The sequence below is a fragment of the Paenibacillus sp. FSL W8-1187 genome (assembly GCF_037965485.1).
GTDB classification, from domain to species: domain Bacteria; phylum Bacillota; class Bacilli; order Paenibacillales; family Paenibacillaceae; genus Paenibacillus_O; species Paenibacillus_O pasadenensis.
The window spans coordinates 5,043,873-5,101,543 of the sequence record NZ_CP150181.1 but is presented as its reverse complement, the minus strand read 5'-3'; the positions used below and the strand labels follow the sequence as shown (position 1 = coordinate 5,101,543).

Sequence of the window (57,671 nt, the reverse complement as noted above, 5' to 3'; positions counted from 1 at the left end):
GACGCTGCGGCGGCGCCGGCGAACGCCAGGCTTTCGCTCTATTTCGACGAGCCGGTCTTGAAAGGCAACGGGGCGGCCGTCATCTCGATCCGCAAGGTTGCGGACAACTCCGAATGGGGGCGCTACGCCGTCTCGGACAGCCGGGTGACGGTCGATCCGTCCAACTCGTCCCTCGTGACGATCCAGCCGGAGCGTCCGTTCGAGGCGGGGCAGTCCTATTATGTGCTGATCGACAGCGGCAGCTTCGTCAGCCAGTCCGGCAGCGGCGCTTTCGCCGGCATCTCGAGCGCGACGGAGTGGAATTTCACTGCAGCCGAGCCGGATACCTCCGCGCCTGTTGCGACGGACTATAGCCCGGGCTCCGGCCAAGGGGACGCGTCGGTCTTTTCGGCGCTGCGCATTACGTTCAACGAAGCGGTGTTCCCGGCTGCGGGCTTCCTGCAACTGACGAACGCCTCGACCGGAGACAGCGTGCCGATCGGCATCACCTCGACGCTGGTCAGCGGCGGGGGGACGAACGTTCTGTCGATCGCGCCGCCAAACGGCTTGCTGCCGAGCCAGTCATATACGGTGAGCGCTCCGGCCGGCCTGGTCCAGGACGGCTCGGGCAACCGCTCCGGATCGATCGGCTGGAGCTTCCGGACGGCGGCTTCGCCGATCGGGGTGACGGGGATGAATCCGACAAACGGCACCCAAGGCGTGGACGTCCGGACGGAGCTGAAGCTCGTCTTCGACAAGCCGGTCAGCCCGAACAGCAGCTCCGCTGCGCCTAAGCGCATCGAGCTCAAGAAGGTATCCGACAACAGCACGGTCCAAAGCTGGACGGCGGATCAGCTGAGATACGCCGATGACGGGAGGAGCGCGATCCTCCCGCATAACGGCCTCGCCGGCAGCACCGCTTATTATGTGCTGGTCGAAGCCGCCGCATTCCGCAGCGGCGACCTGCTGTTCGCCGGCATCCGCGACGCGGCGGCGTGGACGTTCACGACCCGCGCGGTCAGCGACAGCAAGGGGCCGTCGCTGACCGGCCTGTCTCCCGGCAACGGCGAGACGATCGCCGCGGGGGACAGCAAGCTGGCGATGAGCTTCGACCGCGCGGTCTATCCGGGTACGGGCAGCTTCGTCATCCGCAGCGCCCAGGACTCGGCGATCGTCGCGACGATCCCGGTCACGTCCGAGCAGGTCGCGGGCTTCGGCAGCAGCCGCATCGCGATCGATCCGCGCATCTCCTTCCAGGAAGGAGCACGCTACTATGTCGAGATCGGCACGCAGGCGATCCGCGACGCGGCGGGCACGGCTTATGCCGGCCTGGCAGGGAGCTCGGCATGGAGCTTCACGGCGACCCGCGACTGGACGCCGCCGTCCGTCCTGACGCTGCGTCCGGCGAGCGGCAGCGACTCGGTCTCGACGATCGCCGCGTTCGAGGCGGTGTTCACGGAACCGGTACGGTTGAGCGAAGGCTACCAGATCCTGATCCATAAAGCCGGCTCGTCCGATACGTACACGGTCAAAGCTCAAGTGACGGCCGATCGGCCGGATACGGTCGTCATCCGTCCGGACGCGCCGCTGCCCGGCGGCGGGGAATACTACATGGAGATCGGCGTGAACAGCATCCGCGATGCAGCCGGCAACGGCTTCGGCGGCATCCTCAACGAGTACCAATGGCGATTCAAGACGCTGCGCGCCACGACAGCGGCGCCCGCGCTCAGCAAGGTCGAGATGCTAAGCCCGTCCAAGATTCGCCTTACCTACGACAATGAGCTCGATTCGTCAGCGGTGCCTTATCCCGCGAGCTTCTACGTGACGGTCAACGATGCTTCCGCGGCGCGTGAGATCAGCCAGGCGAGCGTTTCGGGCAATACGGTCGTGCTCGAGCTGCGCAGCGGCATTCTGAACGGGCAGAAGGTGACCGTCGCTTATACCGCTCCGACCGATCCTGGCAGCATGCGGGCAATCCGCGGCCTTGGCGGAGCTCGAGCGGCCGGATTCTCCGGCCGCCAGGCGACCTACGATGCTTCGGCGGCTCAGCCCAAGCTGACCGGAGGCAGCGTGGCGGGGAGCCAGCTGCGGCTGACGTTCAGCGACGCGCTCGGCGCCGCGAAGGCGGACTGGGCTTCGCAGTTCGCCCTTTATGTCAACGATCGTTACCATTCGCTCAGCGAGCCGGCCGTTAACGGCAACGTGCTGACGTTCAAGCTGGCCTCGGCGGCAGGCGGCGAGGGCGGCGCCTACATCAACTATGCGCCTGGCACGAATCCGGTCATGGACCAGTCGGGCAACCTGCTGGCGGCATTCAGCGGCGCCTATATCCAGAACCTGCTCGATACGAGCCGGCCGGTGCTCACCGGCGTGGCCGCAGCAGGCAGCAAGGTCACCTTGACGTACAACGAAGGACTGAACGGATCGCTGCTGCCGCTGCGCAGCCAGTTCGCCGTCCTGAGCGGCACGAGCTCGATGAGCATCAGCGGCGTCTCCGTGGAAGGCAATAAGCTGATCCTGACGCTGGCGAGCTCGCTGACGGCCGGCACGTCGGTCAAGGTGAGCTACGTCCAGGGCGTGCCTCCGCTCGCCGATCTGGCGGGCAATCCGGCCGAAAGCTTCAGCAACCGCGAGGCGGGCGTCAGCGGCACTTATCCGGTGTTCCTGTCGGGCAGCGCCTCCGGCGCGGCCGTGACGCTGCTGTACAGCATGCCGCTGGATCCGGCCGCCGTGCCGGGGCCGTCCCAGTTTTCGTTCCGCGCCGGCGGCACGCTCATCCCGGTGTCCAGCGTAAGCGTCTCCGGCTCCGTCGTCACGCTGCTGCTGGGCAGCTCGGTCGCGCCGGGACAGACGCTGACGCTGACGTACAGCCCGCCGACCTACAATCCGCTGCGCCTGGCGGGCGGCGATGCGGCGGCGGCGCTCTCCTCCGTCGCGATCGCCAACCTCAGCGCAAGCGACGGCTCCGGCAGCGGCGCCGGAGGCGGCACGGGCAGCAAGGCTCCGGGCCAGCTGACGGAGCTGGACGTTTCGACCAGCCCGGACGTCTCCCCGGCCGGCCGCGTCGCGACCCGCTATACGGTGCTCAACGAGCGGCTGGCGGCCGCTTATCAGGCCGCGCGCGCCGCCGGCCAGTCCAAGGTGAGCTTCCAGGTGCCGGATACGAACAAGGCAGGGCTGGTCGCTCTTCCGCTGGCCACTCTGCAGCAAATGATGAGCGCCAGCAACGCTTCCTTCGAGATCCAATTCGATACGCTGACCGTGGAGCTTCCTTTGCAGGCGATCGATTATGAAAAAACCGCCAAGCTGCTCAATGCGGGCGGCACGACCGGCTATCTGCTGCTCTCGCTCGATACGAGCGCAAGCTCGCTGGCCGGTACGCTGCAGTTCGCGATGAGCCGCGCCAGCGCCAGCCTGCTGGCCGGGCCGATCAGCATCGACCTGTCGCTCGTCAGCGGCAGCAGCACGACCAAGGTCGCCTACAGCGGCCTCAAGCGGATGATGACGACGACGCTCCGCTCCGCGTCCGTCATTCCGGCGGCGCAGGCCGCAGGCGTCTTCTACGATCCGGAGACGAGCCTGATGAGCTATGTCCCGACCAAGACGCAGAGCGCGGGCAGCGGCTCGGCTGTCGTGCTGAAGCACCGGGACGGCGGCGTCTTCGCCATCGCCAGGGGCAGCGCGGTGCTGAGCGACATTGCCGGCCACTGGGCCAAGAACGACATCTCGACGCTGGCCGCCAAGGCGATCGTGCGTCCGCGCACGAACAGCTCGTTCGAGCCGAAAAAGACGATCACCCGCGCGGAGTTCGCCGAATTCGTCTCGCGCGCGCTCGGCCTGAAGGGCAATACAGCCGCCGCCTCCTCGGCCTACCGCGATACGAGCGGGCTCGGCGCGGCTGCCGCCTATATCGGCGCCGCCTCCGCCGCCGGCATCGTCGAGGGCGCAAGCGGCCAGTTCCGGCCGAACGATCCGGTTTCCCGCCAGGAGATGGCCGCGATGATCATCCGCGCCGTCGAAGCGGCGGAGATGAAGATCATCCCGCCTCAGCAGGAGCAGAACTACCTCGAGAAGTTCAAGGATCGCGGCAAGATCGGCAGCTGGGCCAAGAGCTACGCGGCCAAGGCGGTCTACATCGGCGTGCTGAACGGCCAGACGGCGGATCAATTCGTTCCGGCCGGCAAGGCGACGAGAGCGGAGGCTGTCGTCATGATCAAGCGCATGCTGCAGTACCTGAACATGATCGACGTCTAGGCGATCTCTACTGTGACTTGTTTTTCCGCCGGCCTGGCAGCAGGCCGGCTTTTGCTATTTTCATAGAAAAAGACATTCAACCTCGCAAAGGTGAAAAGACTATTCTATCGCCTCGTAACTTTTCTCTATTCTGGAAGTCTATTCATTCGTGTGCTAGACCAATCGAATGAAGGCAAACAGATAGGAGAGCTGCATTTCATATGAAACAGGCAAGCCGCATCAACCGCCGCAACGACGTCCGAGCCGCCGCCCCGTCTCCGGAGCGGAAGTCGCCGCGAGGCGTCTTCGTCCGCCGCGTGCTCGTAAGCACGCTTGGAGCCGCGCTCGTCATCCAGCCTCTGGCCGCGCTCGCGCCGCAGCTGCCCGGAGCGATGAGCATCCTGTCTCCCGTCGGCCGGGCCGAAGCCGCCAGCTCCAAGCTGACAGTCGTCAGCCAGGAAATGATCACCTCCGGCGCCCAGCGCATCGACTACCTCTGGAAAGGAACGCGTAGCGGCGCTTCCGTCCAGTCCAATATCCATGTCATCAAGATCGACCTGAACGATCCGCATGTGAGCCTGAACGCCATCAACGGAAAGCAAGGCGTCGTCACCGGCCGCAGCAGCGTGCTGAACATGGCCAAGAACGCCGGCGCGGTCGCCGGCATCAATGCCGACTATTTCCAGACGGCCTCCTCCGACGGAGCGCCGATGGGCGCGCAGATCAGCGGCGGATCGCTGCTCGTCAGTCCGATGCAGCTGACCGGCATGTACATGTTCGGCGTCACCAAGGACCGCAAGGCGGTCATCGACCGCTACGCCTTCCAAGGCAGCGTGACGGCCGGGGACGGCTCGACGTTCGCGCTCAGCGGCATGAACCAGTCCTCCTACACCACGGAGTTTCCGACCAAAGGCTACTCGCATGCGAACGCCCTCTATCTGTACACGAGCGCCTGGACAGAGCCGAGCCGTCCTGCGGGGGCGAGCTACGCCACCCCTACGGAGGTGCTCGTGCAAGGCGGCGTCGTGCAGCAGATCTCGGAGGGCTCCGCGCTCCAGACGACGCCTCCGGCGGACGGCTTCATCCTGCGCGCGCACGGTACGGCGGCCGCTTACGTGCGGGAGCATCTGCAGGTCGGCCAGCCGGTCAGCGCCGACTATCGGCTGCAGTCGCTGACGACGCAGCAGACGGTCGATCCGGCCAGCTTCGAGACGATGGTCGGAGGCCATACGATTCTCGTCGAGAACGGCAAGGCGGCGGCGTTCTCCCGCAGCGTCTCCTCGATCAGCGGCTCATCCGCGCGCTCGCGTACGGCAGGCGCCTATTCGGCGGACGGACGCACCGTGTATCTCGTCACGGCCGAGGACAACGGCAGCAGCTCCGGACTGACGCTCGCGGAGCTGCAGTCGGTGCTCGTCGAGCTCGGCGTCAGCAAGGCGGTCAACTTCGACGGCGGCGGCTCGACGACGATGGTCGCTCGTCCGCTCGGCGAATTCGGCCTGCAGCTCGGCCATCCGACGGAATACGGGACGACGATGCGCCAGGTGTCCAACGGGCTCGGCGTGTTCACGTCCGCGCCGCAGGGCGCGATCAAGGGCATCAAGGCGAGCGGCTCGGGCGTGCTGTTCCTCGGGCAGTCGGCCGCGTACGAGCTCAAGGCGTACGATCAATACTACAATCCGCTCGATCCGGCAGGCCTCGGCGCGAGCTGGAGCGCCCAAGGCATCGCGGGCAGCTGGAGCGGCAATACGTTCACCGCGTCCAAGACGGGAACCGGCTCGATCACTGTCAAATCCGGCTCGGCGACGGACAAGCTGCCGGTCGTCGTCGTGGGCTCGGACGCGATCCAGTCGCTGAAGATCGGCACCGCCCAAGGCGCGCTCGAGGCGGGCACGCAGCTGGACGTGCCAGTGACGGCGACGCTCAAGGACGGCGGCACCTACACCTTGCCTTCCGAGGCGGTCAAGTGGGAGTTCCGCGGCTTCACGGCGGCCCGCAGCGGCGACAAGCTGACGGTGCAGAGCGTGTCTGAGGGCGCGCAGGTCGGATATGCCATCGCCCGCTATGACGGCTTCTCCGCGCTCCTGACGCTCGCCAAGGGAAGCGGCAGCCGGCAGCTGGCCGACTTCGACAAGCTCCAGCCGGCCTTCTCCTTCACCTCGACCGCCGGGGTGACAGGCTCCGCCCAGCTGACGAGCGGACTGGCCGCGGAAAACGGCACCGGCGCGCTGAGCCTCGGCTACGATTTCACGAGCGGCTCGACCGATACGCGCGCGGCTTATGCCTCGTTCGGAGCCGGCGTCCCGATCGACGGGCAGCCGACCTCGCTCTCCGTCGATGTGTTCGGCGACGCCAGCCTGAACTGGGCGCGCGCCGAGCTGACGGACGCCGCCGGCGCGAAGCATCTGCTCACGCTGTCCAAGGCGGTCGACTGGACCGGCTGGCGCACGATCAAGGTGCCGCTGTCGGAGTCGGGCACGGCGGTGAAATATCCGGTCAAGCTGACCCGCCTTTACGTCGCGAGCCTCAAGGACGGCGCGGACGAGCGCGCGGCGGCGGGCACGATCGCTTTCGACAACGTCTCCGTCGACGCTCCGGCGTCGGTGCCGGAGCCGGCCAAAGCGAAGATCGAGATGAGGGCCGGCAGCAAGACCGCGATGATCGACGGCAAGACGACCGCTCTCGATTCCGCTCCTTATATCAAGGACGGCGTGACGTACTTGCCGCTGCGCTTTGTCGCGAGCTCGCTCGGCAGCACGGTCGATTACGAGGCGGCGTCGAAGCGCGTCTCCGTGCTGAGAGGGGCCAAGCTGCTGGAGCTCGTCATCGGCAGCAAGGATCTGGTCGTAAACGGCGTCCGCGCGGCGGCTCCGGCCGCTCCGATCGAACGCGGAGGAAGGACTTTGGTCCCGATCCGCGTCGTCTCTGAGCAGATGGGACTATCCGTAAAATGGGACGGCGCGACTAAGCGGATTACCGTCGAATGATAGACTTCCTCGCAGGGAGCCTATGGTATGATAGAGAGTGACCTGCTGACGCGAGGCGCTGCCGTCCTAAGGGACAGCAGCGCCATTTCGTCGCTTATGCAGGATTATCCAGCTACAGAAAGGCAGCTGTGATGCAGGTGGACAATCGCATTGTGGATATCGACCGGGTCATCAAAAACGCGATCCAGGTCATGGAGGACAGCAAATACCAGATCTATGAAATCTGCGAATCCGCGCGCAAGGAGATGCTTACGCTCGAGCAGGAGCTGAACCAGGTGCTCCAGGATACCGTCCAGACGATCGACAAGGTCGACAAGCTGGAGATGGAGTATCGGCTTGCCCGCATCCGGCTGACCGAGGTGAGCCGCGACTTCGTGCGCTATAAAGAGGAAGACATCAAGAACGCCTATGAAAGGGCGACCCAGCTGCAGCTCGACCTGATGGTGTACCGCGAGAAGGAGACCTATCTCAAGGCGCGCCGCGACGACCTGCAGAAGCGGGTGAAAAACGTCGAGAGCTCGGTCGAGCGGGCCGAGACGATCCACTCTCAGATCAACGTCGTGCTGGAGTATTTGGCCGGCGATCTGACGCAGGTGACCCGCATTTTGGAGTCCGCCAAAAACCGCCAGCTGATCGGCCTCAAGATCATTCTGGCGCAGGAGGAGGAGCGCAAGCGCATTGCCCGGGAGATTCACGACGGCCCGGCGCAGTCGCTGGCCAACCTCGTGCTGCGGACAGAAATTGCAGAAAGAATGCTGGTAAAGCAGGAATTTCAGATGGTGCAGCACGAATTAGTAGACTTAAAGGCGCAGGTCCGGTCAGGACTAGAAGAAATCCGCAAGATTATATTCAATTTGCGACCGATGGCGCTAGATGATTTAGGACTTGTTCCCACTTTGCGTAAGTATGTGCAGGATTTTGAGGAAAAAACACGAATTCATACGGTGTTCGAGACGATCGGGCGGGAAATCCGCCTCCCTTCGGCCATGGAGGCGGGCATCTACCGTCTGGTTCAAGAGGCGTTCACGAATGCGATGAAGCATGCCAGCGCCAGCTACGTTTCGTTGGAGCTGACCTACCAGTCGCAGATGGTGAAGATCGCCGTCCAGGATAACGGGATCGGCTTCGACGCCGAGCTCATCGAGTCCAGAGCCAAGATCAACTCTCATTTTGGCCTGATGGGGATGCGCGAGCGCGTCGAGCTGCTGGAAGGCCGGCTGGAGCTCGAATCGTCCAGCGGCCAGGGCACCAAGATCACGATCCATATCCCGACAGGCGTGGATCAGCGAAAGGAGTAGCAATGCATATGGACCTGAACGCAGCAGGAGGCAAGCGCAAGATCAAGCTGCTGATTGCCGACGATCATCAGCTTTTCCGGGAAGGCCTCAAGCGAATTCTCAACATGGAAGACGACCTGGAAGTGATCGGGGAATGCAGCGACGGAATTCAGGTTCTGGAGTTCTGCAATCAGCAACAGCCGGAAGTCGTGCTCATGGACATCAATATGCCGATCGAGAACGGCGTCGTCGCGACCGAGCGGCTGCGGGACCTGTTCCCGCACATCAAGGTCATCATCCTCTCGCTCCATGACGACGAGAGCTACGTCTTCGAGACGCTTCGCAAGGGAGCGACCGGCTATCTGCTCAAGGACATGGAGGCGGAGTCGCTCATCAACGCGATCCGCTCCGTCGTGCAGGGCCATGCCTATATCCATCCGAAGGTGACCGGCAAGCTGATCAACCAGCTGCGCCGAATGACCTACCTCGACGAGATGGGCGCCGGCACCGGGGCGGCGGCCGGACGCGAGACCGGCGTGAAGTTCGTCGCCGGCGAGAACAACCCGCTCACCCGCCGCGAGGCCGAGGTGCTTCGCCTGATGGCGGAGGGCAAGAGCAACAAGATGATCGGGGAGTTCCTGTTCATCAGCGAGAAGACCGTCAAGAACCACGTCTCCAGCATCCTGCAAAAGATGGAAGTCGACGACCGCACGCAAGCCGTCATCAACTCCATCAAGTACGGCTGGGTCACGCTCTAGCGCGAGACGAGCGAGAGGCGGCTCGTCCGAGGCGGGCGAGCGCAGGCCGGAGCCCGGCCCGGACGGATCCAAGCGGCTTCGGGCGCAAGCGCGAAAGCTACATAGCAAGGACGCTTCGGCGCGAAGCAGCTGAAGCGCAAGCGGTGAAAAAAGAAGAAGGGCTGCGGCCCTTCGCGTACGAGCCCCGGGAGCGATTCCGGAGGCTCGTTTTTTTTGGCATGCGCTCGGGAACGAAAGGACGGAGCTGCGCTCATGACGCCATGAAGCCTCCTCGCCGTAACGCCTAGGCTGCCTTCGGCATACGGTACCGTATCAGGCTCCGGAGCGCCGGCGCGAAAGGGCGGATCGGCCCGGCGCTCTCGCTTCGGCTGGCAGAGGAGGAGACGGGATGTACGAAATCTTGATCGGCGTCATCGCCTGTTACGGAGCGGCCGTGGCAACGGTCCACCTTTTCTGGAGAAGAGCATCCAGGCGGCCGCAGTCGGAGAGCCATTTCATCTTGTTGACCCGGGACGACGAGACGGTCATCGAGCACTGCCTGCGCTCGCTGCAGTCGCATGCGCGGAAATCCGGCATTCCGGTGAAGATCACCGTCTGGGACCAGGGCTCGCAGGACGGAACGGCCGAGATCGTGCGCCGCTGGAACGGCTCGATCCAGTGGGTCGGGCTGGAGCGCGCGGCGGACGGCGAGAGCGCGGTCCGGGAAGCGGAAGCATGGCGGGCCGACTCGCCGGATGCGGAGCAGCCGGGGGAAGCCGGGCTGTCCGTCGCGGAAAGCATGGACCCGCCGCCGGCAGGGCGAAAGGCCGATTCGGAGTCCCGCAAAGGCCGCGAGCAGATCCTTTGGTCGCTGCGCGCCTCGGGCATCGTCAGCGAACTTGATCAGCCGATCCTCATCGACATGAAAAGCGACGAGGACTGGAGCAAGCTTCCTTTTTGAAGTCGGCGGCAGCGGACCGTAGAGCGTCGGGTCTTGCGGGAGCGCGTTTCTCGGCGACAGGAGGGACGGCGGGAATTCGAGCGTGCAGACGCGACGGGAAGAAGGCGCAGATGCGGAGCGACGAAGCTTTGCTTGCAGCCGTGCGCCGAGACAGGTATACTGATGTCATATGAAAGGCGCGGGTGAAGCACACCCTCGGCGGGAAACCGTCTGAGGGTGTGCTTTTTTTTCGTTGTCCGGCCGGGCTGCCCGCAGCGGCGGGCAGGAGGAGGCGTTAAGTGAAAGCGACGCTGTATCTATATTTGGATGCCGACAAAGGCTGGCTGGCTTCCGCGACGCTGGACGCGGAAGTCGACCGGCTGTGGCGGCTCGACGCCGAATGGGCGGCGGAGGCCGCGAAGGAAGCGGGAGCATCGCCTCCTCGGCCGGCGGAGGCGATGCTCGTATGCGGCGCGCCCTTGCCGCTGGGGGCGGCCTATGAGGCTGCGGCGAGCTGGAACCGGCATGGGCCGGTGCCGGGAGGAGCCGCTCGTCGCGAGCGGCTCCTGCGCGCGAGCCGGTCTGCCGCGCCGGGAGGCGCGGCGCCGCTGCGCCTGCCGGAGGCGGCGGAGGCGCTGCGCCGCCTGGCGCGCGCGGCGCTGGCCCCGGACGGGCCGGAACGGCCGTCCGGGGAACCGCCCGTGACGGCGGCGATGCCCCGTCACGGGCGGCGGCGCAGCCGCGGCGCTGGCGCGGGCGGCGTGCGCAGCCGCCCGCGCGCTGCGCGGCCGCGCCCTGCTGCGCGGCGAGGCGCAGGCGCGGCTGGCCGCCGCAGGCGCCGGCAGCGACGCCGCGCTGCAGCTGGCGGCGCTGCTCGGCCGGCTGCGCCTCGGCGGCGGCGTCGCCGCGGGCCGCTGCCGGCGCTGCGGCAGCGGCGAGGCGCAGCTGCTGCGCACGGCCTGCGGCGCGTGCGGGAGCAGCCGCTGCGCGAGCTGCCAGGCCTGCCTGGCGCTGGGCCGCAGCCGCGAATGCGGGCTGCTCGTGCTCGGCATGCCGGCACAGGCCGGGCGGGGCGGAGCAGGGCTTGCCCCGCCCGAGCAGCTGCCCCCCGCGGCAGAACGGCTGCGCCGCTGGGGGCTCAGCCCCGCGCAGAGCGCCGCGGCAGCCTCGGCGCTCGCCTTTCTCGAGAGGCCGCTGCAGCCGCCTCCCGCTCGCGGCCTGCGGCCGCGGCTGGCCGCGCTCGTGCGCGCGGCTTTGCCGTCCGCCGGCTTGCTTCGCCTGCCGCCTCTTCATCGCGGCGCCGCTGCCGGCCGCTTATTCCGGCGGACGCGCCGTCACAAGCCGGCAGAGCCGCATCCGTCCTTCCTGCTCTGGGCGGTTACCGGCGCGGGCAAGACCGAGATGATCTTTCCGCTGCTCGAATCCGTGCTGAGCCGAGGCGGCCGAGCGCTCGTCGCGACGCCGCGCCGGGATGTCGTGCTCGAGCTCGAGCCGCGATTGCGCCGCGCCTTTCCCGACACGCCGCCCGTCACGCTGTACGGCGGCAGTCCGCAGCGCGAGGAGGACGGGCGGCTCACGCTTGCCACGACGCATCAGCTGCTGCGCTTTCGCGAGTCGTTCGACCTGATCGTGCTCGACGAGCTCGACGCGTTTCCGTTCGCGGGCGACGCGATGCTGCACGAGGCGGCAGCGCGCAGCGGCGCCGCAGGCTCGCGCACCGTGCTGCTGACGGCTACGCCGCCTCCGTCGCTGCAGCGGCTCGCGCGGCTCGGCCGGCTGCCGCATGCCAAGGTGCCGGTGCGCTACCACCGCCATCCGCTGCCCGTGCCGCGCCTGCTGCGGACGCCGTCCGCTCTCGGCATGGCGGCTGCCGGCCGCATGCCGTCCTCGCTGCGGCAGGCGATGGCCCGTTCTCTCGATCGCGGCGCGCAGCTGTTCGTCTTTGTCCCCGCCATCCGGTCGGCGGAGCCGGTCGCCCGGCTCATCCGCAAGCTCTTCTCCGATCGGGGCGAGGTGGCGGCGACGCATTCGCAGGACCCCGAGCGAGCGGACAAGGTCGTCCGCTTCCGGCAGAAGCAGCTTCGGGTGCTCGTCACCACGACAATCCTGGAGCGGGGAGTGACGATCCCGGTCAGCGACGTGTTCATTCTCGACGCCGACTCCCGCATCTTCGACGAAGCTTCGCTCGTCCAGTCGGCAGGCCGGGCGGGAAGATCCGCCGCCGATCCGCAGGGCTTCGTCTGGTTCGCGGCCGCCTCGCCCAGCGCCTCGCAAAAAAGGGCGATCCGCCAGATCCGGCTCATGAACCGGGCGGCGCGCAAAGCGGGCTATCTCCTGTCTGGATCGGCTTCATCCCGACGCTTCCATTCTACCTTTTAAGGAGTGATCCACATGACGATGCAACCTGCCGGCGGCGCGCTCCTTTCCGAGACGCGTCCTCCGAAGCGTTCCGGAGAGCCTGCTACCGATGATCGATTCCTGCGGCTTTCCGAGCGGGAAGAAGGAGAGGGCCCGGCGCGGCTCTATCCGCTGGCAAGCCCCACATGGCCGTCAAAGGCGCTTCGCGGGCTGCTGGGGCTGCTGGCACCTGCCCGCTCCGCTTGCGGGCTTTGCGGGAGAGGCTTCGCTCCCAGCCGGACGTCTCTTGCCGGCCTGCCGGAGGAGCTGCCCCGCTCCTGGAGCGACAGCGTCTGCGGCTCCTGCCGCAGCTCGATTCCTTGGATCCTGCGCATCCAATGCCAGGTATGCGGCCGTCCGGATTCTTGCGGCGACTGCTGCCGCCGAACCTCGGCGGGCTTCATCCGCAGCCGTAGCGCCGTCCGGTATACGCTGGAGATGCGCCAGCTGCTCGCCCGCTACAAGTACCGGGGCGAGGAGGCGCTTCAGCCTTGGCTGGCCGACATGCTGCTCCCGGCCTATGCCGCGCTGGCCGCGGAGCTGCGGCTCGCGGACCGGCTGACCGGCAGGCTGTCGGACCGGCTGGACCCCGACGCGCGAAAAGGAAAGGAGCCGTTCGATCTCGTCACATCCGTGCCGGTCAGCCGGCAGCGGCTCGCCGAGCGGGGCTTCAACCAGGCGGAGCGTCTGGCCGCCTCGCTCGCCGTCCGCGCCGGGCTGACGGCGAGGCCGCTGCTCGAGCGCAAGGAGGAGCGCGGCAAGATGAGCGCCAAGACGAGGAGGGAGCGGCTGATCGCGGCCGAGGGGCTGTTCGAGGCGGCGCCGGAAGCGGCCGGGATCCTTCGGCTGCTCGCCGCGCGGGACCCGGAACGCCGGAGGCCGCTGCGGCTGCTGGTCGTGGACGACATCTATACGACGGGAGGCACAATGGACCATTGCGCGCTTGCGCTGCAGCGCTGCTCGCCCGTGCCGATCGATCTGTACGGCCTGACCTGGGCGCGCGCGTGAGCGGCGCCTTTTTTTTTGTTTTCCCTTCTCTTCCCTGCGCTGGAAGAACATTCGCTCTCCTTTCATCTCCAAAACCGCCGCATCTCCGCCGATAATAGAAGGAGTAGAACGGGAAACGGAAAGGAACTGGTCCTATGAACCTGGACAATTGTCCGCGCTGCGGCAAGCTGTTCGCCAAAAACTTCCGCGAGGTATGTCCGGCATGCATTCGGGAGATCGACCGCGAATACGAGGCTTGCTGCGACTACCTGCGCAAAAATCGCGGCGCCGCGATTCATGAGCTGTCCGAGCAGACGGGCGTAGCGATCCGTCAGATTACGAAGTTCATCAAGGAAGGACGCATCTCCCTCATGGATGCGCCAAGCCTCAGCTATCCTTGCGAAGTGTGCGGCATCCTGATCCGGGAGGACCATATGTGCGACTCCTGCCGCCAGCGGCTGCGGGGCGAAGTGAAGCGGCTGAAGGATGCGGAGGAAGAAGAGGAGCGCCGTCAGGCAGTTCAAAAAGCCTATCGAATTAAAGATAAGACTTGAGTATGAGACAAAATTCTTGTTTAATCGATAAATATAGGACTTGACAAATAGTCCGGCTGCTCTATAAACAAAGGTTTCCGAAGGGCCGATAATAGGGTCAGAGCAGCTTAGGCCGCAGCCAGGCCAACCCAATCGAGGTGAAACGACTTGAAGATAAACGATACCGGCAGGGTTCAGCCTGTCCACACATACCAGAAGCAGAGCGAAGCGCGGGTTTCGGAGAGCGCCCGTACCCGAAAAACCGACCAGGTGCAGATCTCCGAGGAGGCCAAAGCCATGTTAGCCAGCCGCCAGCCCGAAAGCGCCGAGCGCAAGCAGCGCATCCAAGAGCTGAAGAACGAAGTGGCCGCGGGCACGTACCGTGTCGATGCCGGCAAGATCGCCGACAAGCTGTGGGATTACCTGAACTAATCTACGGAGAACGGATGGGATGAATGACCATACAGGATCTGATCGAGACGCTCGCGCAGCAGAGCGGCCTGTACCGCGAGCTGCTGGAGCTGGCCATCGCCAAGACGCCGGTGCTGGTAAAAGGGGACGTCGACGCCCTCAGCGCCCTCCTGATGAAGGAGCGCAAGCTGGCAAGACGCGCCGAGGAGCTCGAAGTGCGCCGGCAGATGCTGGTCAACATCCATTTCTCCAAGCTCCAGCTGCGCCTTCGCAGCGGCAAGCTCAGCGACCTCATCCGCACGGTCAACTCGCCGGAGGAGAAGCAGCGGCTGTCCGAGCTTCAGCAGGAGCTGACTCAGCTTCTCGAGGACGTCCGGCAGCGCAACGAGCACAACCTTGCCCTCACGAAGCAGTCGCTGGAGTTCATTGATTTCTCGCTGGAGCTAACGGCGGATGCTCCCTATGACGATTACACCTATGTGCACCCGCAGCTGCATCCGGCCGGAGCCGTCAAGGCGGGCATGTTCGACAGAAAAGGCTAGAGGAGGACCGCCCCCATGGCATCCACGTTTCACGGCATCGAAACCGCCAAGCGGAGTCTGTTTACCCAGCAGACGGCATTGAACACCGTCGGCCATAATATTTCCAACGCGAATACCGCCGGCTACACCCGGCAGCGCGTCAGCATGAGCGCCGCGACGCCGATGGAGCCGTACGGCTTCTCCCACTCGACGGCAGCAGGCCAGCTCGGCTCAGGCGTGGAGGCGTCCTCCATCAACCGCATCCGTACCGCGTTCCTCGACGACCAGTACCGGAGCGAGAGCAAGTACCAGGGCAGCTGGCAGATCCAAGCCGAGACGCTCGACAAGCTCGAGAAGGTCATCAACGAGCCTTCCGATACGGGCATCCGCACCCTGATGGAGAAATTCTGGTCGTCCTGGTCCGATCTGAGCAAGGATCCGGAGAACATCACCAATCGCCAGATCGTCCGGCAGACGGCGGTCGCCCTGACGGACTCCTTCAACCAGCTTAGCCGCCAGCTGACCGATCTCGATGCCGACCTGACCGGCAGCGCCGACACCAAGGCGACGCAGGCCAGCTCGCTGCTCAGCTCGATCGCCGATCTCAACGGCCAGATCAAGCGCATGGAAGGGCTGGGCGACAACGCCAACGACTTGCGCGACCGTCGCGACCTGCTGACGGACGAGCTGTCCAAGCTCGTCAACGTTACCGTGACGGAGACGGACGACGGCTACGTCATCAACATGGGCAACATGAGCCTCGTCGACGGGACGGCTGCCGAGACGCTGACCGGGGCGGCGCTCGAGGCCGCCTATCAAGGAGGCGATCTGAGCGGGGGAGAGATCCACGGCACCTTCAAGTCGCGCGACACGAACGTCCGCGGACTGCTCTCCAAGCTCGATCAGCTGGCCAATACGCTGGCGAACGGCGAATTCCAGGTGACGGTGCCGAAAGGCTCCGTGCTGCCGGGCACGACGGTGCCGCTGGCCGCGGATACGGTCATGACCGTGCAAGGCATCAACGGCCTTCATAAGCTCGGCTATACGCTGCAGCAGCCGGCGACAGCCGGTCTCGACTTCTTCACCTTCGACGCCGCAGGCGGCGCTGCGGGCATTACGGCCGGCAGCATCCGGCTCAACCCGGCGATCAGCGCCGATTCCAACCTGATCGCCAGCTCCATGCGCACGACGACCGACGCCGCCGGCGTCTCGACCGTCGTCAAGGGCAACAATACGCTCGCGCTGCTCCTGGGCGAAGCCAAGGACAAAGCGTTCACGATGGATCTGACCTCCACCGGAGGGGCCGTATCCTCGGCTACGATCGGCAGCTATTACAACGCGATCGTCGGTCAGGTCGGCGTCCAGTCCCAGGAGGCCAAGCGCCAGTACGCCAATGCCACCGCGATGGTGGACCAGGCAAACAGCAGCCGCCAGTCCGTCAGCGGCGTCTCCACGGACGAGGAGATGTCCGACATGATCAAATTCCAAAATGCCTACAACGCCGCGGCCCGGTTCATGACGACGATGGACGAGCTGCTGGAGAAGCTGATCAACGGAACCGGCCAAGTCGGCCGCTAACCGCGCAAGGGAGATGAACTAGATGGCTCTTCGCGTCACCCAGGGCATGATGCACGCCCAGCTGATGAGCAACCTCAATACGAACCTGAACCGGATGTCGACCCAGCAGGACCAGATCGCGACCGGACGCAAGATCAACAAGGCGTCCGACGATCCGGTCGGCATCACCTACGGCCTCCGCTACCGTTCGGATCTATCCGCCAATACGCAGTACCAGAGCAACGTCGCCTCGGCGCAGTCGTGGCTTGATTTCAACGACAGCCAGCTGAATCAGGCGGGAGAGATCCTGCAGCGGCTCACGACGCTTGCCACCCAGGGCTCGACAGGCACGAATACCCAGAGCTCCCTTGATGCCATCAACAAAGAGATCGGCGAGCTGAAAAACCAGATGCTCGACATCGCCAACAGCAGCTTCAACGGCAAGTATGTCTTTGCCGGGCAGATGTTCGACCGGAAGCCGTTCGACACCGGAGCCGCCGGCTTCGACGCCAAGGCGGTCGCCGCGGATGCCTCCGACGTCACTTACGCCATCAGCGAATCGATTACGATGAACGTCAATCTCCATGCATCCTCCATATTCGGCGAGGCGGATGCCGCAGGAACGACGGACAACGTCTTCTCCATCTTCGATCGGCTGTCCACGGCGCTGTCCACGGCCAACTACTCCGGCGTCGGAGCGGAGCTGGAGAGCATCAAGAGCCGGCTAAACAAGGTCATTTCCGCCCGCGCGGAGAACGGAGCGCGTACGAACCGCACCGAGCTGATGGGCAACCGTCTGACCGACCTGAACGTGAGCCTGACGGCGCTGCAGTCCAAGACGGAGGATGCCGATGTCGAGAAGCTGTTCCTGGACTCCACCGTCAGCCAAAACATCTACCAGGCTTCGCTGTCGGTCGGCGCCAAGATCATCCAGCCTTCGCTCGTCAATTTTCTGAACTAGCATGAGGCTGCCGCAGCTCCAGATCGAGTCGCAGCCGATCCGCCTGGACATCCAGTCCCGCAAAGCCCAGGTCGACATCCGGCAGCCGCGCGCGGAGGTGAGCGTGCAGACGACGCGCCCGTCGCTCGACGTCCAGCCTAATCGGCCGGTGCTGCAGATCGACCAGACGGCCACATGGAACGCCATCAACGGCGGCAAGCCGGAGGCGTTCACGCAGCGGATCTATTCGGATACGCCAGCCGTCATGCAGCAGCATGCCGCCCGTACGATTCAAAAGTGGCGGCAGATCGCCGATCTGCAGGTCAAGAGCGACCCGCTTCCCGACGTCGCGCTTTCCGAAGCGTTCCGCGAGCGGGCTCCACGCCAGGTATTCGGACCGGCGTCGCTGTTCAACACCCGGATCAGCGTCGAGGTCCGCAAGCCGGATATCAGCCTGACTCCGGGCGATGTCGACATCCAGGTGCAGACGCATCGGCCGCAGGTCGATTATGCGCGAGGCTCGGTGCAGTATACCGTCACGCAGTACCCCAAGGTCATCGTCACGCCTCCGCCGCTGGTTGAATTGCAGGCATGATCGCCTGCCCGCGTGAAGCCGACGTTGCACCCTCTAGGAAAAGAGCGATAAAATCGGATCAACGATTTTGTTGCTCTTTCTTTTTTGTCCCGCCCTTGATGAATTCAATAGGAGAGTGGAATCTTATGATCATTGAAACGGCCCGCTTCGGTCCGCTTGACGTTCGCGACAAGGAAATCTACACGTTTCCGTCGGGAATCCCCGGCTTTCCGGAATGCAAGCGGTACGCGCTCATTCCGGTCGAGGAAAGCCCGCTGTTCCACCTTCAATCGCTGGAGGAGGGAGGACTCGCTTTTGTCGCGGCCGATCCGTTCTCCTTTTATCCGGACTATGAGTTCAAGCTGCCCGAGCAGGCGGAAAAGGAGCTGGACCTGCGGCAGATCGAGGACGTGCGGGTGCTGAACATCGTCAGCATCCACGGCGATCTCGCCGATGCGACGCTCAACCTGGTCGCTCCGGTCGTCTTCAACGTGCGCACGGCGGAAGCGGCGCAGGTCATATTGGAGGGCACGTCGTACACGACCCGCCATGCCTTGCTGCAGCCTTCCCTTTCCGCCGGAAAGGAGGAGTCCTGATGCTTGTGCTCGGACGACGCAAGGGCGAATCGATCCTCATCGGACCGGATATCGAGCTGACCGTGCTGGAGGTCGGCAGCGACGGCATCAAGCTCGGCATCTCGGCTCCTCGAGACGTCACGATCCTGCGCAAGGAGCTGTACCAGGAGATCGCGGATACGAACCGCGGCGCGGTCCAGCAGGCGGTCTCCATCGCCGATCTGAAAAATCAATTCCAATCGCTAAATTTACCGAAATCGCTATAAACTAAAGCGGAAAACCTCCCGATATATAAGTTAGATCAGCTAAGGGCGGCCGACCTGCAGCTGATTTACCACATGGAAGTGGGACTAACACTCAATTTCAGGGAGGAACTCGATCATGATTATCAACCACAACATTTCCGCGGTGAACACGCACCGCAACATGGGTCTGAACCAAGCAGCTTCCAGCAAAAACATGGAGAAGCTGTCCTCCGGCCTGCGCATCAACCGCGCGGCTGACGACGCTGCCGGCCTGTCCATCTCCGAGAACATGCGCGGCCAGATCCGCGGCCTGGAGCAAGCTCAGCGCAACACGCAAGACGGCATCTCCTTCGTACAGACGGCTGAGGGCGCGCTGAACGAAGTATCCGCCATGCTGACGCGCATGAAAGAACTGAAGATCCAAAAGGACAACGGCACGTACCAAACGTCCGATACGAACAACATCGGCGAGGAAATGACGGCTCTGTCCTCCCAAATCAGCAACATCCTCACGAAAACGACGTTCAACGGCAAGAGCATCACGGACGGCGCAGGCATCGTGACGGACGACAAAGGAACGCTCATCACGATCGCTTCGATCGATACGGGCTCCTTCAACGCCCTGACCGCCGCTTCCACGCTGGACAACATCAATGACGCAATCTCCGCTGTCGCTACGCAACGCGGCAAGCTGGGCGCGGTTCAAAACCGTCTGGAGTACACCTCCAACAACCTGGGCACGACGACCGAAAACCTGACGGCTTCCGAGTCCCGTATCCGCGATACCGACATGGCGAAAGAGATGGTTCAACTTACGAAGAACAACATCCTTCTCCAGGCTTCGCAGTCGATGCTGGCTCAAGCGAACTCGGCTCCGCAAGGCGTTCTTTCCCTGCTTCGCTAAGTTCAAGCTTTTCGTCCAAGAGACCTTAGACTTGCTCTAAGGTCTCTTTTCGTTAATAGAAGAGAGGGGGAGGATGCGTGAGCCGATTATCACTGGTCATGATCGTGCGCGATGAAGAAAAACGGCTGGGCCGATGCCTGTCTAGCGTGCAGGAACTGGTCGATGAAATCGTTGTCGTCGATACAGGATCCCGGGATCAGACGGTATCCATCGCGCGCGCCTACGGAGCGTCGGTCTACCATTTCGAGTGGACGGATGATTTTTCGGAAGCCCGGAATTTTGCGTTGTCCAAATCGACGAGTGACTGGAATCTCGTACTGGATGCGGACAATTACGTCACGCATGCGGAAACGAGCGCCTTGAAAGCCTTTTTAGAACAGGACAGCAAGCGATGGATCGGACGGATCAAGATTATTGACGAAGCCTATTCGCAAGGCGAGTACAAGGAGACGGTCGGCTGGTATTCCAGGCTTTTTCCAAGCGAGCTTCGATATGCAGGACGCATCCATGAGGAAATCGTCAGCGACTACCCTCGTCAGCGGCTTCCCATCATCGTCCGGCATGATGGATATGTGGCTCGGGACAAGTCCAGCCGCAACATTCCTCTTCTCCTTTCCGCGTTGAAAGATTCTCCTTCTCCTTATTATCACTTTCAGCTCGGCAAGGAGTATTACGGAATCAAGGATTATGTCCGATCCTGTGAACAGTTCCACCTCTCTTATTCCCAACTGACCGGGAGAGAAAGCTTCGCTCCACAAGTCGTCGTCAACTATCTCTATGCCCTTTTAGGCCTTGGGAACCTGTCCCTCGGAATGAAGATAATCTTGGAGTCTCATGAATATGCAAAAGGGTATTCCGATTATTATTTTGTGTGTGGATTGTTTTATCTGGACTATATCATGGAAGCGCCGCAAGAGCGTCTTCATCTCCTTCCCCGGATCGAGGAATGCTATCTCTTGGCGCTTGAAGCTGGAGAAGGAGATCATCGGGAACATGTAAAAGGGACGGGATCCGATGCGGCTTTATTTAATCTAGGCGTGTTCTACGAGACGACAGGAAGGATCAAGGAAGCGAAGGAAGCCTACTTTCAGGCAGGAGAGCTTGGTAACAGCAAGGCCAAGGAAAGACTGAACCTGCTCACGAAATGAAGTCATAAGGAATGGACTCAACTCAAGGTCCAGAGCGACCGATAATAGAATAAACGAGCCAACAAAAGGAGCAGAAGCGATGTCCATGAACGTATCCTCCTATTCGTCCATGAACAGCACGATAGCAGCAGCAAGCCAATCGCCGGCCAGGGATGGACTAGACAAATCGCTGGTCATCAATACGACCGATGCGCTTCGGCTCGCCGAGCTGCGCGGAGCCAAGCCGACCGTTTCCGATGAGCAAAAGATAAAAGCTGTCGATCGGGCGATCAAGGCTATGGAAGGCCCTCATACGAAAGTGGAATTTTCGGTGCACAAGGAAACGAATGCCATCATGATCAAGGTTTTAAATAAGGATACCAACGAATTGATTCGAGAGGTCCCTCCAGAAAAGACTCTTGATGTCGCAGCCAAGCTCATGGAAATTGCCGGGCTGCTCGTGGATACCCGGATTTAGAAAGGAGCAAGGGGCATGGCAGGTGTACGCATTTCGGGATTCACATCTGGACTTGACATCGATGCGATCGTCAAGCAGCTGATGAAGGCCGAACGCACGAAGCTCGACAAGCTCAAGCAGAGCCAGACAAGCATTACCTGGCAACAGGAGCAGTACCGCGAAATCAGCACTTCTCTGGTAGATTTCCGGAACAACAAGCTGTCCAAGTACAACACGCTCAATGCCATGAGCGCGAAGACGTCGGAAATTTCGGGAAATACGTCGGCCGTATCGATCACATCTACAAACAGCGGCGCTTCGGGATCGCTGAGCGTCTCTGTCGGCAACCTCGCTACGTCAGCGAGCTACTTGGCCAAGACGGGAGCTTCATCCGTCAACGCAGCGACGACTATGGGCGAGCTTCACCAGAGCGGAGTGACGAAGAGCACGAGCATTAAGGTGACCAACGGAACGGCGGAATCGACATTTACATTTGCGGATACCGATCTGGTCAGCGATGTCCTGACCAAAATCAACTCGGACAAAAGCCTGAACGTCACGGCGATGATCGGCTCAAATGGCCAGATCTCCTTTCGCAGCAACTCGACTGGAGCTGGCAGCATCATAGTCGAGTCCCCATCCATCATTGTGAACGACAGCTCAAGCCAGCCTGTATCTGTCGCAGGCAAGGACGCGACATACGTTGTCAACGGAATTACGCAGACTTCTTCGACCAACTCCGTCAGCGTCAACGGATACAATTTGCTTCTTAAGGCTGAATCCGGCTCCAACGGGGACAGCATCGTGACCTCGCGCGTAAATACGGATGCCATCGTCTCGACGTTGAAATCGTTCATTGCGGACTACAACGACATCCTCGACAAGGTGAACAGCAAATTGAACGAACAGCGTTATCGAACTTTCGCGCCTCTGACGGAAGAGCAGAAAGCGGATATGAAGGAAAATGAGATCACGCTGTGGGAAAGCAAGGCGAAAAGCGGCCTGCTCAAAGGAGACTCGGCTTTGAGCGCGTTAATATCGGGAATGAGGACCTCGCTCAGTTCCTCGGTGAATACAGGTACCGGCTCTTCCATTTCAACCGTCCAGTCAATCGGCATCGTCACCGGGCAATGGACGGACTATGGCAAGCTCTATATCGAGGACGAGCAGAAGCTGCGCTCCATGATCGAAAGCAATCCGGACGAAGTCATCGCTCTCTTCATGGCCAAACCGGAAAGCTCGACCGTTGCTCCAGGAACTTCAATCGCGACAAACAAGGATTATGGAGTGTTTCAACGACTGAGCACGACGTTGATGGATGCCTTGACGGCTCTGTCGGAAAAAGCCGGAACTTCGGCCTACAGCTCCGATAAAAATTCAACGTTCAAAAGCAACTCTGTGCTCGGGGAGCAGCTGAGGGCGCTGGATACGAAAATCTCGGATATGAACAGCTTTCTCATCCGCAAGGAAAATCAATACTATAAGCAGTTTACGGCTATGGAAACGGCAATCAACCGGTATAGCTCACAGTCGTCGTCCTTCTCTAGTTTTGTATAAGGAGTGATCTGGCGTGCTTTATTCTCCCTACCAGACCTATCAGCAACGATCAGCCGAGACGGCGACACCGATTCAACTTGTTCTTATGCTTTATGACGGAGCCATCCGATTTGCCAAGCAAGGCATGGATGCAGCGGTCAAAAAGAACTACGAGCTGGCCAATTCTTCCTATTGCAAAGCGGAGGCCGTCGTAAATGAACTGATTGCTTCGTTGGATTTTTCCTACCCCATATCCAAAGAGCTCGTACGGATTTATGAATATGTCCTGCATCAGCTTATTCAAGCCAATATCTACAAAAAGGCCGAGCCTGCAGAAGAAGCCATCGCTCATCTCGCAGAGCTAAGGGATGCCTGGAAGCAAATCGCCGGCTCGTCTTCCCTGCAGAAGCAAGCATGAGCCATACTCCGCTTGCTGCAGAGCTGAACGAGCTGCGCCAAAAGACCTCCGACCTGATGGCGCGTCTTGACAGCGCCGAATATGAGGAGTTTGTCCTTTTGGTCGAGCAGCGGGAGCAGGTGCTGCAGAAGCTGCAAGGCAGCGCCCTTTCCGAGGAGGATCGAGATTGCATCCGCAGCTTGCAGCAGTACGATTCAAGGCTGCTGCAGCAGATGGGCTTGCTCAAAACGGAGGCTGCTGAAACCCTTTTCCGAATCCGGCAATCCAAGAACGGTCGAAATGCCTATGAAGGATATGGTTCCCAAAGCTATTTCATTGATAAGAAAAACTGAACGTCCATCTAAAAAGAGCAAAGGTTCCTCCAGGAGGAGGAACCTTTGCTCTTTTTTCTCCCTCTCTCAAGAAAGGAGGGAATGGAAGATCGGCATTTTGCGAGCCGAGGGCATCTGCTTCAACAGCTTTTGCTGCACGGAGCGGCGCTTTTGCGGATCATCGGCCGCTTTCAGATACTGCACGTACAGATAGATCTGCTCCGGCTTCTCCTCCATTGCCGCTTCGAGAAACGCAAGGCCTTCGTCGATAAAGCCGTGCTGCAGGTGATAGAGAGCGAGATGCTCCAAATTTTTGCCTGTAAGAGGAACGTGCTGCTCCAGCAGCAAGGAGTAATAGTTCAAGGCAATGTCAGTCTGATTTTGCATGTACATGAAGTCGGCCAGCTCGCGAATGATGAAATCATGGGCGTAGTGCTGAATCAAGGCGTCGTAATGTCCAAAGCGCTTGTATTCATAACAGAGCCTCAAAGCCTGCATGGCGGGCTCGCATGTTTCGGCGGTCAGCTCTTCGGCGGCAAGCTCGCGCTTGAGGAGGGAGGCGATAAAGCCGAGCCTTTCCATGGCCTCCTCGTTCGCAGCGGAGTCTTTGACCCTCCACGGCTGATCAATATCCCATGCGCAGGAAGCCAGCAAGTGAAGCGAAGCCAGATGCTCATTCGGCAGCAAGCCGTCCATATCGCGGAATGCCGCGCGATAGCCAGCTTCGTCTTCGATCAGGAATGAGTATTCCAGGCGATCATCGGGCGTCAGCAGCGACGGATCCCGCAGCCGCTCATGGAGATGCCGGCAAAGGCCAGGCTCCTTATTGGAAAGGGAGGCGCGGAAAAGAATGTATTGATGCCTGCTGTTGTCCGCTTCATAAAGCTTGTCCAGCAGCGAAGCGATCTCCTCCGGACGCTCTTCGCGAGCCAGGATGACGAGAAGGGCGCGGAGAGCCTTGAAGTCATGAAGATCCTGGATGAGGAGCTGAGTCAAATAATGAATGGCTTCAGGCCAGCTTTTCTTCCATTCGTAAATGGAGCTCAGCTTTCGCATCGGGATCGTAGAGGCGTATTCCGCGCTTTCCAGCCAGAACAGATGCGACTTCTCCGATTGGGCGGAAGCGGTCTCGATCGCTTGCTTGTACGAAGCCTCCGCCTCGTCGATAAAGCCTAGGTGATGGAAGATCGCGGCCTTGAAAAACATGTATTCCGGATATTCGCTCCACAAGGACAGCCGCTCTTCGAGCAAAGTCCAGGCATCGGCGAATCGCTCGAGCAGCAGATAGGAGTGGATCAGGGAAATGACGCAATGAGGGTACCAGGAAGCATGGACGGCTTTTTTTTGCTTTTTCAACGAGCGCTCATAGTAATAGACGGCCTTCGAAAAATCCCTCGACACGGCCGCTTCGTTGCCCAAAGTGTAATAATCATAGGCGGAAAAGCCGCTTTGCTGCTTCAACTGCTTGAACAGCTCGGCGTTGCGCTGCAGCTTCTCCTTTTGGTCGACAACTTCTTGCAGATAGCCTGTATGGAAAATCGGAACCGGCGCGAGAGCCGACAGAAGCTCTCCTTGAGGAGAACGCAGCTGCTCGTGGATCGGACGCTCATACTCGATGCCGAAGCCGTTGGGAAACAGCCGGGGAATCTCGCCGCTCGTGAGGATGCCTTCTTCCTTGGAGGCGCCGACAAAGTTGATGACATTGATGGCGTAGATCAAAAGCGGCGACGGCTCCGCCGTTTCTAAAAAAGAACGCAGCCTGGCTGCATCGCCAGGCGCGAAATATTCATCGGCATCCAAAACGAGAATCCAGCGGCCGCGCGCACGACGGGCGGCCTCATTGCGGGCTTTGGAAAAGTCGTTGACCCAGACGAAATCATGGACATGAGGCGTATAGGAGAGAGCGATCTCTTTCGTGCGATCGGTCGATCCGGTGTCGATAATGATGATTTCGTCGACAGAATCTTTCAAGCTTTCCAGACAGCGGTCGAGAACCGACTCTTCATTCTTGACAATCATGCACAAGGATATAAGCATAACAAGTCTCCTAAAAGCGTGGTGGTTTCTCCTTTTATCGGATTTCGATTGCCTTTCCGATAGACTCGGCAAAAAAGAGATTATCTTTTGCTCCAAGCAAGCCGATATAAAATTATCATAACAGCCAGTATGGGGGACGAATCATGAGCCGAAAAACGAGCATTGTCGTTTTGACCTATAACGAGCTTTCTTTTACGGAGCAATGCCTGGAGAGCATTCGAGCTCATACGGATCCAGACCATTACGAATTGATCGTCGTCGACAATGCTTCCACGGATGGGACGAGGGAATGGCTGACGGCCCAATCCGGCATCAAGCTGCTTCTCAACGACGACAACAAAGGCTTTCCAGCCGGATGCAACCAGGGAGTCGCCCTCGCGGAGCCGGGGAACGACATTCTGCTATTGAACAATGACACCATCGTGACGGAAAATTGGCTTCTCGGTCTTCAGGCCGCTCTGCATAGCAGCGATACCGTCGGCGCTGTCGGCCCCATAACGAACTATGCGATGTACAACCAGAGCATTCCGGTTTCCTACTCCAGCCTGCAGGAGATGCATGCTTTTGCCCGGACGGTGTCCGAGACGGCATTGGACCAGCCGTACGAAAGACGGCTCAAGCTGATCGGCTTCTGCTATTTGATCAAACGAGAGGCGCTGAACCAGGTCGGACTGCTGGACGAACGCTTCACCCCCGGAAATTACGAAGATGACGACTACTCCTTCCGCCTTTTGGAAAACGGGTATGAACTGCTTCTCTGCCACAACGTATTCATCCATCATTACGGCGGCACGAGCTTCGGCAAGCAGCCGGAGCAGTTCAGCCACTATCTTACGCGCAACAACAAGCTTTTTGAGGAGAAGTGGGGCTTCAACTCCATCTATTCCTCCTATATGAGGAATGAGATCATCAGCCTCATGCAAAGCTCCCGCAAGTCGCCGATCCGGGTGTTGGAGGTAGGCTGCGCTTGCGGCGGCACGCTGCTCAAAATCAAGCATCTATATCCGGAAGCGGAGCTGTACGGCATCGAGCTCAATGAAGCCTCGGCACGCATCGCGGCTACCTTCGCGAACGTCAGAGCGGAGAACATCGAGCATGAGCTCTCCTTCCCGGAGGAGTTCTTTGACTACATCGTCTTTGCGGACGTGCTCGAGCATCTTTACGATCCTTGGAAAGTGCTGCAGAACATGATCGGACATCTGAAGCCGAGAGGGGCCATGCTGGTCAGCTTGCCGAACGTCATGCACCATTCCGTGCTGAAGGATCTCCTGAACGGAAATTGGACCTATGCCGATGCCGGATTGTTGGACCGCACGCATGTCCGCTTCTTCACGAAGACAGAAATGATCCGCATGTTCCGCGATGTCGGATTCAATCAAATTTTGGTTGGCCAGAACCGGCAGCTGCTGGATGAGGAGCAGGCTGCGTTCATCCAAAGCCTGAAGCCCCTTTCGACTGCCGCCGATTTTGAAGAGCAGGCGCAGACCTATCAATATTTCTTCCGGCTCAAGCCGCTGACCGCTTCGGCCGAGCTCGAGCACTTGATCGGAGAGCTGGATTCGCCTCAGCCATCCTTGACGCTCATTGAAGAGCTGGCGGCGGAGATGGAGCGCGATGTCGCTTTAGCGGAGCAAGCCAAACGGCTGATCCGCTCGGGAGCGTCAAATTCGGTCCATATTTTGAACGCGCTAGCGATCACATTTTATGACCGCGGGAGCCTGGATTTCATCGTTCCTCTGCTTCATGAGGCTCTGATCCTGGAACCGGACAACAGCTCGACGCTTTTCAACATGGGGGCGATCCTGTACCAGGCAAGCGAATATGAGCTCGCTCTCTCGTACTTGGAGCGGATCGAGTCATCTGATGAAGGCTTCCTGGCCTTGCTGCATGACGCCAGGGCCAGGCTCGCCGAGCAGGGAGAGAAGCAGGAAGTCTAATGACGGACGGTCAGGAGAGGCCAGCGGCCTCCCTGGCCGTCTTTTCAGAATGGAGAAGCCGCATGAACGTAGACATCTTATTGGGAAAGGCTCTCGGACGAGGCGGCCTGGAAACGGTCGTAGCAAGTCTGGCGAGCGAGCTCGGCCGGGCAGGACATCAGACCCGGCTCTTGTTGATGGAGCCCCCGGAGCATGAGGATTGGCTGCATTCCTTCTCATCGGTATTTTATTATGGGAGCCCGGATCGGAGCGGAGCAGAGGGAAGCGTTTCGGGCGACAAGGTTTTTGCGTATGCCGGCAATTATGCGAAGCGGATGAATGAAACAGAAGCTCCAGACCTCATCCTGGCCGCTCATGTCCCGCTCATGTCTTTTTTAGCCCGCTTGGCCGTCGAGCAGATCCGCCAAAAGCGTCCTCCTGTCTTCTCCTGGCTACACGGTCCCCCGCGTGTCCTTGGAGGAGGGTATGCATACAGCTTGCTCGAGCATGCCGACGCTCACCTGGCTATTTCAACCGCGATCGGCAAAGAGCTGGAAGAGCAAGGACTTCAGAATGTCTACTACTTGGGCAACCCTCTTCCTTCGCAGGAAATCGGGATGATAGCGCGTCCCTCTCCGAGCTCGGGGCTCAAGCTCGTCTATGCAGGAAGGCTCGAACCGGAAAAGCGGATCGACTTGATGTTCCATGCTCTTCAAAGAGTGGATACGCCATGGAGCCTCGAGCTGATCGGCGACGGATCGCTTCGGAGGGAATTGAAGGCCTTGTCGGTCCGCCTCGGCATGCAGGATCGGATCGTTTGGACGGGATGGAGAGAGGATCCTTGGAAAGAGCTGCAAGAGGCGTCGCTGCTTCTCTTGACATCGGCGTACGAAGGCTTCGGCATGGTGGCGCTTGAAGCGCTGGCACGGGGAATACCGGCCCTCTCCAGCGCCTGCGGAGGACCGGAAGACTTGATTCGATCCGGCGAGAATGGCTGGCTCTTTGACACGGGCAGCCTGTTCGAGCTCAGCAGTCTGCTTCGAAGGATCGGCAACGGCCAGCTTCCGTTGCCTTCGCCGCAAGCTTGCCGGGAGTCCGTCCGCTTTTTCGAGCCGGCCCGCATCATGAGGCGCTTGACGGAAGCGGCCGAGAAGAATCGGATACTTGCGGCAGAGAAGCGGGCGGAGGCAGCTTCGTCGAGCAAGCCGGACAAGGGGAAAGCGCCTGTCATCTGGTACTCCGATGCCTTTTTCCGACCCGCCTCCAGCCATCCGGCCATGCAGGCGGCCGAATGCCTGGCTGCCGACGGCCACCCGGTCGTCTGGGTCAACGGAGCGGAGCGCCAGCTTAGCTTTGTGTTCGACGGACCCGACATGGAGCAGGCTATAAGCCGGTATGTGGACCAAAAGCTAGCCGAAAACCAACCTGTCCTGACGTTGAATAGAATCACGCGGTTTGAGACGCGGGACAAAAGAGACGAGCAAGCGGAAAGGACGTTCATGGAAGCGCTCGTGTCTCGATATGCTCCCTTGGAACCGATTGTCGTCGCGTCTGCTTTGTATTCCGATTGGGCGCAGATAAAAGAAGGGGGAGGCAGATTCAAGCTCTACGCAGACGGATTTTCCTTAAGTGAACATTCGTCGCAGGGACAGAACCTGCTTCCGTCGCTCGACGATCTGCGGCATGCGGACGGCGTCGTATGCCGCACCAGGCGGCAATATCTGAGAAGCATGAGGCTGAACGCCAGAGCCCTTTACCTTCCGCAGCAAGAACGGCTGACGTTGCCTGCGGAGAAGCAGCCGTCCCTTCAGCCGTCTAGCGGCGGCCGTCCGGTCATCGGCTATTGCGGGCCATTGTCCGACGAGACGGATATTCCGCTGATCCTGAAACTGGCGCGCAGCCGCCCGAACTGGACGTTTCTGCTCGGGGGGGCGATTACAGTGGACGCCGCGGTCCTGGAGCAGCAAAGCAATATTCGGCTCCAGCGTTCGGCTTTGCCGTCATTCCTTTCCCGGCTTGATGCCGCAATCCTGCCGCTGAAACCGAATCAATGCCGCACAGCGGATTGGAACGTAGAGATCGGAATGCCCTATCTTGATGCCGGCTTGCCGCTCGTCTCGATCTATCTCCCGTCGCTCGCAGGCCATCCGGGATGCCGGTTTGCTTCCGGGCCTGAGGAATTCATCTTCCAGCTGGAGGAGTCGCTCAAGATGGGCCGCCGATTGCTGCCTGATGAATCGGCAGAGAAAGGAGCCTCTGCCGTGCAGCATCTGCTGGATTTGATTCTAGCGGCGCCACAGCACGACCATACCCAGCGGGAGCAGCGGATGGCCTGGATCCGAAAAATTCAAGCCGAGCCGCATCCGCAAGCCCGGTTGCTTGAAGCTTATGTCCTTGGCTTCACGGGGGAAGAGAGGAGCTCGCTAGCGCTTGCCCGTCAATTCAATGAGGACGTTTGGCAATCGGATCCGGAGCTGCTGCTCGAGCTGGCCAGCGAGCTAGGCGATCTGCGGCTGGCCAAGGAAGCGATTGGCCGGATCAAGGGGGTAAAATTGGCCTTGGATGCCCAAGCCCGATCCCATCAGAGCCAGCGGATGCTCGACTTGTTCCTTTGCCGCATGGCAAGGCGCAAGCTTGATTACGTTTCGGCTGCGGACGGGTATGCGGGGGCCGAAGGACTCGAGGAATTCGCCGCCTTCTACTTCGAGCTGGGGGAGAAGGGACAGGCTTGGGAGTACTATAAGCTCGCTTTCGAGCAGTTCGGATTCATGGCCACGAACGAGGCCTATGAAAACGCTCTTGTCCTGGCAGCGAAAAAAAATCAAGGCTTGTTTGAACGGCAGCTGCGAGAAAGCTACCAGGAACATATTCTGGAACAATTAAACAAATTAAGCACCAAAGACGAAGTGAAAGAGGCCCTTCGGTTCGGCGAAGAGATCGTCTCCGTCATGCAGGGCCGTTGGCGCGAGGCCTATCTCGATTTGATGAAAGCGATTCGGGCAAGAACATCCTTCTGCTCCTGGCGCTAGACAAGGAAGGACGGCATTCGACAAACTCCGGCAAAAAAAGAAAAAAGGCTGTGCAAAGCCCGATGAATCCGCTTCCATGTCATATTGACAACTGTTTGATCCCGGTGCTATAGTCAAAATGTGGGCCATGCACCTGTCGGCGTCTCACAGCATTTGAAGATGAAGGGAATGTTCTGAATGCAAGGTAAAGTGAAATGGTTCAACGCAGAAAAAGGTTATGGCTTCATTGAGACGGAGCAAGGCGGCGACGTATTCGTCCACTTCTCCGCGATCCAATCCGAAGGCTTCAAAACGCTGGAAGAAGGCCAATCCGTCGAGTTCGACATCGTAGAAGGCGCTCGCGGTCCACAAGCAGCCAACGTCGTCAAACTGTAATCATCCGGCCTATCGGCCATCGATAGATGATTCGAATGACAAAGACATGTTCGGGGTCCTGCGAGGGGCCTCTTTTTTTGCGCGCTCCTTGAGTTTAGCGGTGACATTCCGCACTCCAGGCCCGATCCGTCAAAGCGAAAGCCGCGATGCATCTATAAGTTTCTGAAAATTCGAAATACACAAATTAGTCTTTTGATTCGGAAACGCTCCTCGTGGTATACTAAGACCATGTAAAGGAGGAGTGCTTCATGAAATACAACATTCGAGGTCAAAACGTTCCTGTGACGGATGCCATGAGGGATTACGTCGAGAAGAAGTTGAACCGCCTGGATAAGTATTTTGATGCCCCCCCTGCCGCTGACTCCAGCGTGACGATGTCCGTCCATAAAGGACGCCATGGCATCGAGGTGACGATCCCGCTCCCGGGCGTGATTTTGCGGGCCGAGGAGAAGAGCCCCGACATGTACGCCTCGGTCGATGCTGTCGTCGACAAGCTGGAACGTCAGATTCGGAAGCATAAGACCAAGGTCAATCGTAAATTCCGCCAGGCCGAGAGCATCAAGACGCTGTTCCGCGAGGACGACATCGCCTCTGTCGCCGTTCAGGAGCCGGAAGAGGACCTTGAAGTGGTACGGATGAAGCGCTTCAAGCTGAAGCCGATGGATGTGGAGGAAGCGATCCTCCAGATGGACATGGTCGGCCATAGCTTCTATGTCTTCCATAACATCGAGACCAAGGAGGTCAACGTCGTCTACCGCCGCAACGACGGCCGCTACGGCCTGATCGAGCAGGAGTAGCCGATGCAGGCTCGGCCCGGCCGGCGGTGCCGGCGCAGGATCAGGCGATCCGATAGAGCCAGCGCTGCCGGGCGATCATCGGGCAGCAGCCGTTTTGGAGCAAGACGCCAGCGCTTCTGCGCACTGCTTTTCGCTCCAGACGGCGCGCGCTCTGCCCCTGTGAGGTCGACGCCCTCTCCCTTTCCCGGGAGAGGGCTTTTTAATAGGTAAGGAAAGCGGCGGAATGGCGCGGCGGCCGCGCTGCCCGCCGCCCCCGCTCGTCGGGGCGGCCCTTTCTTCGCGGGCAACGTATATAATGCTGGAAAAGCCCCCGGTCTGATTGCGGGAGCATCGGACAACTGTTAAAATTAAGGCAAAGTGGTCTCACGAAAGGGGAAAACCATGCTCGGACTGGTGAAGAAGATATTCGGCGATGCGAATGAGCGGGAAGTCAAGCGGCTCATGCGCAACGTCGAAGTCATAAATGAAATGGAGCCGCAGTTCGTCGCTCTCACGGATGAGCAGCTGTCGGCCAAGACGCAGGAGTTCCGCGACCGTCTCGAGAAGGGCGAAGAGCTGGACGACCTGCTGCCGGAGGCGTACGCGACGGTGCGCGAGGCAGGCAAGCGCGTGCTGGGCATGCGCCATTTCGACGTGCAGCTGATCGGAGGCATGGCGCTGCATGAGGGCAAGATCGCCGAGATGAAGACGGGCGAGGGCAAGACGCTTGTCGGCACGCTTCCGGTCTATCTGAACGCCCTGCTCGGCAAAGGCGTGCACGTGGTTACGGTCAACGACTACCTGGCCCAGCGCGACAGCAGCATCATGCGTCCTCTTTATGAATTCCTCGGCATGACGGTCGGCTGCAACCTGAACTCGCTCTCCCACGAGCAAAAGCAGGAAGCCTACGCCTGCGACATTACGTACGGCACCAACAACGAGTTCGGCTTCGACTACCTGCGCGACAACATGGTCCTCTACAAAGAGCAGATGGTGCAGAAGCCGCTCCATTTCGCCATCATCGACGAAGTGGACTCCATCCTGATCGACGAGGCCCGTACGCCGCTCATCATCTCCGGCCAGGCCGCCAAGTCGACCGAGCTGTACCACGCGGCGGACAAGTTCGTCTCCCGCCTCAAGCTCGAGGAGGACTACACGGTCGACATCAAGCTGCGCAGCGTGACGATGACCGAGTCGGGCGTGGAGAAGGCGGAGCGCGCATTCGGCATCGAGAACCTGTTCGATCACGCCAACGTCACGCTTAACCACCATATCCAGCAGGCGCTCAAGGCCCGCGCGATCATGAAGCGCGACGTCGACTATGTCGTCCAGGACGACGAGGTGCTGATCGTCGACGAGTTCACCGGCCGCATCATGTCGGGACGCCGCTATAGCGACGGCCTGCACCAGGCCATCGAGGCAAAGGAAAACCTGAAGGTGCAGAACGAGAGCATGACGCTCGCGACGATCACCTTCCAGAACTACTTCCGCATGTACCGCAAGCTCGCCGGCATGACCGGTACGGCCAAGACGGAGGAAGAAGAGTTCAAGAAGATCTACGGCCTCGAGGTGCTGCAGGTGCCGACGAACCGGACGATGATCCGCCAGGATACGCAGGACGTCGTCTACAAGACCGAGAACGGCAAGTTCAAGGCCGTCGTCGAAGAGATCGTCGAGCGCCACAAGAAGAACCAGCCGGTGCTCGTCGGCACCGTGTCGATCGAGAACTCCGAGAAGCTCTCCGAGCTGCTCAAGAAGCGCGGCATCCAGCACAAGGTGCTGAACGCCAAGTACCATGCCGAGGAAGCCGAGATCATCTCGCGCGCCGGACAGGCCGGCTCCGTGACGATCGCCACCAACATGGCGGGCCGCGGCACCGACATCCTGCTCGGCGAAGGCGTGCATGATGTCGGCGGACTGCATATCATCGGCACCGAGCGCCACGAGAGCCGCCGCATCGACAACCAGCTGCGCGGCCGTGCCGGCCGTCAGGGCGACCCGGGCTCGTCCCAGTTCTACCTGTCGCTCGAGGACGAGCTGATGCGCCGCTTCGGCGCGGAGAACATCATGGGCATGATGGAGAAGCTCGGCTTCGAGGAAGACCAGCCGATCGAGAGCCGCCTCATCACCAAGGCGATCGAGTCCGCGCAGAAGCGCGTCGAGGGCAACAACTTCGACACGCGCAAAGTCGTCCTGCAATACGACGACGTCATGAACCAACAGCGCGAAATCATCTACAAGCAGCGCCGCGAGGTGCTGTTCAGCGAGAACATCCGCTCTATCGTCATGGAGATGATCCAGCCGGTCATCCAGCGCATCGTCGACGCGCATTGCCCGAAGGAGCAGGTGCCGGAGGAGTGGGATCTGCAGGCGGTCGTCGATTACGTGCACGGCAACCTGCTGCCCGAGGGCTCCGTCTCCAAGGAAGACCTGTGGGGCAAGGAGCCGGAAGAGATGGCCGAGTTCCTGTTCGACAAAGTCACGGCTCTGTATGACGAGCGCGAGGCGGCGATGGGCGAGGAGACGATGCGCGAGTTCGAGAAGGTCGTCGTGCTGCGCGCCGTCGACAGCAAGTGGATGGACCACATCGACGCGATGGACCAGCTTCGCCAAGGCATCCACCTGCGCGCCTACGGCGGCACGGATCCGCTTCGCGAGTACCAGTTCGAGGGCTTCGAGATGTTCCGCGAGATGATCGAGACGATCCAGGAGGAAGTCTCGCGCTACATCATGAAGGCTCAGGTCGAGCAGAACCTCGAGCGGCAAGAGGTCGCCAAAGGCCAGGTCGAAGTCGGCGGCAGCAGCGAAGGGCGCGAGGCGCGTCCGGCCAAGCGCGAGGAGCGCGTCGGCCGCAACGATCCTTGCCCTTGCGGCAGCGGCAAGAAGTACAAGCTTTGCCACGGCAAATAAGCATTCCATAGCATGAAGGGCCGGGAGAGAGGCGCTCGCCTGCTTGACCGGCTTGCTTCATGAATTCATGAAAATTTGAGGTGAAGCATTGTCATGATCGACGTAACGGTAAAGCAAGACCTGCGCGAGGCGGCAAAGCGGCTCCAAGATCTCAGGGGGTCTCTTTGACTTAGATCTCAAGCAGGAGATCATAGCCAATTTCGAAGAGAAGATGACGGCGCCGGATTTCTGGGACGACAACGAGAAGGCCCAAAAGGTCATCGCGGAGCTGAATGCCGTGAAGTCCGTCGTCGAGCAGTATGAAAAGCTGAGCACGCAGCGCGAGGATCTCGACACCTTGCTGGAGCTCGCCGCCGAGGAGGACGACGGTTCCCTCGACAGCGAGCTGACGGAAGGGGTCGCCGACCTGATGGGCAAGATCGGCGATTTTGAGCTGACGCTGCTGCTCAACCAGCCCTACGACAAGCTGGACGCGATCCTGGAGCTGCATCCGGGCGCCGGCGGCACGGAGTCGCAGGACTGGGGCCAGATGCTGTACCGGATGTACACGCGCTGGGCGGAGAAGCACGGCTACAAGGTCGAGGTGCTCGACTATCTGCCGGGCGACGAGGCCGGCATCAAGAGCGTCACGATCAGCATCAAGGGACATAACGCCTACGGCTACCTCAAGGCGGAGAAAGGCGTGCATCGCCTCGTGCGGATCTCGCCGTTCGACGCTTCCGGCCGCCGGCACACGTCGTTCGTCTCCTGCGACATCATGCCGGAGATCGACGACGACATCGAGATCGAGATCCGTCCGGAGGACCTCAAGGTCGACACGTACCGCTCCAGCGGCGCGGGCGGCCAGCACGTCAACAAGACGGAGTCGGCGATCCGGATCACGCATATGCCGACCGGCATCGTCGTCGCTTGCCAGACGGAGCGCTCGCAGATCCAGAACCGCGACCGCGCGATGAAGATGCTCCGTTCCAAGCTGTACGAGCGCAAGATCGAGGAGCAGCAGAAGCATCTGGCCGAGATCCGCGGCGAGCAGTCCGACATCGCCTGGGGCAGCCAGATCCGCTCCTACGTGTTCCACCCGTACAGCATGGTCAAGGACCATCGCACGTCGGTGGAGACAGGCAACGTCGGCGCGGTCATGGACGGCGACCTGGACGCGTTCATCAACGGCTACCTGCGCCATCAGATCAAGCAAAAGCCCGAAGAGGCGTAAGCCCGGTTCGGCACGCTCGAATAAAAGAAGAAAAGAGTTCCGACACTTGATTCAAGTGGGGAACTCTTTTTCGCGCGGAAGGAAAAGGTGGTGCGCGGTACCGCGGCAGAGCGGCGGGCGCCTGGACCAAAGGAAGGGGAACATAGCAGTGGATGAGCAGAAACGCGGCGGAGAACCGGCCAGCGGCAGCAACAATCCGGACGATCAGCGTCCGGAGCATCAAGAGGGATCCCGGCCGCAGAGCCGTACGGGGGCGACGTCGGTCGTGGCGGAGCCGATTGAGGACGAGCGGCTTCCGCCGTTCGGAGCGGAAGCGGAAGCGGAAGGGAGAACGGCTGCTAGCGGCGTGGCGGAAGGCGGAGGGAGAACGGCTGCTAGCGGCGTGGCGGAAGGCGGAGGGAGAACGGCCGCTAGCGGCGTGGCGGAAGGCGGAGGGAGAACGGCCGCTAGCGGCGTGGCGGAAGGCGGAGGAAGAACGGCTGCAAGCGGCGTCGCGAAATACGGAGCGAGAGCGGCTGCAAACGGCGTCGCGAACCGCACCGGTCCGGAAGCCGCTGCCATCCGTCCGCGGACGCGCAAGCCGCGCAAGGCGAAAAAGCCGCTGCTCGACCAGAGGGTATCGAACCTGCTGTCGCTGCTTGCGGGAGCGCTCGTCATCGCGGCGAGCTTCAACTGCTTCCTGCTGCCGAACGGCATCGCTTCGGGCGGCATCAGCGGCATATCGGTGCTGCTGCAGCATCTGTACGGCTTCACGCCGGCGTATGTCCAATGGGCGCTCAACATCCCGCTGTTCCTGGCCGGCATGGCGCTGCTCGGACGCCGGTTCGCGCTGCAGACGATCGTCGGCTCCGCGGTGCTGCCGCTGTTCGTCCTGCTGACCGCCCATTGGGGTGCGCCGACAGAAAATCCGCTGCTCGCTTCGATCTACGGCGGCATCGGCGTCGGCCTTGGCCTTGGCCTCGTCTTCCGCGGCCGCGGCTCGACGGGCGGCACCGACCTGGCGGCGCAGATCCTGCACCGCTACACGGGCTTGCCGCTCGGACTGTCCGTCGCCTGCATGGACGGCCTCGTCATCGCGGCGGCCGGCGTCTTCCTTTCGCCGGAAAAGGCGCTCTACGCGCTCATCGGCCTGTTCGTGACGAGCAAGACGATCGACATCGTGCAGACGGGCCTCGCCCTGTCCAAGGTGGCGTTCATCATCAGCGCGCGCTCGGAGGAGCTGGCGGATGCGGTGCTGCATGACCTGGACCGAGGGCTGACGCGCCTTGACGCCCATGGCGGCTTCACCGGCGACGCCCGCACCGTGCTGATGGTCGTCGTCAGCCAGAACGAGGTGCCGGAGCTCAAGCGGCTCGTGCAGCAGGTCGATCCGAACGCCTTCGTCATCATCAGCCATACGGCCGAGGTCATCGGCCAAGGCTTCAAGCTGGAGGGCTGACGCTTTCCAGGCCCAGCGCCGTCCGATCGTGGAAGGGCTCCTGCCGGAGCCCCTATCCGATCCGGACGGCTTTTTGCGTTCCGCCTTTTGTCCTCCGGGTTTTAAGAAAGACATAAGAACTTTCAACCCGATTCCTTAAGCAGCTCGAGCGACAATGAGGGAAAGCCGCAGCGCCGGAGCGCTGCGGAGAGCGGAAAGGAGCGCAAGGGCGAATGAAGAGGTCTTCAAGCGGAATTCAGGGGGAAGCAGGGACAAGGAAGGCGCTGCATGCGCTGCTGCTGGCGCTGGCGATCGGACTTGGCGCATGGCTGCGGGTGGACTTTCTCGTATCGGTCAGCCACCACGTCACGCATGATACGAAGAACTACGACATCATGGTCCGGCAGCTGCTGGAGCAGGGCGTCTACGGGTATAAAAGCATCGAGCCGAACGCGCAGGTGACGCCGGGCTACCCGCTGTTCATGGCGGCGATGTACGAGCTGGCCGGCTACGAGACGCGGGATCCGTATCCGCTCATCCGCTTCGTGCAGGCAGGCATCGCTACGGCGATGCTGGGGCTCGTCTATGCGCTTGGCCGGCTCGTCGCCGGACGCTGGACCGCGCTCGCGGCGGCGCTCATGGCGGCGGTTTATCCGCCGTTCGTCTGGGCGTCCGGAGGCGTGCTGACGGAAACGCTGGCCGCCTTTCTGCTGATGGCCTACGTCTGCCTGCAGCTGCTGGCGCTGCGCCGGGGCGGCCGCTGGCTGCATCTGCTGGCCGGAGCCGTGCTCGGCCTGACCGTGCTGACGCGGGCCGAGTTCCTGCCGCTGATCGCGCTCGCCTATGCGGCGCAGTGGCTATGGACGCGCGATTGGCGCGCGACGGCGCGGCAGCTTGCCCTCGGCGCCTGCGGCCTGGCGATTATGCTGTCTCCGTGGGTCGTCCGCAACGCGGTCACGCTCGGCGAGCTGATCGTGACGTCGACGCAGCAGAATCCTTTCGCCGCGGGAACGTATCCGGACAAGAACTATGCCGACGGCCTCGTGGACCGAGCCGGCAAGTCGCAGCTCGAGGTCGCGCGGGAACGGCTGCGCGTCGGCTTCTCGGAGCATACGGGCGAGTTCGTCCGCTGGTACACGATCGGCAAGCTGGACTACACCTACAGCCGGATGTTCTACGGAGCCGGCCATGAGCCTCATTATCCGGTTCTGCCGGTGCCTTGGGAGCTGCGCAACGCCTATCACCGGCTGATCGTCGGAGCGGGCGTGGCCGCGCTTGTCGCCATGCTCCGCCGCTGGCGGCATCCGGCGCTGCTGCCGGCGGCGATCGTGCTCGCCATGTCGGCGCTGCGGCTGCTGTTCGTGCCGGAGTACCGCTACAATTTCACCGTCATGCCGCTGTTCATCGTGCTCGACGCGGCCGCGGCCGGACTTGCATGGAGCTGGTGGAAAGGACGGAGAGCGGCGCGCGAGCCGCGCCCGGACCGGTCCAAGCTGAAGGAGGTGCAGGAAGGATGAGCCTAGCCCAGCCATTGCATCGGCGGGACGTGCTGGCGATCGTGCCGGCCTACAACGAGGCGGCGTCGATCCGCAGCACGATCCGGAGCATCCGCGAGCATGCGCCGTTCGCCGACATCGTCGTCGTGAACGACGGCTCGACGGACCCTACCGCGCGCCTGGCCCGCTCCTGCGGCGTGCCGGTGCTCGACTTGAGCTGCAATCTCGGCATCGGCGGCGCGGTGCAGGCCGGATACCGCTTCGCGGTCGAGCAAGGGTACGGCTGCGCGGTGCAGATCGATGCGGACGGCCAGCATGATCCGCGCGAGCTCGGCCGGATGCTGGAGGCGATGCAGCGGCATGAGGCGGACATGGTCGTCGGCTCGCGCTTTTTGGAAAAGCAGGGCTTCCAGTCGTCGTTCGCCCGCAAGCGGGGCATCAAGCTGCTGGCCGCGCTCGTCTCGGCGCTCACCGGCCGGCGCGTGACCGATCCGACATCGGGCTACCGGCTGTGCAGCCGCAAGGCCGCCGAGCTGTTCGCCGCCGACTATCCGACGGACTACCCCGAGGTGGAAGCGATCATCCAGCTCGACAACCACCGCGGCCGCTTCATCGAGCTGCCGGTCGTCATGCGCGAGCGGCAGGGCGGCGTATCGAGCATCTCGCCCGGCAAGGCCGGGTATTACATGGCCAAGGTCGTGCTGGCCGTGCTGATCGCTAAGACGAAAAAGAAGCATAAGGAGTGGAGCTTCGGCTATGAAAGCTGAATTTTATGGCGTGAGCCTCGCGCTCAGCCTGGCGTTTTTCTTCTGGATCCTGCATCTGGTCCGCAGCCGGCGGCTGCGGGAGCAGTACGCGCTGCTCTGGCTGCTGCTTGCGGCCGGCATGACGGCGCTGTCGCTCGCGCCGGAGGTGCTGGATCGCCTCGCCCTGCTGCTCGGCGTCGCCTATGCGCCGTCTCTGCTCTCCTTCATCGGCCTGCTGAGCGTGCTGGCGCTGCTGCTGCGGCAGACGCTCGCCGTCTCGGAGCTGTCGCTCAAGCTCGTGCGGCTGACCCAGTCGGAGGCGCTGCAGCAGGAGCGGCTGAGGCGTCTGGAGCAGCGGGTGGAGGCGATGCCGCAGGAGGCGCGCTCCTGATGGCCTACGCGCTGCTGCTCGGCAACATCTTATGCCTCGTCGCCGGCCAGATGGCATGGAAGCTCGGCCTTGATCGCCTCGGAGGCCTCGGCTTCGGCAATTGGCTGCAGGCGCTGCTCTCGCCGCTCATCCTGGCCGGAATCGGCCTTTACGGCATCGCCACGGTGCTTTGGCTGGCCGTGCTGTCGCGGCTGCCGCTGAGCGCGGCCTATCCGCTGCAAAGCCTGGCCTACGTGCTGGGCCTCGTGCTCGCGTGGCAGCTGTTCGGCGAGGCGATTCCCTTGAACCGCTGGATCGGCTGCGCGGTCATCGTGGCGGGCGCGCTCATCGTCAGCTGGAAGTGAACCGACGCAACGCAAGGACGAAGCGGAGCCCGGCGCTCGGGCTTCGTCTTTTTGCCGTTGTCCGCTTCGGCACGATTCCTTTCTGCTGCCGCTCGGCATGGAAGGGAAATCCAGCCGGGAGGGCGAATATCCCAACGGCAAGGCGGATTTTGACTGTTGTATTATTATTAATATGAACGTATAATGATACGGAAATCGAATCGGGCGGAAGCGATGGATGCCGCAGCGGGATGGGAGAGGTCAGCGATGGAGAACAAGACAAGAGCAGCGATCGTAGGATCGACGGGCTACGGCGGGGTCGAGCTGATCCGCCTGCTGCACGGCCATCCGCACGCGGAGGTGACGAGCGTCATCTCCTCGTCCAGCGCGGGCGAGCCGATCGCCGCGGGATATCCGCATCTGAGCGGGATTCGCACGGAGCTGCTGGACGATGTCGATCCGGCGGCGATCCGGGCCAAGGCGGACGTCGTCTTCCTGGCGACGCCGGCCGGCGTCGCCTCGAAGCTCGTGCCGCAGTTGCTGGAGCAGGGGCTCAAGGTCATCGACCTGTCGGGCGACTTCCGGCTGCCGCAGCCGGATGTGTACGAGCAGTGGTACGGCAAGCCCGCCGCCGATCCGGCCTATCTGGAGCAAGCGGCGTTCGGCTTGTGCGAGATTTACGGCGACCGCGTCAAAGGAGCGCCGTTCATCTCCAATCCGGGCTGCTATCCGACGGCGACGCTGCTCGGCCTCGTGCCGGCGATCAAGGCCGGCTGGATCGATCCGGACTCGATCATCGTCGACGCCAAGAGCGGCGTCTCCGGAGCCGGCCGCGGCGCGAGCCTCGGCACGCATTATTCGGAGCTGAACGAGAACTTTAAGGCGTACAAGATCAACAAGCATCAGCATGTCCCGGAAATCGAGATGGTGCTGTCCGACGCGGCCGGCCGCGACGTCGTGACGACGTTCACGACGCATCTCGTGCCGATGACGCGCGGCATCATGGCGACGATGTACGCCAAGCTGACCGAGGAGCGCTCGGAGGCCGACTTCATCCAGCTGTACGAGGAGTTCTACGCGGGCCGTCCGTTCGTGCGCATCCGCCCGGCGGGCCAGTGGCCGGCGACCAAGGAGGTCAGCGGCTCCAACTATTGCGACATCGGCTTCGCCGTCGACCGCCGCACCGGACGGATCACGTTCGTGTCCGTCATCGACAATCTCGTCAAGGGCGCGGCCGGACAGGCGATCCAGAACTTGAACCTGATGATGGGCTGGGACGAGGACGCGGGCCTGCGGCTCGTGCCCATGTACCCTTAATAGACGACGCGTCAGCGCCAGAAGGAGACAAGCGCAGCGATGGCACACGAACATGCAGCAGCTCAAGCAACAGCGGCAACGGCCGCATTCACGGTCGTGGAGGACGGCTCCGTGACGACGCCGGCGGGCTTCCGCGCGGGAGGCCTGCATTGCGGGCTCAAAAAGACCGACCGCCACGATCTGGGCGCGATCCTCTGCGAGGTGCCCGCGGCGGCGGCGGCCGTCTATACGACGAATAAGGTGCAGGCCGCGCCGCTCAAGGCGACGCGCGAGAGCCTGGCGGCCGGCGGCCGCCTGCGGGCGATGCTCGTCAACAGCGGCAACGCCAACGCCTGCACCGGCAAGCAGGGCGAGGCCGATGCGTACGAGATGCGCGCCGCCTTCGCGGAAGCGGCGGGAGTGCCGCAGGAGCAGGTGGCCGTCGCCTCGACCGGCGTCATCGGCGAGCTGCTCAAGATGGACCGCGTCCGCTCCGGCATCGCGCAGCTGCCCGCCCGGCTGAAGGCCGGCGCGGAGGGCGCGGACGACTTTTGCCAAGCGATCCTGACGACCGATCTCGTGAAGAAGTCGGTCTGCGTCTCGCTGCAGGCCGGCGGACGGACCGTGCATGTGGCGGGAGCGGCCAAAGGCTCCGGCATGATCCACCCGAACATGGCGACGATGCTCGGCTTCGTCACGACCGACGCGCCCGTAGGCAGCGAGGCGCTGCAGGCGCTGCTGCGGCAGGCGACGGACCGCACGTTCAACATGATCACCGTCGACGGCGACACGAGCACGAACGACATGCTCGTCGCGATGGCGAGCGGCCTGGCGGGCGGCGACGAGCTGACGCCGGCGCATCCTGATTGGGAGGCGTTCGCCTCGGCGCTGACCTACGTCTGCGAGATTCTCGCCAAGGCGATCGCCCGCGACGGCGAAGGCGCGACGAAGCTGATCGAGGTGCGCGTCAGCGGCGCCGAGAGCGACGCTTCGGCGGCCGCGATCGCCAAGACGATCGTCGGCTCCTCGCTCGTCAAATCCGCCGTCTTCGGCACCGACGCCAACTGGGGCCGGATCATCGCGGCGGCCGGGCGCGCGGGCGAGCCGCTCGATCCGGATACGGTCGACATCGCGCTCGGCCCGATCCTGACGCTGCGGGACTCGCAGCCGGTCGCGTTCGACGAGGACGCGGCGCTGGCCTATCTCAAGGGCGACACGGTCGAGATCATCGTCGACCTCAAGCTCGGCGGCGGCCAGGCGACCGCCTGGGGCTGCGACCTGACGTACGACTATGTGCGCATCAACGCGGCGTACCGGACGTGACCCGGACCTACGGAAGGAGCGACAGCGGAGGCATGGAACAGCGGTTTGTGATGAAATGCGGAGGCAGCACGCTCGCGGCGCTGCCTGCCGCCTTTTTCGAGGACCTGCGGCGGCTGCAGGAGAGCGGCGTGAAGCCGGTCATCGTGCACGGCGGCGGGCCGGCCATCTCCGGCACGCTGGAGAAGCTCGGCATCGAGACGGAATTCGTCGGCGGCCTGCGCCGCACGACGGAGGAGGTGCTCGACGTCGTGGAGATGGTGCTGTCGGGCACGATCAACAAGGAGATCGTGCGGCGCATCCAGGGAGCCGGAGCGCGGGCGCTCGGCCTCTCGGGCGTGGACGGCAAGCTCATCCAGGCGCGGCCGGTGGCGAACGCGGACGAGATCGGACATGTCGGCGAGGTGACGGAGGTGAACGTCTCCGTCATCGAGGGCGTCATGGCGATGGGCTACATTCCCGTCCTCGCCCCGGTCGGCATCGACGACGCCGGCCAGCGCTACAACATCAACGCCGATACGGCGGCGGGAGCGGTCGCCTCGCAGCTTGGCGTCCTTCGCATGATCGTTGTCACCGACGTGCCGGGCATCCTGCGCGCGGTGGACGGCGAGAAGCGCGTGCTGCCGCGCGTGACGGCGGCCGAGATCGAGGAGATGATCGCGAGCGGCGAGATCTACGGCGGCATGATTCCCAAGGTCAAGGCGGCGCTCGCCTGCCTGCACGGCAACGTGCGCGAGGTGGCGATCGTCAGCGGCACGGAGCCGGATGTGCTGAGCCGCGCCGTGCTTGAAGGCGGCGTCGGCACGGTCATCGAGGCTTGACGCGGCCCGCGCGCGGCGCGGCGCTGCCTATGGCCTGCTCACGCAGGCCGATCATTTTCAATCGGAGAGGCAGGAGAAGGACATGAGCGGAGAAGCGTTATTCCCCACCTATGCGAGATACCCGCTGGCGCTCGTCAAGGGCGAGGGCAGCTGGCTGTGGGACGATCAGGGCAACAAGTACCTCGACTTCATGAGCGGACTGGCGGTCACGAACCTCGGCCACGTGCCGCAGGCGATCAAGGAAGCGCTGATCCGGCAGCTGGACGAGGTGTGGCATGTGTCCAACCTGTTCCGCATCCCGGTCCAGGAGGAAGCGGCCGAGCTGCTCGTGCAGCATACTTGCGCGGACGCCGTCTTCTTCTGCAACTCCGGCGCGGAAGCCAACGAGGGCGCGATCAAGCTCGCCCGCCGCTACTTCCAGAAGGTCAAGGGCGAGCATCGCTACGAGGTCATCACGTTCACGCAGTCGTTCCACGGACGCACGCTGGCGACGCTGACGGCGACCGGACAGGACAAGGTCAAGGAAGGCTTCCTGCCGCTGCCGGAAGGCTTCGTCACCGTGCCGATGCACGATCTGGACGCGCTCCAGGCGGCGATCACAGACCGCACCGCGGCGGTCATGCTGGAGCTCGTGCAGGCCGAGGGCGGCGTGCTGCCGGTCAAGCCGGAGTTCGTGCACGATCTCGCCAAGCTGTGCCGCGACGCCGGCATCCTGCTCATCCTCGACGAGGTGCAGACCGGCATGGGACGCACGGGCAAGCTGTTCGCGCATGAGCACTACGGCGTCCAGCCGGACATCTTCACAGCGGCCAAAGGACTCGGCAGCGGCTTCCCGGTCGGCGCCGTGCTCGCCAAGGAGTTCCTGCGCGAGGCGTTTTCCCCGGGCTCGCATGCGACGACGTTCGGCGGCACGCCGATCGCCTCGGCGGTCGTCAAGGCGACCGTGCAGGAGATCGCCGGCAACCGCGCGTTCGACCGCGCCGCCGGCGCGGCCAGCTACCTGACGGGCCAACTGCGCGAGAAGCTCGCCGGCAACCCGTGGGTCAAGCAGATCCGCGGCCTCGGCCTGCTGATCGGCATCGAATGCGGCGGACCGGTGGCGGACGTCATCGCCACGATGCGCGAGCGCGGCCTGCTCGTCGTGCCGGCGGGGCCGAATGTCGTGCGCCTGCTGCCGAATCTGCTCGTCAGCCATGCCGAGATCGACCAGGCGGTCGGCATCATCGCCGCCGTCCTCAAGGAAAAGACCGTAACGGCCCCGCAGTAGGGCCTGATATTCTCATAGAAAAGCAGGTGTGAACCCACGATGAGCGTACCGCAATCCTCCCTCCTGACGGGAACGGCCGCCGAGGAGCTGGCCTCCAGCCTCAAAGGGCGCGACTTCCTCGCGCTCGCCGACTACACGCCGCAGGAGCTCCGCTACCTGATCGACCTGGCGATCGAGCTCAAGCGCCGCCAAAAGAGCGGCGAGACGTTCCATCCGCTGAAGGGCAAGACGCTCGGCATGATTTTCGAGAAGGCGTCCACCCGCACGCGCGTCAGCTTCGAGGTCGGCATGTACCAGCTCGGCGGCCATGCGCTGTTCCTGAGCGGCAACGACCTGCAGATCGGGCGCGGCGAGCCGGTGTCCGATACGGCGCAGGTGCTGTCCCGCTACCTCGACGGCATCATGATCCGCACGTTCGCCCACCGCACCGTCATCGAGCTGGCGCGCAACTCCACGATCCCGGTCATCAACGGCCTGACCGACTCCGAGCATCCGTGCCAGGTGATGGCCGACTACCAGACGGCGCTGGAGCACAAGGGCCGGCTCGAGGGGCTCAAGGTCGCCTACATCGGCGACGGCAACAACATGGCGCACTCGCTGCTCATGGGCGCGGCCAAGCTGGGCCTGCACATGAGCGTGGCGACGCCGGAGGGCTACGAGCCGGATGCGGACATCGTGGCGCAGACGCGCAAGGTCGCTGCCGACACAGGCTCGCTCATCCATGTCTGCCGCGATCCGCGCGAGGCGATCGAGCAGGCGGACATCGTCTATACCGACGTGTGGGCGAGCATGGGCTTCGAGGCCGAGCAGGCGGAGCGCGAAAAGGCGTTCGCGGCCTATCAGGTCAACGAGGAGCTGACGAAGTTCGCGAAGCCGGACTACCTGTTCATGCACTGCCTGCCGGCGCATCGCGGCGAGGAAGTGAGCGAGGGCGTCATCGACGGCAAGCACTCGATCGTATTCGACGAGGCGGAGAACCGCCTGCACGCGCAGAAAGCGATTCTGGCCGCGCTAATGTAGTCCCATTTTTCAGATGAGGAAGGAAGAGAGCAGCGCTCATGTCCAAGCAAAAAATCGTGCTCGCCTACTCGGGCGGCCTGGATACATCCGTCATTCTCAAGTGGCTCAAGGAAACGTATGACGCCGAGATCATCGCCTTCACCGCCGACATCGGCCAGAAGGAGGAGCTCGACGGCCTCGAGGAGAAAGCGCTGGCGACCGGCGCCTCCAAGGTGTACATCGACGACCTCCGCGACGAGTTCGCCAAGGACTTCATCTACCCGATGTTCCAGTCGGGCGCCCTCTACGAGGGCCAGTACCTGCTCGGCACGTCGATCGCGCGTCCGCTCATCGCCAAGCGCATGGTCGACATCGCCCGCGCCGAGGGCGCGACCGCGATCGCGCACGGCGCGACCGGCAAAGGCAACGACCAGGTCCGCTTCGAGCTGACGGCCGCCGCGCTGGCGCCGGACATCCAGGTCATCGCGCCATGGCGCAGCGAGGAGTTCCGCGCCGAGTTCCCCGGCCGCGCCGAGATGATCGCCTACGCCGAGAAGCACGGCATCCCGGTGCAGGCGTCCGCGTCCAAGCCGTACTCGATGGACCGCAACCTGCTGCATATCAGCTTTGAGAGCGGCATGCTCGAGGATCCGTGGTTCGACCCGAGCTCCGAGGAGAACGAGGGCATGTACGTGCTCAGCGTCTCGCCGGAGCGCGCGCCGGATCAGGCCGAGTACGTCGAGCTGACGTTCGAGCAGGGCGACTGCGTCGCCGTCAACGGCGAGACGCTGAGCCCGCTTGCGGTGATGGAGAAGCTCAACGAGCTCGGCGGCAAGCACGGCATCGGCCGCGTCGACATGGTCGAGAACCGCTTCGTCGGCATGAAGAGCCGCGGCGTGTACGAGACGCCGGGCGGCACGATCCTGTTCACGGCGCATCGCAAGATGGAGTCGCTGACGATGGACCGCGACGTCATGCATCTGCGCGACTCGCTCATCGCCAAGTACGCGACGCTCGTGTACAACGGCTTCTGGTTCGCGCCGGAGCGGCTCGCGCTGCAGGCGCTCGTGGCCGAGAGTCAGAAAAACGTCAGCGGCGTCGTGCGGCTCAAGCTGTACAAGGGCAACGTCATCGGCGCCGGCGTGAAAAGTCCGGTCAGCCTGTACAATCCCGACATCGCGACGATGGAGGCCGATCCTTCGCAGGCGTACGACCAGGGCGACGCGACAGGCTTCATCCGCCTGAACGCGCTGCGCCTGAAGGTATCCTCCGGCGTCGAGCAGAGCCGCAAAGGATAGGACGGCAGCCAAGGAAAACGAAGGCAGATCAAACAAGATGGGCTTGCGGGACGCTGCGGCGTCCGCAGGCCCGTTGCCATGCAGAAGGGGAGGCGGGGAACGACCATGAGCAAGCTGTGGGGCGGAAGATTCACCAAGCAGACGGACAAGCTGGTCGAGGAATATACGGCGTCGATCACGTTCGACAAGGAGCTGGCGGAGGAGGACGTGCGCGGCAGCCTGGCGCATGTGGCGATGCTCGGCAAGCAGGGCATCCTGCCGGCGGAGGATGTCCAGACGATCGAGGGCGGGCTGAAGCGCGTGCTCGAGCGCATCCGCGCGGGCGAGCTGGACTACAGCGTGTCCGACGAGGACATCCACATGAACATCGAAAAGGCGCTGATCGAGGACATCGGCCCGGTCGGCGGCAAGCTCCATACGGGACGCAGCCGCAACGACCAGGTCGCGACCGACATGCATCTATACCTGCGCACGCGCGTCGTCGAGTTCGTCGGCCTGCTGCGCGGCCTGCAGGAGGCGCTCGTCGGCCAGGCGCGGGAGAACCTCGACGCGATCGTGCCGGGCTACACCCATCTGCAGCGCGCGCAGCCGATCCTGTTCGCCCATCATCTGATGGCGTACGTCAGCATGTTCGGCCGCGACATCGAGCGGCTGCAGGACAGCTACAAGCGCATCGACACGCTGCCGCTCGGGGCGGGCGCGCTCGCCGGCACGACGTTCCCGATCGACCGCCATTTCGTGGCGGAGCAGCTCGGCTTCGGCCGCGTGTACGAGAACAGCCTCGACGCGGTAAGCGACCGCGACTTCATTCTGGAGTTCCTGTCGCATGCCTCGATCATCATGATGCATCTGTCGCGCCTGTCCGAGGAGCTGATCCTCTGGTCGAGCACGGAGTTCCGCTTCGTGGAGCTGGACGACGCGTTCTGCACCGGCAGCAGCATCATGCCGCAGAAAAAGAATCCGGACGTGCCGGAGCTCGTGCGCGGCAAGACCGGCCGCGTCTACGGCAATCTGGTCGGCCTGCTGACTGTGCTCAAGTCGCTGCCGCTGGCGTACAACAAGGACATGCAGGAGGACAAGGAGGGCATGTTCGACACCGTGAAGACGCTGTCGGGCGCGCTGCGCCTGTTCGCGCCGATGATCGCCACGATGAAGGTGAACAAGGGCCGGATGCGCGAGGCGGTCAACAAGGACTTCTCGAATGCGACCGACATCGCCGACTTCCTCGTCGGCAAGGGCCTGCCGTTCCGCCAGGCGCATGAGGTGATCGGCAAGACGGTGCTGTACTGCATCGAGAACGGCAAGTTCCTGCTGGACCTGTCGATCGAGGAGTTCCGGCAGTTCTCGGAGCTGTTCGACGAGTCCATCTACGACGTGCTGCAGCCGGAGACGGTCGTCAACGCGCGCGACGTGTACGGCGGCACCGCCCGTCCGCAGGTGGAGGCCGCCATCGGCCGCGCCGAGGCGGCGCTGGCGGAGACGGCCGGCTGGGTGGAGCGCTTCGAGGCGCGGCAGGGGTAAGCCGGGAGCATCCCGGCACCGGATCGCCGGAGGTCAAGAGCGAGCGGATGCGGAGAGCGGCCGTTGCCTTGCAGTAGAATTCAAAAAGAGCAGACAAGACGAGGCCGACCCTGATTCGGCTTCGTCTTGTTTGCTTTTGAACGGGTGGGCGCAATCGCTCCTTCGAGCTAACGACGGCTGAAACGCTTAGGCGACGTTTTTGGACATGGCTAAAAATCTAACGACGGGTCAGATTCTTACAGCAGCAGAATGGCCTCTTTCCCGCCGCTTGCCCTCCTTTTCGCAGCCGTAAGCGTACCACGCATCGTTAGATTTTCTTGCCCCCCGTTTTCGGCCTTCTAACGCGCTGATCCGTCGATAGCTCCGGGCGGGGCGGTTGGAGCCAAGTTGAGGCGAGACGACTTGGAGCGAAACTGCGGAGGCTTCTCCCGTGGTCAAGCTTGCAGCTTGGTCGCACAGGACTATCGCAGGCTGGCGTGGACTCGCTTTCCTATTTTGTCGTAGACTAAGCGAAAAAGGAGGTGACGCCCATGCAGCTGCTGGCTATCGTGACGATGCTGATCGACCATGTCGGGCTGATCTTCTTCCCGGACTCGCCGGGCTGGCGGATCGTCGGGCGGATCGCTTTCCCGATCTACGCCTATTTCATTACGGTCGGATACCGGATGACGTCGTCGCGGCCGAAGTACCTGCTGCGCCTGGCGATGCTTGCGGTGATCGCCCAGGTGCCGTACATGCTCGCGTTCGATACGACGCATTACAACGTCATCTTCACGCTGCTCGCCTCGGCGCTCGTGCTGCTGGCGATTGACGGGCTGCTCGCCTCCCGCCTGCCGCGGGCCGTCCGCTGGCTGGCCATCGTGCCGCTGACGCTCGCCGCCGCGCTGTTCATGACGGAGCTGCCGTTCGACTACAACGCCTACGGCCTGCTGCTCATCCTGATCTACCGCTACTCGGACAAAGGGCGCACGGTGCTGCTGCATCTGCTGCTCAACGCCCTCTACTATGTGCTGAGCGGCCCGGATTGGGGCATCCAGATGTTCAGCCTCGTGCCGACGCTGCTGCTCGTCTACGGCGCGGAGCTGCGCGCCGAGCTGAACCGGGTCCGCGTCCCGCGCTGGCTGTGGCGGGCGTTCTACCCGGCCCATCTGGCCGCGCTCGCGGCGGCGGAGTTCATCCTGCGCTCGCGCTGAGCGGAGGCCGCGCGGCCAGCGCGGCTCGACGAGACGCAAAAAAGAAGCTTCCCAAAGCCGATGGCGACCGGGAAGCTTCTTTATGTGCAAGGAAATGCTGCGGCAATGCTTGTCCCTGTCCTTCAGGCGATCTGCTCGCCGAGCAGCTCCGAGATGCGGGCGGGAGGGACGGGCTTGCTGAAGTAGTAGCCCTGGGCCTCGTGGCAATGGCGCAGCAGCAGGTATTGCAGCTGCTCGCCGGTCTCGACGCCCTCGGCGATGACCTTGAGCCCGAGGTTGTGCGCCATGTTGATGATCGTATGCACGAGCGCCTCGTCCTTGCTGTCCTGCATCAGGTTGCGCGTGAAGCTCTGGTCGATCTTGAGGCTGTCGATCGGGAACAGCTTCAGGTAGCTGAGCGAGGAGTAGCCGGTGCCGAAATCGTCGATCGACAGGAAGATGCCCATCTCCTTGAGCTTGTGCATGATGGAGATGGCATGCGCGGAGTTCTGCACGATGCTCTCGGTCAGCTCCAGCTCCAGGTACTTCGGCTCAAGCCCGGTTTCCTTGAGCGCGCGGCTGACGACCTCGGCGAAGCCGCTCTGCTGGAACTGGCGCGAGGAGATGTTGACCGCGATGCGCAGCGGCGGCAGTCCGTCGTCCTGCCACTCCTTGTTCTGGCGGCATGCCTCGCGCAGCACCCATTCGCCGATCGGGATGATGAGGCCGGTCTCCTCCGCCAGCGGAATGAACTCCGCGGGGGAGATGAGGCCAAGCTTCGGATGCTGCCAGCGGATGAGCGCCTCGACGCCGACGACGGCGCCGGCCTTGATGTCCACCTGCGGCTGGTAGTGCACGGTGAACTCGTTTTTCTGGATCCCTTTGCGCAGGCCGATCTCCAGGTTCATGCGGCGGCTGACGACCTCGTTCATCTCCGGCGTGTAGAACTGGAAGTTGTTCTTGCCCTGCTCCTTGACGCGGTACATGGCGGTATCGGCGTTCTTGATGAGCGTGTCGCGGTTGTTGCCGTCCGCCGGGTAGAGGCTGAGGCCGATCGACGGCGTCACGTACATCTCCTGGTTGCCGACGAGGATCGCCTGGCTGAACGTCATCAGAATCCGCTGCGCCTTGCGCGTCATGTCCTCGTACGAGGTGCCCGGCAGCAGGACGATGAACTCGTCGCCGCCTTGGCGGGAGACGGTATCCTGCCGATCCACGCATTCGCGCAGCCGGATCGACACCTCCACGAGCAGCAGGTCGCCCATCGTGTGGCCGAGCGTATCGTTGATGTACTTGAAGCGGTCGAGATCGAGGAACATGATGCCGATCATCAGGCCGGACTCGTCCGCCTGATCGAGCGCCTCCTTGAGGCGGTCGTTGAGCAGATGGCGGTTGGGCAGCCCGGTCAGCGGATCGAGGTAGACCATCTGGTTGATCTTGTGCTCGGCTTTTTTGCGCTCGGTGATGTCGCGGATGATGCTGCTGAGAAAAGGCTGCCCTTCCTCCTCCCAGACGGCGAGCGACAGCTCGATCGGGAACTCGGTGCCGTCCTTGCGCAGACCGTACAGCTCCAGCGTGCGTCCAGCGCCGGGGACATCGTCCGGCTGCAGCGCCAGATAAGGGCGCAGCCCGTCGGCATGAGCCTGCTTGAAGCGGTCCGGGATCGTCATTTCGAGCGGGCGCCCGATCGCTTCCTTCTCGGTGTAGCCGAACATGAGCTGCGCGCCGCGGTTCCAGGACTGGATGATCGTGCGGCTGTCGGCCAGGATGATGGCGTCGCTCGCCGATTCGATGACGGAACGGAACTTGCGCTCGGACTCCAGCGACTGCGACTCGAAGCGGCGGTTCACGTACGTGCTCGTGAACACCATGGCGAGAATGATGAGCATGCCGATGCCGATCGCGTAGGCCAGCAGGCTGTTGTTCAGCGAGGACATGTCCGAGGAGACCGGGTTGCCGCCGTGGTCGTGGAACGACGCGGCCGCCATCCCGGTGTAGTGCATCGACGCGACGGCGACCCCCATGACGACCGCGGCGAGCGTCTTGCGGCGCCAGAGGTTTGGCTGATCGGCTTGCTTTTTGACGGAGTACATCAGATAGAGGGCCGTCAGCGAGGCGATGAAGGCGATCGCGGCCGACAAGCCCCACAGCAGCGGATCGTAGCGGACGGTGGCGCTCATCTGCATCGCCTCCATGCCGACGTAGTGCATTGAGACGATGCCGGCCGCCATGAACAGCGCGCTCAGCAGCGCGCGGGACAGGCGCATCGTGGGCTGGCTGATCAGGCGCAGCGCGAGGAAGCTGGCCAGCAGCGCCGGGACGATCGAGACGAGCACGATCATCGGATTGTACGTGACCGGAGTGGACAGATGCAGCGCGAGCATGGCGATGAAATGCATCGACCAGATGCCCATGCCCATCGAGATCGCGCCGCAAGCGGTCCAGACGTTGCGGGCTCTGCCTCTCGACTTGTTGATATGGATGCCGAGATCGAGCGTCGCGTAGGACGCCAGAATCGGGATCGCGACGGAAAGGATGACCAGAATGATATTGTAAGAGCTGTCGAGCGAATGGTGATGATTCATGGGATTATTCTCCTTCAGTTGCTTCTCTTTATCTATAACGGCAAAAGAACTAGGTCTTTTTACCTTAAAGAGACTCTTTCCATGTTTCGGCGGGCATGGACGGGCCGCTCCCCTTGGAATCCGGCATGGGACCAAGACGCGGGCTTGAAGCGGCGAGGGCAGGCGGGGGGCTGCTCGACGGACGGGCGGAGGGCAGCGGCGCATGGCCGGCGAGCCGGACGGGGGAGGGAGAGGCGAGGGAGATGGGGTGGACCGCAGGGACGGCGGGGGGAACCGGGAGCAGATGCAGGGCATGACCGGCTACATGGGGGAAAACTGGGCTCCGTTCAGCAGGAACATGTTTATCGGCATGTAATCCAGGCGATGACTGAGGTTCGGTCATGGCGGTCCTCAAGCAGCGGGCTTCGCTCCCAAACGGGGCTCGAACGCGAGTCGTTCGGGAGGCCGCTAGCCGACGAGCTTCTCCGTCAGCCCGGGCAAAAGGACCTCGGGCTGCAGCACGCGCAGGCCATCCTCGAGCAAATCGCTTGGGCTGCCCTCCATGCCGCCCTCCGGGGCGGCCAGCGCGCCGCGGTCTCCCGCCGGAGCCGGAGTCGGCGCCGCGCTTCCGCCGGGCGTCGGCGCGCCGCCGGCCGGACCGGCTTCGCGGGCGCCTTCCGGTCCGGCCTCGGGGCCGGGCGCAGGGGCCGGGGCCGCGGCAGGTCCTTCGAGGATGACGGACGGCTGCGGCTTGTACGTGTCGCGGGACAGGCGGACGCGCGACACTTCCTTGCCGTCTACATATTTGATCCGGTACGTCTCGACGATGTAGCCGGTCCGGCCTTTTTTCTGCACGATCTGCTGTCCCGGCGCCAGCCCTCCGCTGCGGCGCAGCTGCACGGGGGCGGGCAGCGTGCGCACCGTCTTGGACGCGACGGAGTAGCGCACCTCGCGCGGCATCGTGCCGAACAGCTTGATCGTCAGCTGCCCGCCGCCGGAGGTGGCGCGGATGACGAGATGCTTGCCGGTCGTATTGCGGAAGCGGAAGTTGATGACGCCTTCGGCGAACGTCGCGTCCTGGCCCTTGGGCAGGTAGGAGACGGGCACGGAGTGGTTGCGCCGCTCGACGATCTCCAGGCCGGCGCGCAGCGCGGCGTTGTACAGCGTGCTCGACACCTGGCAGATGCCGCCGCCGATGCCGCGCGTGAACTGTCCGTTGAGGATGACGGGGGCCTCGCGGTAGCCGGTCTCGCGCTCCGTGATGCGGATGATCTCGCCGTAGTCGAACACCTCGCCCGGCTTCATCTCCCAGCCGTCGAGCGTGCGCGCCGTCTCCGAGACGTTGAACGCCCGCCCCTGCGAGCTGGTCCGATAATCGGTCGAAAACGAAGCGATCCGCCGCTCGACGCCCTCCGCCTTCAGCGACTCGACCGTCTTGGCCGGCGCGACCGAGCGGAGCAGCAGCGGCGTCTCGCGGGAGGCTTCGCGGCCGAGCTCCCGCAGCAGCGCCGGCCCGTCCAGGCCGCGCAGCCGCGCGCCGGAGCGGGCCGGGGCGGGCTCGGCGGGGCCGAGCCCGGCGGAGGCCCAGCGCAGCAGCTCCGCATGCTGGCGGTCCAGATCGAGATGCATGACGCTGCGCCCGGGCGTATAGACGACCTGGTCGTAGGAGGTGATCGTCCGCACGGCGTCCACCGGCTTGCGCTCGTCGTAAAAGCCCCATTCCGAGCGGATCGCCGCGTCGAACGCCTGCCGGTCGTCCAGCAGCCGAACGGGCAGCTGCCGCTCCCAGCGCCAGCGGTACTTGGCCCGCTCCCAGGCCGAGCCGGTGCCGAGCCGTTTCAGCGCGGCCTCCGCGCCGCTCGCATCGAGCCGCAAGCCGAGCTCGGCGAGCGTCCAGCCGCGGCTGCGCTCGGCGCCGCTCTCGCCCGCCGTAGCGCCGTCTGCGGCCTGCGCCGGAGCGCCCCTGTCGCCGGAGCTTGCCGTCCCTGGCGACGGTGCTCGGCTGCTCGCTCCGTCCGCTGCGCCGCCGCTGCCGGCCGCGTCCGCGGCGGCAGGCTTGTCCGCGCCGAAAGAGGCGGACGGGGTTCCGTCCGCCAGCGTCACGACGCGGCTGTCGAGCGCCTGCCGGTACGTCTGCAGCAGCTGCAGCGCTTCGGCGCGGTGCAAGCCTCCAAGCGGCAGGCCGGCGGCTTCCGTGCCGGCGGGCACCTTGTCCTTGGAGCCGTAGATCCAGAGCATCCCCCAGATGGCGGTGGCTGCCAGCGTCAAGGCGAGCACGACGATGAGCAGCAAATGAAGCCTTTTCACAGGACCATCCTCCCTCCGACAAGCTGTCTCCTAGATCTATGCCGGGAGGCGGACGATTATATCCGGCAGATGGGCATTCATGGTAAACTATCCGCTGAAAGGGGCGGAACGAACGTGACCATCAAGGTGCTCATCGCCGACGACAATTCATTCATCCGGGAAGGCATGCGGATCATCCTCTCCTCGTTCGGAGACTTCGAGGTCGTGGCCGCCGTCGAGGACGGCCTGCAGGCGGTCGATTATTGCAAGGAGCATCCGGTGGACGTGGCGCTGCTCGACATCCGCATGCCCGGCATGAGCGGCACCGAGGCGGCCCGGCTGCTCACGGAGGGCACCTCCGTCAAGCCGCTCATGCTCACGACGTTCGACGACGACGCGTCGGTCGTGGAGGCGGTGCGCTGCGGGGCCAAGGGCTATCTGCTCAAAAACAACGATCCCGAGCAGATCGCCGCCGCGATCCGCAGCGTGCACGGCGGCCATAGCGTGCTGCAGGAAGCGGTGCTCGACAAGCTGCGCTCCTTCGCTGCCGGCCTCGGAGCGCCGGCCGATGGCGCAGGAGCGCCGGCTGATGGCGCAGGAGCGCCGGCTGACGGCCGATCCGCGCTGCCTACAGAGGGGGAAAAGCCCGCCCCTGGCGGGCGAAGCAAGAGCGCGGAAGGGGCCGGCCCCGCGTCCGCGCCGTCCGCGCCGTCCGATGCGGCCCCGCCCGATGCGTCGCCCGCTGCGGAGGCGGCTCCGCCGATCGACCGCAGCCGCTTCACCGAGCGCGAGCTCGAGGTGATGGCGGGCATTGCCCGCGGCCTTTCCAACAAGGAGATCTCGCGCGAGCTGTTCCTGTCCGAGGGGACGACCGCGAACTACATCACCTCCATCCTGAACAAGACCGCTCTGGAGCATCGCACGCAGATCGCGATCTATTATCTGACCGGGAAGCTGCGCTGACATGAGCCGCCTCTGGACGATCGGCAACAAGCTGCTGCTGCTGCTCTACCTGGTCTACACGCTGTACTTCGGGCAGCAGGAGGAGCCTTCGGGCTTGCTGCTGCTGTCCTTCTTGCTGTACGCGGCGCTGAACCTATGCGTGCATCTGCTGCGGCAGCCGCGCCTGCAGCAGGCCGCCATCGCGGCGGTCATCCTCTTCCTGCTGGCCGTCTCCTGGCTGGAGGCGCCGCCGTTTCTGCTGCTGCTGCCGCTGAGCGCGTACGAGCTCGCCTCGTTCCGCGCCAGGCGGGCGGCGCCGCTGCTGGCCGCCTCGCTGCTGCCGCTGGCGGCGCTCGGCGGCGGACTGGGCGCCGCCTATGCGCTCGTCTGGAGCCTGTCCTGGTTCAACTATGCGACGCTCAGCCGGCTCCATCGACGGTCGCTCCGTCAGGAGGACGAGCTCGATCGGCTGCGCGGAGAGCTGCGCCGCTTGTCCGCCCGCATCGGCGAAGGGCAGGAGCTGCAGCGGATCGCAGAATACGCGGGCCAGCTTGAGGAGCGGAGCCGGATCGCCCAGGAGATCCACGACGGCGTCGGCCACGCGATGACCGGCGCGCTCATCCAGATGGAGGCGGCGAAGCGGCTGCTGGGGGAAGACCTGCAGCAGGCGGGCGGCCTGCTGCAGAACGCGATCGGCATCTCCAAGGGAGCGATCGAGGACATCCGGCGGACGCTCCACCGGATGAAGCCGCCGCCCGAGCAGCTCGGCATGAGCCGGCTGCGCGAAGCGGTCGATGCGTTCCGCGCCTCGAGCGGCATGCAGGCGAGCGTGACGCATGCGGGCGATCTGGAGCGGATCGGGGCGCTGCACTGGCGGATCATCCAGGGCAACGTGACCGAGGCGCTCACCAATGCCGCCCGCTACAGCGGCGCGTCGGCCGTCCATGTCGAGGTGCGCGTGCTCGGGCGCTACGTCCAGGCGGTCGTGTCCGACAACGGCCGCGGCCAGGCGCGCATCGTCAAGGGGCTCGGCATCGCCGGCATGGAGGAGCGCGCCGCGAGCGCCGGCGGCACCGTCGTCGCCGACGGCAGCGACGGCTTCCGCGTGACGACGCTGCTGCCTTGCCCGGAAGCGCAGCGCTGAGCAGGGGTGCCCGCGCGGAGCCGCCGCATGGAGCGGCAAGCGGCGCTTGCGCCGTCTGCGAAGGGCCCGCGCGCGCCGGCCGGCCGGGCTTTCCGCGCAACTCCGCCGCCAGAGCGCCTATTCGAGCCGAGTTACGCGGTTTTTCCGCGCAACTCCGCCGCCAGAGCGCCTGTTCGAGCCGAGTTGCTCGGTTTTTCCGCGCAACTCCGCCGCTAGAGCGCCTATTCGAGCCGAGTTACGCGGTTTTTCCGCGCAACTCCCCCGCCAGAGCGCCTGTTCGAACCGAGCTGCTCGGTTTTTCCGCGCAACTCCGCGGCGCGCGGCGGCGGTGAAGCGCCTCTTTTATGTCTGACCTTCAAACGCTCTAGAAGGGTTAGAAGTCGCACAATGCCGACGCCCTGCGCCAGCTTCCTCCGCTCATGAACTTTCTCATACGCAAAGGGTGAACTTATGCACTGACATGAGGTCGCCCTTTTTCGTTAGGATGGGATCAACAAGAACGCGCACGACGAAAGGAATGGGGAGCATGAACGTACTGGAGCTGCGCCAGCTGACCAAAAAATTCGGAGACTTCATCGCCGTCGACGGCATGACGCTGGACGTGAAGGAGGGCGAGATCTTCGGTTTCCTCGGCTCGAACGGTGCGGGCAAGAGCACGACGATCAACATGGTCGCCTCGCTGCTCGTGCCGACGAGCGGCGAGATCCGCATCCTCGGCCAGAATGTCCGCAAGCAGACCCGCCAGGCGAAGCTGAACCTCGGCATC

General features: G+C 62.9%; 47 protein-coding genes (2 of these 47 cut by a window edge). 44 read left to right on the top strand and 3 right to left on the bottom strand.

The genetic code is table 11. From position 1 onward, the window contains the following. From NYE40_RS22060 to NYE40_RS21960, 21 genes are all read left to right on the top strand, one after another. A protein-coding gene (locus tag NYE40_RS22060) for an Ig-like domain-containing protein (RefSeq protein ID WP_339278971.1) crosses the window boundary here: on the top strand, nucleotides 1-4,233 show its 3' portion. Its footprint begins 141 nt before the window's first position; the window shows 4,233 of its 4,374 coding nt (coding positions 142-4,374); its start codon lies beyond the left edge, outside the window; the stop codon is at nucleotides 4,231-4,233. 200 nt (nucleotides 4,234-4,433) lie between these two features. Continuing rightward, nucleotides 4,434-7,199: a stalk domain-containing protein gene (locus NYE40_RS22055; protein ID WP_153784448.1), complete on the top strand. Its 2,766-nt coding sequence runs from the start codon at nucleotides 4,434-4,436 to the stop codon at nucleotides 7,197-7,199. A gap of 137 nt (nucleotides 7,200-7,336) precedes the next feature. Beyond that, nucleotides 7,337-8,497 carry a sensor histidine kinase gene (locus tag NYE40_RS22050; protein ID WP_028598998.1) on the top strand — a complete coding sequence of 387 codons (1,161 nt, stop codon included), beginning with the start codon at nucleotides 7,337-7,339 and terminating at the stop codon, nucleotides 8,495-8,497. Between the two features lie 8 nt (nucleotides 8,498-8,505). Next, entirely contained in the window at nucleotides 8,506-9,234 is a 729-nt protein-coding gene (locus NYE40_RS22045; RefSeq protein ID WP_028598999.1) for a response regulator transcription factor, read from the top strand. 388 nt (nucleotides 9,235-9,622) lie between these two features. Further along, entirely contained in the window at nucleotides 9,623-10,174 is a 552-nt protein-coding gene (locus NYE40_RS22040) for a hypothetical protein (RefSeq protein WP_153784447.1), read from the top strand. Nucleotides 10,175-11,203: 1,029 nt separating this feature from the next. Beyond that, nucleotides 11,204-12,532: a helicase-related protein gene (locus NYE40_RS22035; RefSeq protein WP_339278970.1), complete on the top strand. Its 1,329-nt coding sequence runs from the start codon at nucleotides 11,204-11,206 to the stop codon at nucleotides 12,530-12,532. Between the two features lie 12 nt (nucleotides 12,533-12,544). Continuing rightward, a complete protein-coding gene (locus tag NYE40_RS22030; protein ID WP_339278969.1) occupies nucleotides 12,545-13,558 on the top strand; it encodes a ComF family protein in 1,014 nt (337 codons plus the stop codon). Nucleotides 13,559-13,692: 134 nt separating this feature from the next. Beyond that, on the top strand, nucleotides 13,693-14,091 hold the full coding sequence (locus NYE40_RS22025) for a flagellar protein (protein ID WP_028599001.1): 399 nt from the start codon (nucleotides 13,693-13,695) through the stop codon (nucleotides 14,089-14,091). 147 nt (nucleotides 14,092-14,238) lie between these two features. Continuing rightward, nucleotides 14,239-14,502, top strand: coding sequence for a flagellar biosynthesis anti-sigma factor FlgM (flgM, locus tag NYE40_RS22020; RefSeq protein ID WP_101807637.1), 264 nt, complete (start codon nucleotides 14,239-14,241; stop codon nucleotides 14,500-14,502). Nucleotides 14,503-14,525: 23 nt separating this feature from the next. Further along, complete coding sequence (locus NYE40_RS22015; protein WP_101807638.1) at nucleotides 14,526-15,023, top strand: flagellar protein FlgN; 498 nt, start codon at nucleotides 14,526-14,528, stop codon at nucleotides 15,021-15,023. Nucleotides 15,024-15,038: 15 nt separating this feature from the next. After that, nucleotides 15,039-16,580: a flagellar hook-associated protein FlgK gene (gene flgK, locus NYE40_RS22010; RefSeq protein ID WP_101807639.1), complete on the top strand. Its 1,542-nt coding sequence runs from the start codon at nucleotides 15,039-15,041 to the stop codon at nucleotides 16,578-16,580. A gap of 22 nt (nucleotides 16,581-16,602) precedes the next feature. Then, nucleotides 16,603-17,520, top strand: a complete 918-nt coding sequence (gene flgL / locus NYE40_RS22005) for a flagellar hook-associated protein FlgL (protein ID WP_101807640.1) — start codon at nucleotides 16,603-16,605, stop codon at nucleotides 17,518-17,520. Between the two features lies 1 nt (nucleotide 17,521). Further along, nucleotides 17,522-18,094, top strand: a complete 573-nt coding sequence (locus NYE40_RS22000) for a DUF6470 family protein (protein ID WP_339278968.1) — start codon at nucleotides 17,522-17,524, stop codon at nucleotides 18,092-18,094. A gap of 125 nt (nucleotides 18,095-18,219) precedes the next feature. Further along, nucleotides 18,220-18,669, top strand: a complete 450-nt coding sequence (locus NYE40_RS21995) for a flagellar assembly protein FliW (RefSeq protein ID WP_339278967.1) — start codon at nucleotides 18,220-18,222, stop codon at nucleotides 18,667-18,669. Continuing rightward, a complete protein-coding gene (csrA, locus tag NYE40_RS21990; RefSeq protein WP_153784438.1) occupies nucleotides 18,669-18,914 on the top strand; it encodes a carbon storage regulator CsrA in 246 nt (81 codons plus the stop codon). Before NYE40_RS21995 ends, csrA begins: the two co-directional genes overlap by 1 nt. Before the next feature lie 115 nt (nucleotides 18,915-19,029). Next, entirely contained in the window at nucleotides 19,030-19,797 is a 768-nt protein-coding gene (locus tag NYE40_RS21985; RefSeq protein WP_339278966.1) for a flagellin, read from the top strand. A 77-nt stretch (nucleotides 19,798-19,874) separates the two neighbouring features. Next, nucleotides 19,875-20,945 (top strand): glycosyltransferase family 2 protein, encoded by a 1,071-nt coding sequence (locus tag NYE40_RS21980; protein WP_339278965.1) that lies wholly within the window; start codon nucleotides 19,875-19,877, stop codon nucleotides 20,943-20,945. A gap of 79 nt (nucleotides 20,946-21,024) precedes the next feature. Next, nucleotides 21,025-21,402: a flagellar protein FlaG gene (locus tag NYE40_RS21975; protein ID WP_339278964.1), complete on the top strand. Its 378-nt coding sequence runs from the start codon at nucleotides 21,025-21,027 to the stop codon at nucleotides 21,400-21,402. 15 nt (nucleotides 21,403-21,417) lie between these two features. Continuing rightward, nucleotides 21,418-22,938 carry a flagellar filament capping protein FliD gene (fliD, locus tag NYE40_RS21970; protein ID WP_339278963.1) on the top strand — a complete coding sequence of 507 codons (1,521 nt, stop codon included), beginning with the start codon at nucleotides 21,418-21,420 and terminating at the stop codon, nucleotides 22,936-22,938. 13 nt (nucleotides 22,939-22,951) lie between these two features. Continuing rightward, the gene (gene fliS / locus NYE40_RS21965) at nucleotides 22,952-23,335 is read left to right on the top strand and encodes a flagellar export chaperone FliS (RefSeq protein WP_339278962.1); all 384 of its coding nucleotides are present in this window, start codon (nucleotides 22,952-22,954) and stop codon (nucleotides 23,333-23,335) included. Next, complete coding sequence (locus NYE40_RS21960; protein WP_339278961.1) at nucleotides 23,332-23,667, top strand: hypothetical protein; 336 nt, start codon at nucleotides 23,332-23,334, stop codon at nucleotides 23,665-23,667. The genes fliS and NYE40_RS21960 overlap by 4 nt, the downstream gene beginning before the upstream one ends. Nucleotides 23,668-23,733: 66 nt before the next feature. On the opposite strand, the gene NYE40_RS21955 is transcribed toward NYE40_RS21960, so the two are convergent. Next, the gene (locus tag NYE40_RS21955; protein ID WP_339278960.1) at nucleotides 23,734-25,683 is read right to left on the bottom strand and encodes a glycosyltransferase; all 1,950 of its coding nucleotides are present in this window, start codon (nucleotides 25,681-25,683) and stop codon (nucleotides 23,734-23,736) included. A 143-nt stretch (nucleotides 25,684-25,826) separates the two neighbouring features. Between NYE40_RS21955 and NYE40_RS21950 the strand changes: the two genes are divergently transcribed. The 19 genes from NYE40_RS21950 (at nucleotide 25,827) to NYE40_RS21860 (ending at nucleotide 49,990) form a co-directional block, all read left to right on the top strand. Beyond that, nucleotides 25,827-27,620, top strand: a complete 1,794-nt coding sequence (locus tag NYE40_RS21950) for a methyltransferase domain-containing protein (protein ID WP_339278959.1) — start codon at nucleotides 25,827-25,829, stop codon at nucleotides 27,618-27,620. A 62-nt stretch (nucleotides 27,621-27,682) separates the two neighbouring features. Then, entirely contained in the window at nucleotides 27,683-30,628 is a 2,946-nt protein-coding gene (locus tag NYE40_RS21945; protein ID WP_339278958.1) for a glycosyltransferase, read from the top strand. Nucleotides 30,629-30,805: 177 nt separating this feature from the next. After that, nucleotides 30,806-31,003: a cold shock domain-containing protein gene (locus tag NYE40_RS21940; protein WP_028599014.1), complete on the top strand. Its 198-nt coding sequence runs from the start codon at nucleotides 30,806-30,808 to the stop codon at nucleotides 31,001-31,003. A gap of 248 nt (nucleotides 31,004-31,251) precedes the next feature. After that, a complete protein-coding gene (gene raiA / locus NYE40_RS21935) occupies nucleotides 31,252-31,800 on the top strand; it encodes a ribosome-associated translation inhibitor RaiA (RefSeq protein WP_153784421.1) in 549 nt (182 codons plus the stop codon). Between the two features lie 381 nt (nucleotides 31,801-32,181). After that, on the top strand, nucleotides 32,182-34,689 hold the full coding sequence (gene secA, locus NYE40_RS21930) for a preprotein translocase subunit SecA (protein WP_101807643.1): 2,508 nt from the start codon (nucleotides 32,182-32,184) through the stop codon (nucleotides 34,687-34,689). Between the two features lie 93 nt (nucleotides 34,690-34,782). Then, nucleotides 34,783-35,902, top strand: a protein-coding gene (prfB, locus tag NYE40_RS21925; RefSeq protein ID WP_101807644.1) for a peptide chain release factor 2 whose coding sequence is annotated in 2 segments (ribosomal slippage) — nucleotides 34,783-34,854 and nucleotides 34,856-35,902 — 1,119 coding nt in all. Because the reading frame shifts where the segments join, the coding sequence is not laid out codon by codon here. A gap of 601 nt (nucleotides 35,903-36,503) precedes the next feature. Then, nucleotides 36,504-37,340, top strand: coding sequence for a YitT family protein (locus tag NYE40_RS21920; protein ID WP_052333274.1), 837 nt, complete (start codon nucleotides 36,504-36,506; stop codon nucleotides 37,338-37,340). Between the two features lie 212 nt (nucleotides 37,341-37,552). Next, nucleotides 37,553-38,836, top strand: a complete 1,284-nt coding sequence (locus NYE40_RS21915) for a glycosyltransferase family 39 protein (protein WP_101807645.1) — start codon at nucleotides 37,553-37,555, stop codon at nucleotides 38,834-38,836. Beyond that, a complete protein-coding gene (locus tag NYE40_RS21910; protein WP_339278957.1) occupies nucleotides 38,833-39,582 on the top strand; it encodes a glycosyltransferase family 2 protein in 750 nt (249 codons plus the stop codon). The genes NYE40_RS21915 and NYE40_RS21910 overlap by 4 nt, the downstream gene beginning before the upstream one ends. Further along, a complete protein-coding gene (locus tag NYE40_RS21905; RefSeq protein ID WP_153784418.1) occupies nucleotides 39,572-39,952 on the top strand; it encodes a DUF2304 domain-containing protein in 381 nt (126 codons plus the stop codon). The genes NYE40_RS21910 and NYE40_RS21905 overlap by 11 nt, the downstream gene beginning before the upstream one ends. Beyond that, a complete protein-coding gene (locus NYE40_RS21900) occupies nucleotides 39,952-40,296 on the top strand; it encodes an EamA family transporter (protein WP_101807648.1) in 345 nt (114 codons plus the stop codon). Before NYE40_RS21905 ends, NYE40_RS21900 begins: the two co-directional genes overlap by 1 nt. Before the next feature lie 246 nt (nucleotides 40,297-40,542). Continuing rightward, complete coding sequence (argC, locus tag NYE40_RS21895) at nucleotides 40,543-41,592, top strand: N-acetyl-gamma-glutamyl-phosphate reductase (RefSeq protein WP_028599021.1); 1,050 nt, start codon at nucleotides 40,543-40,545, stop codon at nucleotides 41,590-41,592. 39 nt (nucleotides 41,593-41,631) lie between these two features. Next, entirely contained in the window at nucleotides 41,632-42,894 is a 1,263-nt protein-coding gene (argJ, locus tag NYE40_RS21890; protein WP_084137292.1) for a bifunctional ornithine acetyltransferase/N-acetylglutamate synthase, read from the top strand. 32 nt (nucleotides 42,895-42,926) lie between these two features. Continuing rightward, nucleotides 42,927-43,712, top strand: coding sequence for an acetylglutamate kinase (argB, locus tag NYE40_RS21885; RefSeq protein ID WP_101807651.1), 786 nt, complete (start codon nucleotides 42,927-42,929; stop codon nucleotides 43,710-43,712). 82 nt (nucleotides 43,713-43,794) lie between these two features. Continuing rightward, nucleotides 43,795-44,979: an acetylornithine transaminase gene (locus NYE40_RS21880; protein ID WP_339278956.1), complete on the top strand. Its 1,185-nt coding sequence runs from the start codon at nucleotides 43,795-43,797 to the stop codon at nucleotides 44,977-44,979. 39 nt (nucleotides 44,980-45,018) lie between these two features. Next, on the top strand, nucleotides 45,019-45,999 hold the full coding sequence (argF, locus tag NYE40_RS21875) for an ornithine carbamoyltransferase (protein WP_339278955.1): 981 nt from the start codon (nucleotides 45,019-45,021) through the stop codon (nucleotides 45,997-45,999). A 38-nt stretch (nucleotides 46,000-46,037) separates the two neighbouring features. Further along, nucleotides 46,038-47,276, top strand: coding sequence for an argininosuccinate synthase (locus NYE40_RS21870; protein ID WP_339278954.1), 1,239 nt, complete (start codon nucleotides 46,038-46,040; stop codon nucleotides 47,274-47,276). A gap of 105 nt (nucleotides 47,277-47,381) precedes the next feature. Further along, nucleotides 47,382-48,797: an argininosuccinate lyase gene (gene argH, locus NYE40_RS21865; RefSeq protein WP_339278953.1), complete on the top strand. Its 1,416-nt coding sequence runs from the start codon at nucleotides 47,382-47,384 to the stop codon at nucleotides 48,795-48,797. Between the two features lie 530 nt (nucleotides 48,798-49,327). Then, complete coding sequence (locus NYE40_RS21860; RefSeq protein WP_339278952.1) at nucleotides 49,328-49,990, top strand: TraX family protein; 663 nt, start codon at nucleotides 49,328-49,330, stop codon at nucleotides 49,988-49,990. A gap of 122 nt (nucleotides 49,991-50,112) precedes the next feature. Here NYE40_RS21860 and NYE40_RS21855 read toward each other — a convergent pair whose 3' ends face one another. Continuing rightward, a complete protein-coding gene (locus NYE40_RS21855; RefSeq protein ID WP_101807655.1) occupies nucleotides 50,113-52,554 on the bottom strand; it encodes an EAL domain-containing protein in 2,442 nt (813 codons plus the stop codon). A 202-nt stretch (nucleotides 52,555-52,756) separates the two neighbouring features. Between NYE40_RS21855 and NYE40_RS21850 the strand changes: the two genes are divergently transcribed. Further along, nucleotides 52,757-52,909, top strand: a complete 153-nt coding sequence (locus NYE40_RS21850; protein ID WP_153784414.1) for a hypothetical protein — start codon at nucleotides 52,757-52,759, stop codon at nucleotides 52,907-52,909. A 92-nt stretch (nucleotides 52,910-53,001) separates the two neighbouring features. On the opposite strand, the gene NYE40_RS21845 is transcribed toward NYE40_RS21850, so the two are convergent. Beyond that, complete coding sequence (locus tag NYE40_RS21845) at nucleotides 53,002-54,840, bottom strand: VanW family protein (RefSeq protein ID WP_339278951.1); 1,839 nt, start codon at nucleotides 54,838-54,840, stop codon at nucleotides 53,002-53,004. A gap of 114 nt (nucleotides 54,841-54,954) precedes the next feature. Between NYE40_RS21845 and NYE40_RS21840 the strand changes: the two genes are divergently transcribed. The 3 genes from NYE40_RS21840 to NYE40_RS21830 form a co-directional block, all read left to right on the top strand. Continuing rightward, nucleotides 54,955-55,782, top strand: coding sequence for a response regulator transcription factor (locus NYE40_RS21840; protein ID WP_339278950.1), 828 nt, complete (start codon nucleotides 54,955-54,957; stop codon nucleotides 55,780-55,782). Between the two features lies 1 nt (nucleotide 55,783). Next, entirely contained in the window at nucleotides 55,784-56,905 is a 1,122-nt protein-coding gene (locus tag NYE40_RS21835) for a histidine kinase (RefSeq protein WP_339278949.1), read from the top strand. 526 nt (nucleotides 56,906-57,431) lie between these two features. Then, on the top strand, nucleotides 57,432-57,671 hold the start of the coding sequence (locus tag NYE40_RS21830; RefSeq protein WP_028599032.1) for an ABC transporter ATP-binding protein. 699 nt of this gene lie beyond the right edge of the window; only the first 240 of its 939 coding nucleotides appear in the window; it begins with the start codon at nucleotides 57,432-57,434; its stop codon lies beyond the right edge, outside the window.

What these genes read in the sequence shown, in the direction of transcription:
- NYE40_RS22055 (WP_153784448.1), top strand. Translation starts at nt 4,434, where the DNA reads ATGAAACAGGCAAGCCGCATCAACCGCCGCAACGACGTCCGAGCCGCC.
- NYE40_RS22045 (WP_028598999.1), top strand. Translation starts at nt 8,506, where the DNA reads ATGGACCTGAACGCAGCAGGAGGCAAGCGCAAGATCAAGCTGCTGATT.
- NYE40_RS22040 (WP_153784447.1), top strand. Translation starts at nt 9,623, where the DNA reads ATGTACGAAATCTTGATCGGCGTCATCGCCTGTTACGGAGCGGCCGTG.
- NYE40_RS22035 (WP_339278970.1), top strand. Translation starts at nt 11,204, where the DNA reads ATGCCGGCACAGGCCGGGCGGGGCGGAGCAGGGCTTGCCCCGCCCGAG.
- NYE40_RS22030 (WP_339278969.1), top strand. Translation starts at nt 12,545, where the DNA reads ATGACGATGCAACCTGCCGGCGGCGCGCTCCTTTCCGAGACGCGTCCT.
- NYE40_RS22025 (WP_028599001.1), top strand. Translation starts at nt 13,693, where the DNA reads ATGAACCTGGACAATTGTCCGCGCTGCGGCAAGCTGTTCGCCAAAAAC.
- NYE40_RS22015 (WP_101807638.1), top strand. Translation starts at nt 14,526, where the DNA reads ATGACCATACAGGATCTGATCGAGACGCTCGCGCAGCAGAGCGGCCTG.
- flgK (WP_101807639.1), top strand. Translation starts at nt 15,039, where the DNA reads ATGGCATCCACGTTTCACGGCATCGAAACCGCCAAGCGGAGTCTGTTT.
- flgL (WP_101807640.1), top strand. Translation starts at nt 16,603, where the DNA reads ATGGCTCTTCGCGTCACCCAGGGCATGATGCACGCCCAGCTGATGAGC.
- NYE40_RS22000 (WP_339278968.1), top strand. Translation starts at nt 17,522, where the DNA reads ATGAGGCTGCCGCAGCTCCAGATCGAGTCGCAGCCGATCCGCCTGGAC.
- NYE40_RS21995 (WP_339278967.1), top strand. Translation starts at nt 18,220, where the DNA reads ATGATCATTGAAACGGCCCGCTTCGGTCCGCTTGACGTTCGCGACAAG.
- csrA (WP_153784438.1), top strand. Translation starts at nt 18,669, where the DNA reads ATGCTTGTGCTCGGACGACGCAAGGGCGAATCGATCCTCATCGGACCG.
- NYE40_RS21985 (WP_339278966.1), top strand. Translation starts at nt 19,030, where the DNA reads ATGATTATCAACCACAACATTTCCGCGGTGAACACGCACCGCAACATG.
- NYE40_RS21975 (WP_339278964.1), top strand. Translation starts at nt 21,025, where the DNA reads ATGTCCATGAACGTATCCTCCTATTCGTCCATGAACAGCACGATAGCA.
- fliD (WP_339278963.1), top strand. Translation starts at nt 21,418, where the DNA reads ATGGCAGGTGTACGCATTTCGGGATTCACATCTGGACTTGACATCGAT.
- NYE40_RS21960 (WP_339278961.1), top strand. Translation starts at nt 23,332, where the DNA reads ATGAGCCATACTCCGCTTGCTGCAGAGCTGAACGAGCTGCGCCAAAAG.
- NYE40_RS21955 (WP_339278960.1), bottom strand. Translation starts at nt 25,683, where the DNA reads ATGCTTATATCCTTGTGCATGATTGTCAAGAATGAAGAGTCGGTTCTC.
- NYE40_RS21950 (WP_339278959.1), top strand. Translation starts at nt 25,827, where the DNA reads ATGAGCCGAAAAACGAGCATTGTCGTTTTGACCTATAACGAGCTTTCT.
- NYE40_RS21945 (WP_339278958.1), top strand. Translation starts at nt 27,683, where the DNA reads ATGAACGTAGACATCTTATTGGGAAAGGCTCTCGGACGAGGCGGCCTG.
- NYE40_RS21940 (WP_028599014.1), top strand. Translation starts at nt 30,806, where the DNA reads ATGCAAGGTAAAGTGAAATGGTTCAACGCAGAAAAAGGTTATGGCTTC.
- raiA (WP_153784421.1), top strand. Translation starts at nt 31,252, where the DNA reads ATGAAATACAACATTCGAGGTCAAAACGTTCCTGTGACGGATGCCATG.
- secA (WP_101807643.1), top strand. Translation starts at nt 32,182, where the DNA reads ATGCTCGGACTGGTGAAGAAGATATTCGGCGATGCGAATGAGCGGGAA.
- NYE40_RS21915 (WP_101807645.1), top strand. Translation starts at nt 37,553, where the DNA reads ATGAAGAGGTCTTCAAGCGGAATTCAGGGGGAAGCAGGGACAAGGAAG.
- NYE40_RS21910 (WP_339278957.1), top strand. Translation starts at nt 38,833, where the DNA reads ATGAGCCTAGCCCAGCCATTGCATCGGCGGGACGTGCTGGCGATCGTG.
- NYE40_RS21905 (WP_153784418.1), top strand. Translation starts at nt 39,572, where the DNA reads ATGAAAGCTGAATTTTATGGCGTGAGCCTCGCGCTCAGCCTGGCGTTT.
- NYE40_RS21900 (WP_101807648.1), top strand. Translation starts at nt 39,952, where the DNA reads ATGGCCTACGCGCTGCTGCTCGGCAACATCTTATGCCTCGTCGCCGGC.
- argC (WP_028599021.1), top strand. Translation starts at nt 40,543, where the DNA reads ATGGAGAACAAGACAAGAGCAGCGATCGTAGGATCGACGGGCTACGGC.
- argJ (WP_084137292.1), top strand. Translation starts at nt 41,632, where the DNA reads ATGGCACACGAACATGCAGCAGCTCAAGCAACAGCGGCAACGGCCGCA.
- argB (WP_101807651.1), top strand. Translation starts at nt 42,927, where the DNA reads ATGGAACAGCGGTTTGTGATGAAATGCGGAGGCAGCACGCTCGCGGCG.
- NYE40_RS21880 (WP_339278956.1), top strand. Translation starts at nt 43,795, where the DNA reads ATGAGCGGAGAAGCGTTATTCCCCACCTATGCGAGATACCCGCTGGCG.
- argF (WP_339278955.1), top strand. Translation starts at nt 45,019, where the DNA reads ATGAGCGTACCGCAATCCTCCCTCCTGACGGGAACGGCCGCCGAGGAG.
- NYE40_RS21870 (WP_339278954.1), top strand. Translation starts at nt 46,038, where the DNA reads ATGTCCAAGCAAAAAATCGTGCTCGCCTACTCGGGCGGCCTGGATACA.
- argH (WP_339278953.1), top strand. Translation starts at nt 47,382, where the DNA reads ATGAGCAAGCTGTGGGGCGGAAGATTCACCAAGCAGACGGACAAGCTG.
- NYE40_RS21860 (WP_339278952.1), top strand. Translation starts at nt 49,328, where the DNA reads ATGCAGCTGCTGGCTATCGTGACGATGCTGATCGACCATGTCGGGCTG.
- NYE40_RS21855 (WP_101807655.1), bottom strand. Translation starts at nt 52,554, where the DNA reads ATGAATCATCACCATTCGCTCGACAGCTCTTACAATATCATTCTGGTC.
- NYE40_RS21850 (WP_153784414.1), top strand. Translation starts at nt 52,757, where the DNA reads ATGGCCGGCGAGCCGGACGGGGGAGGGAGAGGCGAGGGAGATGGGGTG.
- NYE40_RS21835 (WP_339278949.1), top strand. Translation starts at nt 55,784, where the DNA reads ATGAGCCGCCTCTGGACGATCGGCAACAAGCTGCTGCTGCTGCTCTAC.